A 57,671-nucleotide genomic window follows, 5' to 3' on the forward strand; every position below is an offset into this window, starting at 1 on the left:
TAATAAAATAAGAAAGCTATACGGCCGGTGCCTGAATATAGGCGCTATGGCTGCTTAATTAACTACCGGACTATTGTAAAAAAGATGAATATTATTTTTAATTGCATCAGAAGGTGGTACAGCCTATAATCATTCTGAAGTAGTCTTCAGGAGCAAAAAAATTGAGGTATATTATGATTCTTATCATAATAATCCCATCTTAACACAACGTCAATTAAATCCCAACCGACCTTTCCCCATCACAACTACCGGGCATGCTGATTTTACTCAATCAAAAAATGGAGACTGGTTTGCTGTTTTTACCTTATGAAGCCGACTATTATAATACAGGAAGAGAAACTTTTATGGCACCGGAAAAATGGATAAATGGATGGCCTGTTATAACACAAGGTAATGAAGTGATTCAATACCATAATCCCAAAACAAATACTTTACAAGAAAGTGCCACACATATAATTATTTAAGTTTAACATGCATCGATTCTTTTAGGAACCAACAATTAAACTTAAGTTGGCAATTTTTAACAACCCCATTAAAAAAATGGTGGAACTTAAATAAAAGTGGGCTAACCATTCAGCTACAGCCTGTTACCTGCAGTGATTTAACAAATCCCTCATTTTTAGGCTGGCGACAATCACACTTAAAAGAGTATGCCAGTACACCTTTATCTTTTACTACCAAAAATGAAAAAGCCGGTTTACTAATTTTTCAAAATGAACATACTTTTTATTATTTGTGCCAATCTATTGAAAATAATGAACCAATCATTCAATTGTTTCAGGCGGAACATTCTGACACCGCTTCAAAAATAAAATTGGTTGCTTCTAAAAAATGACAATTTCCACTTCAACTTAAAATTGAATCAAATAATTAATTTTATTCATTTTATTATGCAACAAAACAAAACGAATAGTAATTGCTAAAAAGAAATTTAGATGCAAAAGTTTTGAGCACAAAGGTTGCCGGTGGTTTCGTTAGTTGTATGTATGCCTTATACGCCACATCATTGAGAAAACAATCAGATAATCAGGCCTTATTTCATTGGTTCACAATTTGTAATCAGGATACGATATATCCAAAACTAAATTTTAAAATTGAGCAATAAAACTATACTACGTTTCCTTCCCACAACAATTCCCTATTTTTGTCATACTAACAATTGTTCGTATGACAGATATTGAATTTAACAGAAATGAAGATTGGATGAAATTAGCAAATAGCGCAGTTAAAAAGCAAAAAGAAAAAATATGGCTGGGGGGTGGAAAAAAAGCCATAGAAAAACAACATCAAAAAAATAAACTTACGCCCAGAGAACGTATTGATTATTTAATTGATAAGGGCAGGCAATTTTTAGAATTGGGAACATTTGCCGGATGGGATATGTATCATGAGGAGGGTGGCTGTCCTGCCGGTGGCACAGTGGGTGGTATTGGAACAATTAGTGGCCGTCAATGCGTTATCATTGCAAACGATCAAACTGTAAAAGCCGGCGCCTGGTTTCCAATAACCGGGAAAAAGAATTTACGGTTACAGGAAATTGCAATGGAAAATAAATTACCCATTATTTATTTGGTGGATAGTGCCGGCGTTTACCTGCCTTTACAAGATGAAATTTTTCCAGATAAAGATCATTTTGGCCGTATTTTCAGAAACAATGCCAAAATGAGCGCCATGGGTATCACACAAATTGCAGCAGTACTGGGTGCCTGTGTTGCAGGTGGTGCTTATTTGCCTATTATGAGCGATGAAACATTGATGGTTGAAGGGAATGGCTCTATTTTTCTAGCAGGCTCTTACTTGGTAAAAGCAGCTATTGGAGAAGTAATTGACAATGAAACTTTAGGCGGTGCCATTACGCATACCGAAATTAGCGGAATAGCAGATTATCGGTTTAATACTGAACAAGAATGTTTAGACCATATTAAAAGAATGATACAGCAAATGGGTCATTTTCCCATGGCGGGCTTCAATAAAATTACAGCGATACCCCCATTTAAAAATGCAGAAAAAATATACGGTATCATGCCGGTTGAAAATGCCAAGCCTTATGATATGCATGAAATCATTGAAAGAATTGTGGATGCAAATGCTTCGGGCACCGGCAGTTCTTTTGAACCTTTTAAAAACGATTATGGAAAAACAATTATTTGCGGATATGCAAGAATTGAAGGCTGGAGTGTAGGTATTGTTGCCAACCAACGCTTAATTACAAAAAACAAAAAAGGAGAATTACAAATGGGTGGTGTAATTTATAATGATAGCGCCGATAAAGCTGCTCGTTTCATTATGAATTGTAACCAAAAAAAAATACCAATTGTTTTTTTACAAGATGTTACGGGTTTTATGGTTGGCAGCAGAAGTGAACATAGTGGTATCATTAAAGATGGTGCAAAATTAGTGAATGCGGTTGCCAATTCTGTAGTACCAAAAATTACCATTATTATTGGTAATAGCTATGGGGCTGGTAATTATGCCATGTGCGGAAAAGCCTATGATCCACGATTTATTTATGCATGGCCTAGTGCTAAAATTGCCGTAATGGGTGGTGAACAGGCTGCTAAAACCATGCTCCAAATTCAGGTGGCAACCCTAAAAGCACAAGGCAAAACAATTACTGAGGATGATGAAAATAAACTATTGAATGATTTAAAAGAAAAATACAATCAGCAAACTACTCCTTTTTATGCGGCTGCACGGTTATGGGTTGACGAAATTATTGATCCTCTTGCTACAAGGTATTATATTGCAGCAGGAATAGAAGCAGCCAATCACAATGCTGATATTCCCGATTTCAAAACAGGTGTTTTTCAGGTATAATCATAAAAAATATTGAATGAAAGCTTATCCAATTTATCAGGTTGATGCGTTTACAGATGTGTTATTTGGTGGCAATCCTGCTGCAGTTTGCCCTTTACAATCATGGCTTCCAACAACTACTATGCAACAATTGGCCATGGAAAATAATTTATCCGAAACAGCATTCTTTGTGCAAAAAGGTAATTTATTTGAAATCAGATGGTTTACGCCTGAAATAGAAATTGATTTAGCCGGTCATCCTACATTAGCCACTGCATTTGTAATTTTCAATATTTTAAAAACTGCAACCGATACAATTCAATTTGAAAGTAAAAGCGGTACTTTAATTGTAAAAAAACAAGGCGATCGTTTCATAATGAATTTCCCTTCCAGAATGCCAGTAAAAAAAGAACAGGTGCCACCTGGTTTACTAAAGGGATTCAATATAGTACCTTTATCAGTTTGGAAGTCGAGAGATTATTTACTCATTTATCCTGATGAGGCTACTGTTCAAGCATTAGTGCCGGATTTTAACCAACTCAATACTGTTGAAACACTGGGTATAATTGTTTCTGCTCCTGGCAATGCATCTGATTTTGTATCAAGATTTTTTGTACCCAATTCTGTTATTGGGGAGGACCCTGTTACGGGTTCAGCACATGCAACATTGATACCCTACTGGCATCGGGTGCTAGGCAAAAATCAAATGCTTGCCAAACAAATATCTAAGCGTGGTGGTAATTTATGGTGTGAGATGTTAAACGACCGCGTTACCATTGCAGGTAATGCTATTTTATATATGAAAGGTGAATATTATTTATCGGAATAAAATATTTTTTCGTAATGGCTTTATATTGATTCTTTGATTATCTGTATGTTTACAGCATGCAAGCCGCTCAAACAACACTTAAAATTTATACAGATGGCGCTTCCAAAGGCAATCCCGGACCCGGAGGCTACGGTATAGTAATGCTTTGGGGAGAAGTTAAAAAAGAATTATCAGCCGGATATCGGCTTACCACGAATAACAGAATGGAATTAATGGCAGTAATTGTTGCATTACAGTCGCTCACCAAAAAAAACATACCTGTTACTATTTACACAGATAGTCAGTATGTTGTAAACAGTGTTGAGAAAAAATGGCTTGATAACTGGATTAAAACCAATTTTAAAGGTGGTAAAAAGAATAAAGACCTTTGGTTAAAATACCATCAAATAGCTAAAAATTTTGAAATAAAATTCAAATGGGTAAAAGGGCATGCCGATAATCAATGGAACAACCGTTGTGATGCATTGGCAACTGCTGCTGCAGATGCTGAGAATTTATTGATTGATGAGGGTTATGAAAATGAAGTGAATTTATTACAATGAGTAACAATTGATTGCAGTTCATGATAACTATTAAGGTTTATTTTTGTTATGTAAGCAAATAAAAATATGCAACATAAAATCATTGTAGCGATAACAGGAGCAAGCGGATCTATTTATGCAAAATTATTATTGGATAAATTAGTTGCACTCAAAAATCAAATTGCTGAAGTGGGTATTGTAATGAGTAATAATGCCAAAATTGTATGGGCTACTGAATTAGGCAATTCTGATTATCTCCAATATCCTTTCAGATATTATGATAAAAATGATTTCAATGCTCCGTTTGCATCGGGTTCAGCTAAATTTAATACCATGATTGTTGCCCCTTGCAGTATGGGCACCATGGGCAGAATTGCAGCAGGTGTCAGCGATGATTTACTCACCCGTTCAGCTGATGTGATATTGAAGGAAAGAAGAAAATTAATTTTAATGATTCGAGATACACCCTATAACTTAATTCACATTAGAAACATGGAAACAATTACCCTTACAGGCGGAATTATTTTACCAGCAACCCCATCCTTTTATCATCAACCCACTACCATAGAAGCTGTTGCCGCTTCTGTGGTTGACAGAATTTTGGATATTGCCGGTTTGAATATTGAAACATTTAGATGGGGAAGTAAATAAAAACATTATGAAAAAAATTTTCTTACTCATTGCAGTCACCATTTGTTGTTTCAATATGGGTTGCTCAAAAAGTCAGCCAGCAGTAACCTACAGTCGTAATGATACTACACTTTTTTTTAAGGGTGCCGATGTTAGCTGGGTTACAGAAATGGAAGCAGCCGGCATTTCATTTTACGATTCAACCGGTACTAAAGCTGATTTATTTTCTATATTAAAACAAAAAAAAATTAATGCCATTCGACTAAGGGTTTGGGTAAACCCCACAAACGGATGGTGTAATACCAACGATTTAATTGTAAAAGCAAAAAGAGCCCAACAGGCAGGCATGAAAATTATGCTCGACTTTCACTACAGTGACAGTTGGGCTGATCCGGGTAAACAACCCAAACCTGCCGCCTGGTTAAACTTATCGTTTCCCTCACTGGTAACAACATTAGGTACTTATACTACCCAAGTATTACAAGCTTTGCAACAACAAAACATTACCCCCACCTGGGTACAAATAGGAAATGAGGTAGACAATGGAATGTTGTGGGAAGACGGCCGGGCATCTACCCATATGAATCAGTTTGCAGCACTTATTCAATCGGGATATACTGCGGTAAAAAGCTTTAATACAAACATTAAAGTCATTGTACATGTATCAAATGGATACAATAACAGTTTATTCCGCTGGCTGTTTGATGGTTTGCACGCAAATGGTGCACAATGGGATATTATAGGTATGTCATTATATCCGGATAGTACCAATTGGCCAACTTATAACACTCAATGCATTGCCAATATGAATGATATGATTGCCAGATATCACTCATCGGTTATGATATGTGAAGCAGGAATGCCGGTAAACCAACCTACTATTTGTCGTCAGTTTTTAACTGACCTTATTCAGAAAGTTCGTTCTATTCCCAATCAACAAGGTATAGGTGTATTTTACTGGGAACCCGAATGCTACAATAACTGGCAGGGTTATAATTTGGGTGCTTTTGATAATGCAGGGAAACCAACCGTAGCAATGGATGCATTTCTGCAATAAAAAGAGGCTGTATCAAAAGTGCTATGCAGCCTCTTTTTACTCGGTAAGAGAGGGCAGAGCATTGGAGAAAATTTTCGTTTATGCAAATCTCTGCCCCTTCTTTTTGCTTTTAATACATCCTCATACTCATTCACGCATCAACAATGAAATATTTCAGTTATGCTTTCGCATTCTCTTCTTCCGGAGCTCTTTTTAACTGAAATATAATTTTCCCGTTTTCTTTATCGAGCGAAGCAATTAATACATCGCCACTTTTTACATGCATATTTAATATTTCCTCTGCCAATGGATCTTCCAGATATTTTTGAATGGCACGATGTAAAGGTCTTGCGCCGTATTGCACATCATAACCTTTTTCGGCAATAAAGTCTTTCGCTTCATCCGTTAATTCAAGCGTGAAGCCCAGATTCACAAGGCGCTTCATCACACCCTTCATCAAAATATCAATAATGCTGAAGATGTTTTCTTTGGTAAGAGCATTAAAGATTACCACATCATCAATCCTGTTTAAGAACTCAGGTGAAAAGGTTCTTTTCAAGGCCTTTTCAATCACTGCTTTATTATTTTCTTCTTCATTCTGAATTCTGGCTGCTGTAGCAAAACCAACACCACTACCAAAATCTTTTAACTGTCGAACGCCAATGTTGGAGGTCATGATAATCAAAGTGTTTTTAAAATCAATTTTCCTTCCTAACCCATCTGTCAGTTGGCCGTCATCCAACACTTGCAATAAAATATTATAAATATCTGGATGTGCTTTTTCAATTTCATCTAACAAAATAACGCTATATGGTTTACGACGTACTTTTTCTGTTAATTGGCCGCCTTCTTCATAACCAACATAACCCGGAGGTGCACCAATTAAACGGCTTACCGTAAATTTCTCCATATATTCACTCATATCAATACGTATCAACGCATCTTCCGAATCGAACATATAACGTGCTAATGAACGGGCCAATTCTGTTTTACCAACGCCGGTAGGGCCTAAAAATATAAACGTACCAATAGGTTTCTTAGGATCTTTTAACCCCACTCTATTTCTTTGAATGGCTTTTACAACTTTACTAATAGCTTCTTCTTGTCCTACTACCATTCCTTTCATATCGTCAGCCATTCGGCGAAGTTTATCAGTTTCAGCTTGAACCATTCTTTTTACGGGTATACCGGTCATCATACTTACTACTTCGGCAATATCTTCTTCGCCAATAGGGTACCGCTTATTTTTACTTTCTTCTTCCCAAATAAGTTTAGCCTTTTCTAATTCTTCACCCAAACGTTTTTCTTTATCGCGTAAAGCAGCCGCTTCTTCAAAGCGCTGACTTTTTACTACCCGATTTTTTTCGTTTTTAACTTCTTCTATTTGTTTCTCTAATTCAACAATTTCTTCTGGAACATTGATGTTTTTCAAGTGTACCCTTGCGCCTACTTCATCTAATACATCAATCGCTTTATCGGGTAATAACCGATCGGTCATATACCTATCGCTCAATTTTACACAAGAATCAATAGCCTCTTCATCGTATACTACATTATGAAAATCTTCATACTTGCTTTTAATGTTGTTCAAAATCATAATGGTTTCAGGAACACTTGGTGGCTCAACCAAAACTTTTTGGAATCGGCGATCTAATGCCCCATCTTTTTCAATATACTGCCTGTATTCGTCTAAAGTAGAAGCACCAATGCATTGCAATTCACCACGAGCAAGGGCGGGTTTAAAAATATTAGAGGCATCTAATGAACCACTGGCGCCACCTGCACCAACAATGGTATGAATTTCATCGATAAACAAAATAACGTCTCTGTTTTTCTCTAATTCATTCATAATAGCTTTCATGCGCTCTTCAAACTGACCTCTGTATTTGGTACCTGCTACCAGTGCAGCCAAATCGAGCGATACAACTCTTTTATCAAACAAAACCCTACTCACTTTGCGTTGTACAATACGCAATGCTAAACCTTCTACAATGGCTGTTTTACCTACACCCGGTTCGCCAATTAAGATGGGATTATTTTTCTTTCTGCGAGAAAGAATTTGCGAAACCCTTTCAATTTCAGCCTCACGGCCTACAATTGGATCTAAAGAATTGGTTTCCGCCAATTTAGTAATATCGCGGCCAAAATTATCTAATACCGGGGTTTTACTTTTTACATTGCCTTGTTTGGCTGAACGTTGCTGATAGGCTTTTTGTTTTTCATCATCAAAATCATCTTCACCCTCATCAGAGAATTCATTTTTGGGCGGAGGTGCTGAATTGGTACCTACCATTCCCAGTTCATTTCTGAAAATATCATAGTCCACATCAAACTGATTTAAAATTTGCGTAGCGATATTTTCTTTATTCTTCAGAATGCTTAACAGTAAGTGCTCTGTTTCTACCAACGGACTTTTTAATGCTTTGGCTTCCAATACGGTTACCCTTATTACCTTTTCGGCTTGTTTGGTTAAAGGCAAACTATTGATGTTGGCAATATTTTTTCCTGTTTTATCTTTTACGGCCAGTTCAATTTCCTTCCGTAATTCATACAGGTCAACATTCAATTGCTTCAACACTTTTATAGCAAGATTTTCACCATCTCTAATTAAGCCTAGCAACAAGTGTTCTGTGCCAATAAAATCATTCCCCAACCGCAAAGCTTCTTCGCGACTGAATGAAATGATTTCTTTTACCTGGGCTGAAAAATTATTATCCATAATCTTTTTGGATTTATACAATTATAACGAATATTTTTGATCAAAGTTGCTTTCAACTTATTCACAAAATGTTTAGAAATTCTTTTTATGAAAGTCAAAATTGATACCAAGGAAAAATTTACCGTTTTAACCCCTGAAGTACCTAATATTTATGACAATATGGCTGATGAATTGGCTGCTGCATGTCAACAATTTCTTCAGGCGCCTATCAAAAATCTAATTTTAAAATTAAGCAATGTTCAAGATATTGACGGCAATATAGCGCAAAAGATTATTGATTTGCAACAAAGTTTTTACGATAAAAGTGCTTCTTTTCTGGTTTGTGAAATGAATAAAAATATTGAGGCTGTTTTTGAACAGAACGATTTGATTGAAATGTTGAATTTTACGCCTACAGAATGCGAGGCATGGGATATTGTTCAAATGGAAGAGATTGAACGGGAGCTTTTAGATTCAAACGATTTTTCTTTTGATACGGATGATATGTCATAAACTGTTTTTTAGTTTTACATTCATTTTTTTATTATATTGAAGGAAAAAGAGCAGCATTCAATATAATTTTTAACAATTTCTTGCAGCTATTCCGGTATTAAATTGCCTCCCATACACTGCAAAAAAAATTCACAATATGTTTGGTGTAACTATTTTAGGGAATAACTCAGCGCTGCCGGCTTATGACCGTCACCCTACTGCACAGGTAGTTACCCTGAACGATCAGCTTATATTAATTGATTGTGGAGAAGGCACACAAACACAATTGTCGAAATACAAAATCAAACGAAGCAAAATCAATCATATCTTAATCTCGCATTTACATGGCGATCATTATTTTGGATTGCCGGGATTAATTACCAGCATGGGTTTGTTAGGAAGGGAGCAAGATTTGCACGTGTATGCACCTGCTGCATTAGAAACAATTATTCAATTACAATTGAAGGCAGGAAATACCGATTTACCGTACACATTGCATTTTCATGCCTTAGAAATGTATGATGATTTATTAATTGATGAAAAAAAATTTAGTGTTCAAATTTTTACTACTGAACACCGGGTACCATGCTGGGGTTTTATTATAAAAGAAAAACGAATGCCTCGTAAAATTAATAAAGAAGCGGTACTGCAATATGCAATACCGGCTTCATTTTACGAAGCCTTACAAAAAGGTGAAGATTATACAAACAAAGCAGGCAATACCATTCAAAATAATGTATTAACGATTCCAAATAAAGCATCCAAATCATATGTGTATTGTGCAGATACCCGCTATGCCGAGAAAAACATAAGTGTATGCAGCCATGCATCATTACTATATCATGAAACCACTTATTTACAAAACTGTGAAGATAAAGCTGCGTTACGATTTCACTCTACTTCTATACAGGCTGGTACATTTGCCACAAAAGCCGGTGCAAACAAATTAATTATTGGCCATTTTAGCAGTAAGTATGAAACATTAGATCTGTTTTTAAAAGAAACACAGGCTGCTTTCGCCAATACTGATTTGGCATTAGAAGGTGTAACTTTTTTGGTTTAATACAGTTGCATCAGCCAACGATAAAATGCAGGGAACTCCTCTCTCCAGTATTTTTCCTGATGTGTACCCGGCGGATACACAGAGCGACGAATAGTATGGCTGGGGTAAGCATCTAAATTTTTGATCACCTCATCCATATCAGACAACATGGTGGCACTCTCTTTCCCACCTGCATAAAAATAATAAACCGGTTTAAAATCAGCATGCACAGCGGGTTTTAATTGTTGTGGCGAATAAAGCCAAAATGCCGGTGAAAAGATGCCGGCAGCGCCAAATATATTGGGGTATTTCATGAATGCATAGTAACTAATGATAGCTCCCATACTGCTTCCGGCAATATAAGTATAATGTGGCCCTTTTTTGGTTCTGTATTTGCTATCAATAAAAGGCTTTAATGCATTAACAATAAAATTTATATAATAAAATCCTTCTCCTTTTACGGAATCTTTGCCCACTTTTCCTGCAGGAATGGTATAAGGGCTGTATTCGCTCAAACGCTTGTCCCCACCATTATCAATGCCAACTACTATACAATATTTACCTAATTTTTGCGCTAGTGTATCCAAACATTCATCAATGCCCCATTCGCCTGCAAATGCAGTTTGGTCATTGAATAAGTTTTGTCCGTCCTGCATATATAAAACGGGATATGTTTGGGTTGACTGGTAGTAATTTCTGGGGAGGTACAGCCAAATTCGCCGGGTGCTATGTAATTGTGGAATATAAAAAGCAGTATCAATAATTGAAACTTGCGGACTGGCGGTATAGGGTTTGGGTTTTTCAGGGTAATCATCTTTCCAACCAGCAATGGTAAAAGAAGAATCAATATCCGAATCTACCTGTAAAACCCTGTCATTCATATCACGCCCATCTGCCAAACATTCCACTTTATCAAAACTGCCTCTGGTAAACTTAAAAGCATAATTACCCGGTGTCATATTTTTAATTACAATCCCCACCCTGCTTCCACCAAATGGCTTTAACCGATATTGCTCATCTTTCGGATTCCAGTTGTTAAAATTACCACTTACATAAATGGGCTCATCTTGCCGAGTAGCCACTTTTGTAACCATTAACTTAACGTTAAATTGTGCCTGTACTACCGGTATAAGCAGGAGTAGTAAAGCAAAGCTGAAAATTATGTTTCGCATGTAATAAAGTTAAGTAACCCACATAAAAAAAGCCACCTTTTAGAGTGGCTTATGATTTATTTCATTCATTTTTAATCTAATAATTCTGCATCGGCAGGATAGTTGGCGCGGTTAAAATTAAACATGCCATCCGGCAACTTCGCTGCCGTATTCATGCTACTGATTAACACCACAGTTTTATTGTTGCTTTTATCTAAAATTACCGCTTTTGTTACTAAGTGTTTGAATTTATTGATAAACAAATCAACTTTTTGGAAACTACGCCTGTCATCTTTTGGAAACATTTCTATTTGATAACTACTACCGTTAGAAGAAATGAGTTTATAATTAAAATCTTTATCATAAGAACCGGATAGTAATTTTTGCGGGCTCAATGTTGCTGCACTTTCTTCTACTGAAGATTTTGTAATGGTTTTATTGCCATCATAATTGTAAACATTGGTGCCATCACAAATAATAACAGTTTTACCCTGTTTCAGTAAATATTTATCACCTTTCATAGAAAGCGTTCCTGCTTTAATACCATTGGGCTTTCCTTTACTGGTAATGGATTCCAGCATAAACTTTGCAGTAATTCCTTTGGCTGATTTTACTTTTTCTCCTACCTCATTTAAAACCTTTTTAGCTGCAGGATCATTTTGTGCTTTTACCTGTATTGACGTTCCAATCAATAATCCTGCAACAAAAAACAAATACTTCATTGTTTAAATTTAATTTGAAAAATGAATCAAAACAGCACTGATTAGATCAAACTTTTTTGATTTTTTAAATATTGGGCGCAAAGATAGGGCTTTAAAAATTTTAGACCTGTATTCAGGTGGTTTGTTTAGCGGTTGTTAAAAAAAATGGAGGTTAATGAATGCGTTTCAGCTAACAAATCATCTATGGAATGTTTCAAATCAGCATTTGCTAAGGAATAGAATGCAGGTATTCTTCCAGTTCCGATTCTGTTTTAAAACGTACTTCTCTTGCTTTACTGCCCAAATTAGGCCCAACAATGCCGGCGGCTTCTAACTGATCCATTAACCTGCCGGCCCGATTATAACCCAATTTCATTCTTCGCTGAATGAGCGAAGTGCTACCTACCTGATTTTGCACAATTAAACGCGCTGCATCTTCAAACAGTGGATCACGATCTGTAACATCCATTTCTCTGCCTTCCATATCTTTTTCATCTACATATTCCGGCAATAAAAATGCTTCAGGATATCCTCTTTGTTCCCCAATAAAATTACATACCTTATCTACTTCAGGTGTATCAACAAAAGCACACTGTAATCGAACAATTTCCCCATTGTAATTAATCAGCATATCGCCTTTCCCAATTAACTGCTCTGCCCCTCCTGCATCTAGAATGGTTCTGCTATCTATTTTAGAAGACACTTTAAAAGCAATTCGGGCAGGAAAATTGGCCTTGATGGTTCCTGTAATAATATTTACCGATGGTCTTTGTGTAGCAATAATTAAGTGTATACCAATTGCCCTGGCCAATTGCGCTAACCGGGCAATGGGCATTTCAACTTCTTTACCGGCAGTCATAATTAAATCTGCAAATTCATCTACTACCAATACAATGAATGGAAGGTATTGGTGTCCTTTTTGCGGATTTAATTTTCTTTCTGTGAATTTTTGGTTGTACTCTTTAATATTTCTAACACCTGCTTCTTTCAGCAAATCGTAACGGTTATCCATTTCAATACACAAAGCATTTAATGTGTTTACCACCTTTTTTGTATCGGTAATAATAGCTTCTTCTTCTCCTGGTAACTTGGCCAGAAAATGTTTTTCAATAACCCGGTACAAGCTCAATTCTACTTTCTTAGGATCAACCAGAATAAATTTTAATTGCGATGGATGCTTTTTGTAGAGCAATGAAACCAAAATGGCATTCAAACCCACCGATTTACCCTGACCGGTAGCACCTGCCATGAGTAAGTGAGGCATGGAAGCCAAATCAACAATAAAATTTTCATTGTCAATTTTTTTACCAATGGCAATAGGTAATGAAAAATTATTTTTTTGAAATTTATCGCTCGATATCAGCGTTCGCATACTTACCACCGTTTTCCTGATATTGGGTACTTCAATACCAATGGTACCTTTGCCGGGTATAGGTGCAATAATTCGAATGCCTAAAGCAGCAAGACTTAGTGCAATATCATCTTCCAGATTTTTAATACGGCTAATACGAACTCCAGGGGCAGGAACAATTTCATATAACGTTACTGTTGGACCAACGGTAGCGGCTATGCGTTGTATTGCAATATCATAGTTTTTAAGTGTTGCAATAATTTGATTTTTATTTGCTTCTAATTCATTGGGGTCATGTACAATTTTTTCACTGCCATGTAAATCAAGCAAATCAAGGGTTGGAAATTTATAATTACGCAGTTCAAGTGTAGCATCATAAGGCTCATCTAATACCGGCAATGCTTTTTTTGCAGCAACAAAGGCAACCTCTTCGGAGGCAGGTTTTATTTCTAATTGCATATCAACCGAATCATCTATCATCAATTTCGGCTGCATGCTAACTGATGCATGTTCATGAATAGTATTATTTTGAATGACTGCTTCAGGTTCTGTTGCTGTGTCTAACTCCGTATGCTTATGCATGACATCAACAGACTCATCTGCAATTAATTCTGATTTTTCCAAAGCTATGCCCTGCTGTTTTTCCTGCAATTCAAAACGGATTAAAGGATTAGAGGCATCCATCATTGCTGATTCATCAGGCATAATAACGGTTACATTTTTTCCTCCGTTTTTCAGTTTGTTGGCTGTAACCCAAGCTTCATCTGTTGCAGGATATACCTCCAACGGCACTTCTTCAATTTGTTTATTCTCAGCATCCCATTGTTGGTAAACGGGTATTTCATCAGCAGAAAGTGTTGTGGCTTCATTTGAAGTGATTGGCTGTGAAACATTCCGGTTATTTTTACTGATGCGCTGAGGCCATTTAGGGAGTTTAAAAACAGGATTGAACCGCCATATTACATAAGCAAAAACAGCTATCAGTAAAAATGCTGCGGTACCCAGTTTACCCATCCATTTAATGAACCAGCTATCCAGCATATTGCCCACTGCACCACCCCATGAAAACTGACTGTTGGGTGTAATAAAAGCTGCGGCTACACTAATAATCAATAATCCCACTAAAACATAACGCAAATTTCGCTGAATGGAAAATACCTTTTTGCTAAACAATCCATTTACCCCAATTACAAAGAAAAAAGTACACAACAAATATGCTGCAATACCAAAACCCTTGTACATAAAAAAATGTGCCATATAAGCGCCGGAAACACCAAGTAGATTGTTAATTTTCACATCTTCTAACGAAAATATTTTTATGCCGAATTGCTGCACTTTATCCTGATCATCCTGCCAGGTAAATAAATAAGAAGTAAAAGCAATAAAAAGAAAAAAAGCAAATAAAAGGGCTACCGCACCAGCAATTTTTGTAGTGCGCTCATCCTTCACCACTTCAGATACGGAAATATCTACCTCTTTATCCGGTTGTAATTTTTCAGGATCTGGTGGCGGCGGCACATTTTTTTTTAAGCGGTTTGCCATACTAACAAATATAAGCGAACTACTTGCGAAATTGCCATATTAGAAAAGTATGTGGATTATTTATTGGCAGCGCATCTTTTATTCAGATTACTAAAAAGCCTATCTTTTCAGTGATATAGTGGGAATGATTACAATCTGTATTAGCTTTTCCGATTAAGGGCGACTACCATGCAAAACCATCCTGCTATAAAAAACACCCCTCCTATAGGTGTAATAGGTCCCACCCAAATTAATCCACTGGTATGATGCATGGCTTTCATGATGGTGATGGCATACAATGAGCCACAAAAGAACAAAATACCCACAGCAAAAAATCGGCCTGCTATACGCATCCATTTTCCCGGAAACGATTCGTATAATATCCCTGCAAATAACAACGCCAATGCGTGAAACATTTGATAATGAATGCCTGTTTCATATACATTGAGGGTGTCTGCATCTACCCATTGTTTAAGCGTATGTGCGCCAAAAGCACCTAATATTACGGTAATTAAACCCAGCCAGGCTCCGGTTTTTAAAAATCCTCTAAGCATATTCACGATTGGTTGATGTTGAATTGTTTATTTTCAAAAGATTGTATAGCTGTAATCATTGTTTCTATTTGAAGTTGTTCGCCTTTTAAGTGAATATCGGCTTTACCATAAAAACGGCTTCTTTCTGCTAATTTTTCCGATAAAAAATGCGTGAGTGCTGCTGTATTTTCAAAATTGGCCACCAATGGGCGATGCGATTTTTCTTTGAGCAGTCTTTCAGCCAAAGTATGTACCGGTTCATCAATCCAAATAGTAATCCCGTGTTGGTTCATCCATAACATATTATCATGAAAACAGGGAGTACCTCCACCCGTGGCCACTACAACGCTATTTTTATTGCTAAAAGTTCTCAGTTCGGCTGCTTCTTTTTCCCGGAAAAATGTTTCTCCCTTTTCATTGAAGATGGCAGCAATAGACTGTTGGTATACTTTTTCAATTTGTGCATCTAAATCTACGCCTCCAAAATTCAGTTGCCGGGCAATAGCTTTACACCAGTAACTTTTACCGCTGCCCATCATTCCCACCAAAAAAATGGGGGGAAATTTTGATGATGTCTTTGTTTGACTGAATGATTCATTGTTCATATATAATCTCATCAATCCTGCTTATGTAAATGCATTAAAGCCTGTAATATCCATTCCAGTAATTAAAAGGTGAATATCATGCGTTCCTTCGTATGTAATCACACTTTCCAGATTCATCATGTGGCGCATCACTGAATATTCGCCTGTAATGCCCATGCCACCCAATATTTGCCGGGCATCTCTTGCAATATTTGCGGCAATTTCACAACTATTCCGTTTAGCCATACTTACCTGAGCCGGTGTTGCTTTTGCTTCATTCATTAATACACCCAAACGCCAAACCAATAGTTGTGCTTTGGTAATTTCTGTAATCATTTCAGCCAGTTTTTTCTGCTGCAACTGAAATGCACCAATCGGTTTCCCAAATTGAACCCTTTCTTTGCTGTATCGCAAAGCTGTATCATAGCAATCCATCGCTGCTCCCAATGCACCCCAAGCAATACCATAACGGGCTTTTGTTAAACAATTTAAAGGACCTTTTAACCCTTTAACATTGGGTAAAATATTGGCTTTAGGCACTTTTACATCATGAAAAACCAATTCGCCGGTGGCACTGGCTCGCAAACTCCATTTTCCATGTGTTGTGGGTGTTGTAAAACCTTCCATACCTCTTTCTACAATTACGCCCTGCACTTCACCCGCTTCATTTTTTGCCCAAACTACCGCAACATCAGCAAATGGCGCATTACTAATCCACATTTTAGCACCATTCAAAATGATATGATCGCCTGCCTCTGTAAAATGGGTAAGCATACCCGCAGGGTTACTGCCGTGATTGGGTTCAGTTAATCCGAAACAACCCAACCATTCACCAGAAGCTAATTTGGGCAGATATTTGTTACGCTGTTCCTCATTACCATACGCATAAATAGGGAACATCACCAACGAGCCCTGAACACTGGCAGTAGAACGAACCCCGCTATCACCCCGTTCCAATTCCTGCATCATTAATCCATAACTAATATAATCTAAACCGCCACCGCCATATTGTGCCGGAATGGTGGGCCCGAAGCAGCCTAATTGACCCAATTGTGATACAATTTGTTCGGGAAAAGTTGCATTTTGTGCATATTCTTCTATAATGGGCGAAATTTCTTTTTTTACATAATTACGCACAGCATCCCGTACCATTTTGTGTTCTTCGGTTAATAAATCATCTAACTGAAAATAATCTGGTGACTGGAATAAATCGGTTCTGGCAGCCATATTCTTTTTTTTATTAGAATGAATCGTTGAATTTCAGGAAAACAGGTTTTAAACTACACACCTAATACAATTAAAACAAATGTAACAAGATGCACACATCTCTCCGCATTTTGTTACATTTTTCTTTTAGGATTGCCCTTGCTTCGAACGCAATATTGATTGATGAATTGAATCTTCATCCGGCATCTGTTTTTTTATGAATAATATTTAATGGGTTTCAACTTTATATTTGTATATCAACTACTTGAACATTACACTGCTAAACAAGCTATTTTGAAAAAAATTCTCAGCCACTTAACTTTTTATGTTTTTATTGCAATTATTGCTGCTATTGCATTGGGTGTTTTTTCCCCGGATACAGCCGTTTCCATGAAGTTTTTAGGCACTTATTTCGTTGATTTAATAAAAATTTTTATTGTTCCCATTATTTTCTTCACCATTGTATTGGGTATTTCGAGCATGGGCGATTTGAAAAAGGTGGGCCGAATTGGTATAAAATCCATTATTTATTTCGAGCTCATTACAACGCTTTCCTTGTTGATTGGAATGGGTGTAGCGTTAATACTTAAGCCTGGAAATATTAATAAACAGTTATTACCTGTGGCAGCAGCGGTAAAAGCAACTACTGCATCCGAATCATTTAACTGGCTCAGTTTTTTGCAATCCAATACCACCATTCAAGCTTTATTATTGGCCATCATTGCAGGAATTATTATTAACAAACATAAACACAGAATCAACATTATTCATCAACTAGGCAAATTATCACATTATGTTTTTATTGCACTAAAATATGTGATGTATCTGGCGCCGGTAGGCGCTTTTGGAGGAATGGCTTTTACCGTAGGTAAATTTGGATTGGCTACGCTGCTGCCACTTGCCAAATTAGTGGCTTGTGTTTATGGAGCATCTGCCTTGTTTGTTTTTATGGTATTGGGCAGCATTTTAAAATATTACAATTTAAGTATCTGGAAATATTTGGTGGCTATAAAAGAAGAGCTTTTATTGGTGTTGGGAACCTCTTCATCAGAAGCTGCCTTGCCTACTTTAATGTCGAAACTAGAAAAGATGGGCTGCAGTAAAACGGTAGTAGGTTTGGTAATACCTACCGGTTATTCATTCAATTTGGATGGTACTTCCATCTATTTATCAATGGCAGTCATTTTTATAGCACAATTGTATCAGGTACATTTAAGTTTTGAGCATTTACTGATGTTAATACTGATACTAATGCTTACCTCAAAAGGAGCTGCGGGTGTCACCGGCAGCGGCTTTATTGTATTAACCACTACCCTTACTGCCATACACACCATACCTGTAGAAGGTTTGGCATTTTTATTAGGAGTAGATAAATTTATGAGTGAAGCAAGAGCCATCACCAATTTAATTGGTAATGGCGTTGCTACCATTGTTATTGCAAAAAGCGAAAAGGAGTATGTGAATCCTGCTACCTGATTATCCAAAAATCTGATTCATTAAACCGGCCAAATGCACACCGCCTTTTAATAATTGCTCATTAGCAGTTTGAATATGGTCGTACACATATCGGTAACTTAATTTTTGATCGGGTGCTTTTACTTCAGCATATAGTTTTTGTGCTATAACATAAGAGTCATAAATCCATTGACTAACGGGTTGCTGCATCCAGGCCTGGCGTTGCGCTTTGTTGATATAATTGATGGCATTGGTATATTCCGTATAGCTTAACTGCTCACTGCTGATTAATTTATCATCCCAAACCGAATGTAAATTGGTAGGCTGGCCAAACCAAAACACTTTAATTTTATTTCCGCCGGCATCTTCTTCCCGGCTAACGTGCATGGGCTGATGTACATCCCCAACGATATGAATCAATAAACGTACATACATTTTTTTGACATCCTTCGATAAGTCTTTGCGTTTTAATTCATTGGCTAAAAAATTAATTTTGGTATATGCATCTGCAATGGTATCCTGCGCCAGATAAGCATTCAATTCCTCCTGCGTTAAATTATCGGCTACATTTATGTAATGCCATGGAGAGATATAATCGTATTCATGATCAGATCTTACAAAATCGGCCCATGTACTGGCTAAAGCCATGGTTTCATTGCCTAAAATATCTTTAATGGCTGCAGCAGCTTTTGGAGTTAAATAACTTTCAGCTATCTGGCCAACTACCCGATGGCCTAACATGCCCCATGCCATTGATGTTAAAGGCACATAAAACAGTATTGCAATAAAAAATAGTTTTCTTCTCATAATCTCATTTTTAAACGAAAATAAAAGATGCTGTTTAAAAAAATGGATTAATAAATTAAGAACGGTTAAATGGGTGAAAATATCTGTTAAAAAGGATTTTTGGAAAATTGCTGCAAAAAAATGTAATTTGCTGCTTGAAATTGTCCCCAACAAATCAAAAAAGAAGATAAAGCATGAAGTTTAGTGGATGGCAGAATTATGCTAATTATTAACCAATACTTACGTGCATGTACAGATTTGTTATGGTAGATGACCACTACCGAACCCATTGGCGCTTTAGAGATTTTTTTATAGAGCGTACCGACTTTGTGATGGAGAAGGCTTGCTACTCCGTTTATGAATTTTTAGTGTATATCAAAGACCTGGAAATTGCAAAGAAGCCCCTGCCTGACTTATTGGTAATTGATATTAATATGCCCGGAGCAGATGGAGCATCGCTTGCCCATTACATGAAGATTTTTTATCCCAATATTAAGATTTTAATACTCACCGTTCATGATACGGAAGAAAACCTATTTAATGCCACACTTTGTCTGGCAGAAGGGTTTATCATGAAGCCCTTCTTTGAAGACCTGATTATTGATGCTTTTCAAAGAATTATGAATGGTGAGGAGTTTTATCTGGATCCCAGAACCTCATTGCCTTATCCTACCATCATTGAAGATTCGTTAGCTTATCGGGAAGTAAAAATCAGAAACGTTAATCCATATAATTATACGGAATTAGAACGCAAGTATCTTATTTTTCATGTAATGGGTCTTACTGTTCCGCGTATGGCTTATTTGCTGGATATTACAGAAGATGAAGTGCGTAATTTGCATGAATTAATGGTAAAAAAAACCGGCATTCAAAATGTTCCAAAAATTAAAGAAGACAGTAATCTGCGTTATTTTTCCATTAAACATAACTTAGCCCGAATGGCCGATTACAGAGCTTTTCTAGCAAGCTAACTTTACAAATAAAAATAACAAATAGAAATACATTGTTGTCTGGCAAAACTTAACGTAAAAATCGCTGTGATCCTTTGCTGTAAAGAATTACAGGCTAAAAAATGATTGTTTCAAAATTGGAGGGAGTACCCCATCTTTTGAAAGCGGCTGAAATATGGTTCTGCAAAGGGTTTGAACCATTATTTTACAATTTTAGTCGGACAACAATAATAAATAAAAATAGTTGTATAAAAAAGGCCGCCCCATTTTGGAGGCAGCTTTTTTATTGTCTGAAACTTGTGTGCTGTTCGTTTTTACTTACTCATGGGAATATCATTATCCATTTCAGTAATATCTACATTCCGCTCAGTATGATCGCCCATTAAGTATTGTGAAAAATAATCGGCCATGCGCCACCAGAAATACTCAGTCATATCACCATAACCATGTCGTTGGCCGGGCAGCATGATCAAATCGAATCGTTTATTGGCTTTTATGAGTGCATTCGCCAAACGAATGGTGTTGGCAGGATGCACATTGTTATCAATATCGCCAGTAGAAAGCATTAGATGACCTTTTAAATGGCTGGCAATGGTTGGATTTTTATCGATACTATACACAAAACTGGTATCGCCTCCTTTAATTACCTCTTTTACACCATGATGCTTCTCACTCCACCAACGGTTATAAATACTGTTATCATGATTACCCGATGATGCAACGGCTACTTTAAAAAAGTCAGGATATACCAACATGGCAGCTGCACTCATAAATCCACCCCCACTATGCCCATGAATACCCACACGATTGATATCCATGAAACTATATTTATTACATAACTGCTCTGCAGCAGTTTTTTTATCGGCCAAACCATAATCACGTAAATTACCATATCCATACGTATGGTACCATTTGCTGTACGAAGGGTTGCCACCTCTGTTTCCAACTGTTACTACTACAAAACCCAATTGTGCCAACCGATCGGTTCTGTTCATATTGGTAGAAAATGCTGTATTTACTGCCTCCGTTTGCGGGCCTGGATATACATATTCTATTACGGGATATTTTTTGGTGGAATCAAAATCAAAAGGTTTATACAATACACCATATAAATCGGTTATACCATCATCGGCCTTTACACTAAATGGTTCGGGAAAATGATAACCGGTAGCCATTAAAGCAGATAAATCTGCCGTTTCCAAATTCATAACTGCTTTACCTTCACTGTTGTATAAAACTGAGGCAGGCACAGTATTTACCCTGCTGAAATTGTCTACGAAATAACGGTTATCATCATTTATCTCCACCACATGATCAAAATTCCCCGGATTAAGTAAGGTTAATCCTGTACCGTCAAAATGAATACTATAGGCATGCAGGTAATAAGGATTTTCATTTTTCTCTCTGGCATTGGCAGTAAAATACAATATTCTTTTATTTGCGTCAATGCCTAATATATCCTCGCAATGATAAGGGCCTGATGTGATTTGGTTTTTGAATTTTCCGTTGCCATCATACAAATAAAAATGACCCCATCCATCTCTTTCACTCCATTCAATAAGTTCTTTGCCATCATTTACCAGTCCTAACCTCCTTACCTCTACATAAGTATTAAAACGCTCTTCAATTAATGTTTGAATAGTATCGGGCATTACCCAGGCTTTGCAAATATCAATTCTTTTTAAATCGCGGCTGGTACGAGTAAAATAAAAGGCCTGATTATTACCTAACCAAATGCTGGGGCGGGTATCATCATCCCGATTATTCTTTTTATCCGGTGCTGCCCATATGCTAATGTCCTGATCTTTAAAAGCATTTACTTGTAATTCTTTGCCTTCCTGTTTTTGCATGTCAAAAAGATACAAATGATCTACCGGTGATTGTTTTTCACCGGGCATCCAATATTTATACGTTTCTAAAGTAGGCCGGGGTTGTGCAATGCTGTTAATGACCCATAAATCCTGTACATTCCGATTATCTACCCTGGTTAAAGAAAAATAACGGCTATTGGGCGACCAATAAGCCCAAACAGCTTTGCGTTTCTTTTTATTTTTTTCCTTATCTACATTCGATTCACCGGTTCCTGATAAATTAGAGGCGTTGTAATAACTAAAATTTTCAATTCCATCTTTTGTTAAAGCATGTTCTACAATGGTAGAATCGTCTTCATTTTTCAAAGCTTTTTCATAATTCAGCTTATCCATCCAATACAAATTATTCTCTCTTCCAAATAAAACAATGGAACTATCGGGCGAAATATTTGCCCAGGCGGGTTTGCGAAGCGGGCGCTTAAAATCTTTCAGTTCCACCAACTCATTGGTATTGATGTTGTATTCAAAATAAAATACTTTTTTCTTTGGTGGGGTTGCTTCATTTTTATTTTTGGAAGTATCGGTTTGCACTTCGTCTAATGAGCTTTTAATTTGAAATTGAATCCAGTTTTCGTCTTTAACAAATTTCAAACTATCAATCGGCAAATGCTGTGCATCAAAAGGGTCTTTTACAATTAGTGTAATGGCAGCAGCCAGCTTATCATTATCAAACAATAACTTTTTTTCATTTTTCGACGGATCTATCAAGAACCACTTTTTACCTGCTGTGGTTTCATACATATACCAAAAACGATTCGATTTTTTGAGCCAGTGCGGATCAACAGATGTACTAAAAACCATTTTCTTTAATCTATTGGGCGAATATTTTGCGGCCATTTCATAATTGGCTTTTGTAACCAATTGTTGGGCATACAATATGGATGTACACACCAATAACACCATCAATAAAAATAATTTTCTCATAGCATTTTTTTGGAAGATTAAAAATAGCCAATTAACCAATACGCAAAAAACCGCTTATCCATAAACAGCCGAAAAATATTTGAAGCAAATAGAGTTAATTTGTACAAACAGAAAATGAAGACAGCCTACAGTACAGATTTTGCATTTGCTAAAAATGCCGATGAAAATGATCCTTTAAAAATATATCGTAATGCGTTTTATTTCCCAACCATTCATAATAAAGCGGCCATTTACTTTTGTGGCAACTCATTAGGATTACAACCCAAAAAGGCTGCAACCATCATAGAAACGGAATTGGCTTCCTGGCGTAGCCACGCCATTGAAGGCTTTTTTACCGGCACCCATCCCTGGTTGTATTATCAGGAATACTTAAAACCGGCACTGGCAAAAATTATGGGATGCTTGCCACATGAAGTAACGGTGATGAATACCTTAACGGTGAATTTGCACTTACTGCTGCTCAGTTTTTATAAACCTGATACAAAAAAATTTAAAATTATTATGGAAGCCGGTGCTTTTCCTTCCGACCAATATGCAGTTGAAACACTGGTTAAACATTTTGGTTTAGATCCTGCTACTACTATTATTGAAATTGAACCGAAACCGGGTAATAAAACTTTACAAACCAAAGATATTATTGACACTATTGAAAAAAATGCTGGCCAATTAGCCTTGGTTTTAATAGGTGGCATTCAATATTATACCGGTCAATTGTTTGATATAAAAGCTATTACAGCTATTACACACAAAGCAGGTGCCGTTGCAGCTTTTGATTTGGCACATGTTGCCGGTAATGTACCGGTTCAGTTACACGAATGGAATGTAGATTTTGCCGTATGGTGCAGTTATAAATATTTGAATGGCGGGCCGGGAGCAATTGGAGGTATATATATTCATGAACAATATGCCACCGATATTAACTTTCCGCGTTTAGGTGGATGGTGGGGAAATGATGAACAAGAACGATTTAAAATGGAAAAAGGTTTTAAACCAAAAAACAATGCCAGCGGTTGGAACATAAGCACTACACAAGTGATGAATACTGCCGCACTAATGGCATCGCTCGAAATTTTTGAAGCAGCAGGCATGGATGCAATTCGCAGGAAAAGCATAGCATTAACCGGTTATCTGGATTTTCTATTAAAGCAATTACCCGGTATTGGGTTTGAAATGATTACACCCGCAGCACCTGAAGAACGGGGTGCACAATTATCGCTTTATTTTAAAGAAAATGGCAAAACCATACACAGCAAAATGTTGGAAAAAGGAATAATAGTAGATTTCAGAGAACCGGGGGTAATTCGTATAGCTCCGGCACCATTGTATTGCAGTTTTCAAGATATATTTGCATTTTATGAAATATTAAAAAATGAATTTTAATATGAAACCGATTCATCAGTTACTTTGCCTCGGCGATTCCTACACCATTGGTGAAGGTGCACCATTGTATGATAGTTTTCCTTATCAACTGATGCAGCTGCTTCGCCAAATGCAGATTCATTGCAATGCGCCCGAAATAATTGCCCAAACCGGTTGGACCAGTTTTGAGCTGGCAGAATATTTAATTCATCACCCGTTCAGCACAAATTATGATTTTGTAACATTATTAATTGGTGTTAATAACCAATACAGAAATTACGATATTATTGAATTTGAAAATGATTATCAATTCCTGTTACAAAAAGCCATACATTATACAGGGAACCAACCTGGCAAAGTAATGGGCATTGCAATTCCCGATTGGGGTTATTCGCCTTTTGCAGCGCGTAAACATGCAACAAACATTGAAAAAATTCACAAAGAAATTGATACATTGAATGTTATTTGTGAAGCACATTGCAACAAAGCAGGTGTACATTTTATCAATATCGCCAACTTAACAAAGTATATTGTTGAAGAAGGATATTTTACGGATGATGGGTTACACTACACCGCTACAATGTATCGGCAATGGGCACAAATGATTGCAGCACTGATAAAAAAATTACAGTAATTTTTGAGAAAGTATCTGTTGCATAATCAGTTGGTATTTTGCAGCTGCTGCAGCTGCAGTTATTTGAAAATTTTCAGTATCATCTGCATAAATAATGCTTCTACTGGCATTTACTAAAAGTCCAACATTTTTATTCCACCCAAAATCAGCCACTTCATTTAAATTGCCGCCCTGTGCACCAACCCCCGGCACCAGAAAAAAGTGTTCCGGAACAATTGAACGAATTTGTTTCATTTCCACAGTTTTGGTTGCACCTACCACAAACATTAATTGCTCAGTTGTTCCCCAGTTTGCTACTTTTTCTATAACTTTTTCGTACAGTTTTTTTTGTGAATAAGCACCGGAATTACCGCCTGTTTCCTGAACGATTAACTGTTCAAAATCTTCACTGCCTTTGTTTGAAGTTAAGCCCAATACAATGGTGACTTTCTGGTTATACTCTAAAAACGGACGAATACTATCTTCACCCATGTATGGCGCTACTGTTACAGCATCGAAAGGATATACTTCAAAAAACGTGCGGGCATATTGTGCAGCGGTATTGCCAATATCGCCGCGCTTTGCATCAGCAATAGAAAAATGCGTAGCTGGGATATAATGCAAGGTTGCCTCCATTATATCCCAGCCCTTTGCACCCATTGCTTCATAAAATGCAGTATTGATTTTATAACTCACACAATAATCTTTCGTTGCATCTATAATAGCCTTATTAAATTGAAGCACAGCATTGGGCTGCTGCTGTAAATGTTTGGGCAGTCGCTTTAACTCTGTATCTAAACCAACACATAAAAAGCTGGTTTTATTAATGATGTGTTGTGTTAAATTTTTTAACTGCATGATGAAATTATTATTATATAGAATGTATTTTTTTGTTAATGCAATGAAATATATTTTAATATACAAATACCTTATAACCCCAGGCATTAAATGGCAATGACATGCCTTTTGTTACACTTACCTTTTCATTCGTAAATAATTCAGTAGTATTACCTATAATTTGTGGATGATTCAATGTAACGGTAATGGGCTTGCTACTCCAGTTCAAAACAACTAAAACTTTTTTATTGTTCATGGTTCGTAAATAAGCAAATACTTTATCATCGGCATTGGTATGAATTTGCATAAATGTTGCATTTGCAGCCAAAGCTTCATTTTCACTTCTTAAATGCAATAACTTAGCATAAAAGGGTGCCCGTTCGTATTTATTAAATACCATAGTATCTTTATCAAAAAAGCGAATAGCCCTTAATACAGGTTCTTCCTGGCCGCTGTAAATGAGGGGAACACTTCTCACAATTGTTTGCGTAAATACTGCAAAAGGGGCATGACTGGCGCCGGGCATGGTTGAGAAATCGGCTCCATTCCAGCTATTCTCATCATGATTACTGGTAAAATACATGCGCAAGGCATTTTTGGGAAACAAACTATCTGTTCTATGCAAGGCACTATCTATTGCATAAGCCGGCTTTTTACCTTTTGCAATTTCTTTCATGATATTAAAATCATTCCAGGTATAAGTGGCATCAAAACCATCTTCATTTAAAGCAGGCTTATCGCCTTCGGCCAACATAAAAATATTTTTATCTTTTCTTAATGTAGCAATGCATTTTTTCCAGAAATCATCTGGAACATCACTGGCCACATCACAACGATAACCATCTATTCCGGTAGAATCAATCCAATATTTCATTTGCGCAATCATTGTATCGCGTAATTCATTATTGGCATAGTTTAATTTACGCGTATCGGCCCAATCTGCTGCCATTGCAGGTTTGCCTGTACTGTCTTTCACATAAAAATCAGGATGTTTGGTTAACCAATAATGATCGGCTCCTGTATGATTGGGTACCCAGTCTAATAGTACTTTAAAACCTTTTTCATGGCATAATGCAACCAACTGCTTCCAATCTGCCATTGTACCAAATTCAGGATTTACATCCATATAAGTACTTACTGCATAATAACTTCCTAAGCTGCCTTTACGATCTGTTTTGCTGATGGGATTAATGGGCATAAACCATAAAGTTTGTACACCCATTGCTTTCAGTCGGTCTAAATTGGGCTCAAAAGCTTTAAAAGTTCCGGCAGCAGTGTACTGACGGATATTTACTTCATAAATATTGCCCTGCATAATCCAGGCAGGATGGCCATCAATCATTGCAGTATCACTTTTAGCTACTGCTGATTGCTGATGGGATGACTGGTTACAGGCGGTTAAAAAAACAATGGCGGTTAAAAAGCTCAGGAATGATTTCATCATTTTAAAATTTAATTTTTTAATCCCGCATACTGATGCACACCAAACAAAAATAAAGTTCTTGGCTGAAGTATGCTTTGGAATTGATGTGTAAAATAAACACATTTAAGCAAGTTTAAAAAATATACCAGAAATATACCAGCAAAATGGCATAATGGATTGCAGACAAAACAAAGAGAAAATTAAAAAAACAAAGGAATCTGAATCAGAAGTTTTTTATTTGTACTATTTACCACATTAACGATTGCGTTATGGCAACAAATCAACCTTATTATCATAACTATTTGCAATTAGATAAAATTTTATCCAGCCAGCAGCCCACTAGTTTTGAAAAAGGAAATGAGCCGGCACATGATGAAATGTTATTCATTATTATTCATCAGGCATATGAGCTTTGGTTTAAACAAATTTTATTTGAGATAGATAGTATTACTGCCATTTTCAGAAAAGAAACCATAAATGATAATACGGAAGATGCGGGTATTATTTTGCAGCGCATTAAAAGAATCAACACCATCTTGAATTTATTAAACCAACAGGTACGCATTTTGGATACGATGACACCACTGGATTTCCTGTCGTTTCGGAATTTACTTGTTCCGGCATCCGGCTTTCAGAGTTTACAATTTAGAATGATTGAAGTCAAATTGGGTTTAAAAATGCAACAACGACACCGATCTGATTATTACAAAAGAACCAACAATGGCGGCTTTACGATGACAGATTATTCAATCATTAATGAGGCAGAAGCTACACCATCATTAGCTGAATTATTGAACAAATGGTTAGAGCGTATGCCTTATTTAAAACCGGATTTATGGAAAACTTACCGGCCCATTTCATTAACTCCATCTTCTATTACAGAACACCCTTTCTGGAATGATTACAGACATTTATATGTTACAAGCTTAAACATACATGAAAAAAATAAATCAACAGATTTTGATTTTGTTTTATTCAATCAAAACAATGGTAATCTTACAGAAGAAGAATGTAAAGCACTCAGGCACCAGTTTACCGCATCTGCACTGCAATCGGCCTTATTCATGATTCTATACAGAAATTATCCTTTGTTCCAAACTTCATTCCAAATTATTGATGCATTGATTGAAACAGACCATTTATTAAGCACCTGGCGCCATCAACATTTAACAATGGTGCGCAGAATGATTGGCATGCGCGTTGGTACCGGCAATACCAGCGGAGCCGGCTATTTAGAAGGCGCTGCACAACAACATTTTATTTTTAAAGATTTAGCCGGCCTGTCTACCTTTCTGATTGAAAGAAAAAAACTACCGGCCTTACCTGAAGCTGTTTTACAGCATATTACTTATACATTGTAGTATACATTATTTTTTAAGTTTTGTTTGTACTTCATTAAGTGGAGCAATATAAATGCTGCGCCCATGTGTTCCTAATATAATTTCGTTGGCAATAGGTTGGATGGCAATATCGTGTATCGGAATACTAAAAGGCAAACCATTATCCCATCCCATAAACGTAATACCATTGTCGGCACTTACATACAATCCGCCATCAGTACCCACGTAAATTACATTTTTGAGTTTGTTGTCTTCTTTTATAACATTGATTGATTCATATGGCAAATCAGCACCAATTGACTTCCAGGTTTTGCCATAATCATCGCTTACAAATAAATAGGGCTTAAAATCATCATTCCGATAACCATTTAAACTTACATACACCCTGCTTTCTTTAAAAGCACTGGCAGTTACCCTGCTAACATATAAGCCTTTAGGTAAACCATCCTGAATAGATTGCCAGGTATAGCCATCATCAAAACTAACATGTAATGAACCATCATCGGCACCGGCATACAACAAACCAAACCTCAAAGGACTTTCACTAATGGTAGTTAATGTGCCAAATGGCACATTGCCCTGTGGTGGATTGGTTGTTAAGTCATTACTTAATGTTTCCAAATCTTCGCCCCGGTGCAATGAACGTTGAAATTTATTACTGCCATAGTATAAAATATCCTGATTATGTCTGCTTAATAAAATAGGTGTTTGCCAGTTAAAACGCAATGGCGCTTCTCCTAAATCGCCACGCGGATGGATATAAATAGTTGAATCCTCTTTTGCATTAGCAGCAGTAACCAACTTTATTGAACTTTCCGATTCTCCCGGAACTGCATCTGCGTCCGGCTCATCAACAGATGCACGCCTGTTTTTATTGCTACGCATATAATTTCCAAACTGAAATCCGGAATAAACCGTTGTATTATCGCTCCAATCAACCTGCACCTGCATACCATCGCCACCGTTAATTGGTTTAAACGCATAGGAACCACTCGCCATCCATCCGGGATTCTCTTTATGGTTTGAAGGGCCGAACCAACTGCCGTTATCCTGTAATCCACCATAAACATTGTAAGGGGTAGCCATATCATAAGTAACGGAGTAAAACTGACCAACGGATGGGGTATTCGCCTTAAACCAATGCGCACCATCATCATAAGTAATATTGCAACCTCCATCATTACCAATAATCATGTGTTGATCATCAGCAGGATTTATCCAGGCTATGTGATGATCGGCATGGGTTAATACATTATTAATTGGTTTAAATGTTTTACCACCATCCTCACTTAATTCAACATCAAAACCGGTAATCACCAATTTATCATCATTGGCAGCACTGGCAAATATTTTACCAAAGTAATAGCCATAGGTATTGTATAATTTCAATTGTTTATCATTCATTTTTTTCCAGGTTTTACCTGCATCCTCACTCCTGTATACTTCGCAACCAATAATGGGTGTTGTGAATAAAGCAGTATTTGCATCCATTAAATAATCCCAAATACAGGTGGGCTTTAATTCATTTGCTTTAACTTTTTCTTTAATAATTTCTGCGGTGTATTTTTCAGGAATCCCATTTCTACGCAGTCGTAAAAAAGTATTTAATTTTTTATTATCTAAAGCAAGGAATGCTTCTTTCGATAAATCTTTAAAATCAGTGAGGGTGTATTTTGATGTATCGGTCATTTTTTTTGCAGTATCGGGCAAATGAAAATTATTATCTACCACAGCATACACCCAATTGGAATGTTGATGAGCAGTTGCTAACCCAATTCTGCCAACGCCTTTGCCAACCGGGAAACCTGCACCTTCATTCGTTATCAACTTCCAGGAATTACCGCCATCCGTACTTTTATAAATACCGCTACTCGCTCCACTTTCTTCAAAGTTAGCAGCAGTGCGGGTTCTGTACCATGCCGCCGCATACAATACCGATGGATTTTTTGATTGAATATCCAGATCTACTACTCCTGTATTTTCATTCACAAACAAAGTTTGTTTCCAGGTTTTACCACCATCTGTTGTTTTGTATACACCCCGCTCTATATTGGGAGAATACAAGTGGCCCAGTACAGCAACCCATGCAATATTTTTATTGGTGGGATGTAGTACAATTTTTCCAATATGATGACTTTCAGGTAATCCCATGTACTGCCATGTTTTACCACGATTGTTTGATTTATATACACCCAATCCTGCATATGATGAGCGACTGCTATTTACCTCGCCTGTACCTACCCAAATGGTACCGGATGTCCAGTCAACCGCTATGGCCCCTATTGTAATCACTTGCATACTATCAAAAACTGGGGTAAAGCTCTGTCCGTTATTTTGGGTATACCATAATCCTCCGGTTGCATAGGCCACATAAAACTGAGTAGGGTTTTTAGGGTTTACGGCTAGGTCAACAACGCGACCACTCATAATGCTGGGACCTACATTTCTAAATGGAATTTGATTAATAACTGATTGAGCTATCAAGGCCGATTTTTTCTCCAATCCCTTCAATCTTTGATCAGCTGAAGTTGGAGGCACTTGTGCAAACAGGCTTATGGCAATACACAAGCATACAGTGGTAAAAGTTAGTTTTAGCATAATTTTCTCATTTAGCATTTCATAAACGAATGCGGAACTATACCGTAAACCTTAATTGCGGAATAAAAAGTACATTCGTAAATCTAATATACAATTTATGCGTTGGTTAATCATACCGCTTATAACTATTTTTCATTCCGGTGTTTTTGCACAATGCAAAACTTTTATGATTTCTGATCGTGGAGATACCCTGAATTGTATAGATATGAACAATAAAAAACAGGGTAAATGGCTCATTCATTTAGATGAATTAAGGGGTGAACCCGGTTATGAAGAAGAAGGAGAATACAAAGACAATTTGAAAGAAGGCAGATGGAGAAGGTACAGTTTGATGGGTGATTTAATTGCCGTTGAAAATTATCGCTGGGGAAATAAAGACGGCCAGCAGGAATATTTTTACAACGGTTCACTTGAACATGTGGAAAGTTGGAAAGCAATAGACCCACAAAAAAAATATGATACCATTTATGTTCCCGATTTGTATGATGAATATAAAGTTGACAAAAAAATCATTAAAATTAATGCATATGCGGTGAAAGACGGGGTTTGGAAATATTATTTACCGGGATCTTCTTCTTTAATAAGAACAGAAACCTACAGTTATGATGCCATCGTAAAGCCAAAGCCCGTTGGTGTGCATCAAAAAGACACTTCAGCAAACACAATCAATAAAAATACATTATTGCAGGATAGTTTACCAAAAGAAAAAGTAAACACCGGTAATAAACCAAAAGAAATTTTACAATTCGAAAAAAAGAACCAGCATCGAAAAAAAGTGAAAGTACGGGATGGAACAACAGGTAATTAAATACTACCTTTTATTATTTTGCAAGGGTTGGCATGCAATTTTTTTCAGTTGACTTTGATTGTTTTGAGGGGATTTTTTTTTATAAATATTGATGGTGTGTGAACAGATAAATTTTAAGTTTTATTTCACCTGTACGCATACAAATAGCTATTTGGAATAAATGAAGATTGGGGTTAGTAGCTGCAAGCTACAAAAAAGTACGCGTAGGCTCAGTCATACGAAGATTGAAAATATTTAGGTTGCTGCTGTGCTGGTATTTTATAATGTCCTGCCCGGAGCCGCCACCGATTGAAAAACTGCTGATGAAGATAACAACAAAAGCTGATAGAATCCCGTCGGCTGGATATGGGCTGATAGCGATATGAAGCTGAGAATATATTCGTCTGCCAGCATAGCAGCAAACTTCCTGTTATGTGTTCGCCCTTCGTCTTGGTAACTCGAATTGAAAGTTTGTGTCCACCGTGGGATTGCTTACAACGGTTCGCAAATTGCCGAAGGTGGCGTTTAGTTTCACGTCATTGTCCCCGATTGAAAAACTTACCCGTCTATTGGCTCTAATACTCACTATATTTTTTGTAATATTTTTTGAACCCAAACAAACGAGCTACGCCACCTAATACGAAACTCATTATTTTTTGGGCAGGAATTGGTGGTCCTGAAATATAAATTTCGTATGTGTTGCTCATAGCCATTACCTGCAGGAACTTTGGAGAACCGTCCGCTTTAGTTTTGCCATCGTTAGCCAGTCCAAAAAACTGCTCAAAAAATATTTCTGTTTTCAGTGCCGGTTCAAATTTTATTTTCATTTTTACAGTCGTGTCGGGCGAATTGTTCCACCATTGGTGTGGTTGCCCTTTAGGAACAACTATTTTGTCTGACGCGCTTAAATGCTTGGTTTCTCCATTCAATTCAAGTCGAAGAGAGCCTGATAGTATTTCAAAATGCTCATTTTGCGAAGGGTGAATATGCCTCACGGGAACATAGCCTTTTGGCGCAACATCAAACTCAAATAAAATGTATTTACCATTGGTGTCGGCACTTGTTTCAACCCAGGTAATTTTTTCACCAGTAATTTTGTTTGTGATTGTTTTTCCTTTTTTCATATTGATGTGTTGTTATTTCTGTTTGGTAACGTTAAGCGATTGTTTGTTCGTTATATTTTTCTTAAAAGTTCGTGTGGGGCTGTCCCACGAAAAGGTTGTCAACCTGAACGCTGTCCGAGAATAAATGTCTGTCCATCCACAATTTTATAAACACAATGCCGTGGGCCGCCCTACTTCTGTTCCGCGAAAGTTCCTTTAAAAAGTAATATGCTTTGCAATAGTTTCCAGAAAGAAAAAATAAAATACTGCAAATGCCTTCACACGACTTTTTAAAAGCGAAAACGATGTTACAAAAATCATTTTCCGCCTTTTATCCTTTTGCCATTATACCAAGTTGAGCCATTCCATACAATGATAGCAACACCCTCATCGTTCGATTTACCAATTTTCCAATTCTTTCCTTCCTGGGCCTTCATCAATTCAATCGGATAATCGCTATCACCGGTTAATCTCCAACTCCCTTTAATAATCTTACCATCCCAACTGCTGTTCCAGGTGTAGCTACCGTTTCCATCAATTCTTATACTTCCCGGAAGTACTCCGGTACCTGCTGAAGTTCGGAGTACCTCAGTTTTGTTTGTATAATCTGGCACAGTGTAGGAAGTACCGGGAACCCAATAATTATATAAACCAAAGAAATAACTCACTTCCTGCTTTCCATCTCGTGCTACCTGCCCCTGCTTTTTACCTGTTGGTTTTATTTCCTGCCCTTTATAAACCTCTATTTCTTTCGCCTTATAGGGTTTTATTTCCTGGGCATTAGCGCTAATAGAAGAAAAGATTGTGAATGCCAATGATAGTACAACTGATGTTTTATTTAGTGTCGACATAAGTGAATTTTATTTTGACTTGTCCTAAAAAAAGTTTACACATTTTGGTTAATAATACTACTACAAGTTTACATAAAATATGTGTTAATACCTATGAGCTTACTGATAAAACCAAGAAGTTTAATAGCTGCATCAGGTGGATTTTTGGCAATGATCTCGTTACGGTAATTGTTCATGAGCACACTCATATACAGTATGGACTTCAGGTTCATTTTAAAATCTTTTGTTCTGTTGTCCGTAAGCTTGTCAAGCACTTTGCAAACGTCTTCAAAATAATTTTCCATTCTAAGAGCAGGCTGGTGCGTATTGTAAACCGTCACAATTTTCTCAGTCGGGTTCCTGAAGGCATGAGTCACTCCTTTGGGAACCGTGAGTTTGTCACCCTTACTTGCAGGCAGCCATTTGTCTTTTAGAAAAAATTCCATCTCACCTTCCAGCACTTCATAGGTTTCAATGGCGTGAGGATGCGTATGCACCAGCGGGCCTTTCATGTTGCACTTTGGTAATAATTCCCAATGCAAGTCTAATGACTTTCCTCCTGTGTCAGAACCAGCTTGCAAAACGGTAAACTTCATACCAACCGGTGTCATGTCAAGCACTTGATTTTTTGTAGCCATGTCTGATAAAGTTACTTTGTAGTACTGTACGATTGCTTGCCGCTAACGAACAGGTATTGTCGAAGTGCAGGAAATAGAAGAATTCCGTCCGCCCCGGTTAACTGCAGCTGAATAAAGATAAAAAAGTTGTTGATAAGAACTAAGACTAAATTACTAACGTCAAGCTGATATGAAGCTAAATTGAAAAATAACAGTTGAAACAGGGCTTCCGTCAGCCTGCACTGGCGTTTTTATTGACAGTCAATTGATTTACAATTTTCCATAATGAAGTGCAATTACACCACTCGCAAAAGTTTTAGACTCTATGAATTTCAATTTAGTAGTCCCAGTTATATCTTTAAATAGCGGCATGCCTTTTCCTAATATTATTGGATTAACAAAAAGCCAAAACTCGTCAATTAATCCTTCATTTAATAACGATTGTGAAGCACTAGGACTTCCAAATATTAAAATATTTTTCCCCTCCTGTTGCTTTAATTTATTGATGTTGTCCGAGAGTTGGTCGCCAATAACTTTGGTATTGTGAAGTCCAGTTTCATAAATAGTTTTAGATAATACAACTTTTGAAACTTTATTATACCAATTTGAATGCTCTATGTCATGTTTTGTTGCGTTTAGTTGTTCGCCTGCTTTTGGCCAATAGCTTTGCATCATTTCATAAGTCACCCGGCCATAGAGTGCTGTGTCTGCTTGTGCTGTCATTGTTGCAACAAAATCAAACATTTTGTCATCTAAATTTATCCAATCCATTTCTCCGTTAAGTCCTGCTACAAAACCGTCAAGTGAAGTGTGCATAAAGAAAATTAAGTTTCTCATTAAATACATTTATTAATTAATAATTTTTTGTCTGTCAAAGCTTTTATAGTGTTGAACTACGCTTGCAGGCAACGTCAACACATTGGCGATGACATGGAATTCAATGTACCTTTCGCCGGAACAGAAGCCGAATAAAGAACTAAAGTACAGAATAAGAACCAAAGTTCAACAGAGAGTTTTCAGCCGGAACAGAAGCCGGATAGCGAACAAAAAGCTGACGAAATGCACGTCAGCCCTGCTATCGTCAAGTCTCCATGTAACCTAAAAAGCTCGTTAAAGAAGCTGTTGAGGCAGTTAAGGTAGCAGTCAATCAAAAATTGCTGCAGTAACTTTTAATTTCATTACCCAAAGCCGACCGGGTATTCTTTCGTCATCGTAAGAGAATCTGGAAAGATTTGACTCGTTGCAAAAACAGAATCAAAGGTATGCTTGCATTTAGCGGTATGGATATTCCTGAACAATATGACAATGCAAGCTGGAGCCATAATTTTATTAACTGGCTAAAAGCTTTGGACTGCAAACAACAAAGCCGCAGAAGGGCACTTGATTATATGATTTCGCAAATGGAGTATTTACGAAAAGAACTTTTATCAATCAGCAATGGCACTGTATTTCCAGGAACAAATAAAACGAAAGGATAGTAAAATTGTAATCATAAAAATTGTAAGAATACTTTTCAACAGGATCCGCTTTGTGCTAATCAACCAACAATCTTATGAATTTGGAATTGTAAAATATTCATGAACCCTGACTACTAAACATGAGGTGTAAGCAATTTACTGCGGCAAGTCTGTAGCAGGGTTTATTTATTTAAAAAAAATAACAAAAACAATAATATTCACAACATGCCAAAAAAATAACCGACAGGCTACCTTAGGTACATAGGATACATTTGTTGGCTGCCTTAATTCTATTTCAATTTATAGCTTGATAATTCCCAAATGCCGTTTCCCGGCAGTGGTCCTAAGCTGTATTCATTTTGATAGAACTTTGTCATTCCAATATTTGGCGTTAACCAAATAGTGTCTTTGGTGAACGAATTAACAACGTAACCAACCGTTTTTGATAATTGGAAAGTATTATCAAATGTGCCTGCTGGAACTGTTAAGTTGCTTTCATTTAAGACTTTTGTTGTGTCACCAAAAAATTTGTCTGTAAACCATTTGTTGTTTACTTGCAAAGGAAAAATATATCTGCGTTTTTCGTCGGGCATTGGGGTTGTACAAGTTAAACATGGTACTCCATAGAAAACTGCCTTTTGTTCGTCAACAACTACGAAAGAACTATCCAGTAAATATTCTTGATTTGTTGCATCTTGTAAAGTGCTTGTCCAAATTGTTGCGCTTTGTCCATCTGGAAGTGTCCCAGTTCCAACAATGTCAACGAAAATGTATTGTTCGCTATTAGAGCCGTCATTGTACTTATAAACCCAATAATTACCTACCTCATTAGGGAAAACTTGATTTGAAGGTGTGTTTGAAGGCGGATTATTTTCTTTATCGCATGATGCGATGAAAAGCAGAAAGAAAAAAGTGAAGTAAGATTTCATAATCTATCTTTTTAAAAGATGACAATTTTATCCACCGAAACAGTGCAAAGATCATGGCAGACAAAGGTTTCGGGCTTTGCGTTGGTGGGCTTTTGAAACCGAAAACTGTCTGCCAGCATCAACGTTTATTAATTGCTCAATGTTTCTATTCCCACTGTCCGCCCACTAACGCAAAACCCGTCGCCTGCTGGCCTTATTGGTAAGCCATTGTCTTTACTTTTGTCGAACCCATTTTAACCTGCGATTTCCATTTAGAATTTTCAGTATTAATGTGTCGCCGCTAAAAGTAAATGCCCGTTTGACGTCTGCCCCCCAAACCGAAGGAATAGAACTTGTTATACGTTTATGCGTAACAATGTTTGCGGTGTCGTCAATACTGTAATTTGCTACATAAACATAACTTGATGAAAATTCAACAACTGCTGCTTTGAGGTCTGGTAAAGACATTGAATCTACTTTCTGCTTAACAAAGTTTTCATTTATTGATTCAACCTCAGTAAACCATTTAAAATCTTTGTATCCTTTTGGTGTTATTTGAACTGCCATGTGTCCTAATCCGTCATATACAATATAACTGTCTCCACCTTTTGCCCAACTATCTTCATGCCATGTACCTGTTGAGTCTTGATTTTCCATTATCAATAATTTGTACATTCCTGCTAAGGATACTTTTTTGGAATTTTTTGATTGATTTGAACAACTTGTCAAAAACAATATAGTTACAAATAATATTGTTAGACACTTAATATTTTTAGGCTCTGGAATTGTCATAATGAATTATGGTTTGTCAAAATTACTATTTGAATTCCGTCCCCCCCGGCTAACTGCTGCTGAATAAAGATAAAAAAGTTGATGATAAGAACTAATGCTAAATTACTAACGTCAGGCTGGATATGCAGCCCAACAGAGTTATTACAACAGTTAAAACACGGCTTTCGTCAGCCTGCATTTTGGCAATACCCCTGCTGTATGTTCGCCCTTCGTCTTGGTAACTTGAATTGAATGTCTGTGTCCACCGTGGCAGGGTGTGTCCCGGAAGCGTTGGAACAAGGCAGGCTCTTTTGCAAGGTTGGCTTCTGTGTGGTGGCTTTGTGTGTCTTGCAAATGTGCCTGACTTGGTGTGTAGGGTCAAACAATTTGTTCTTCCAGTAAGTCTTTCCAGATTGCGAATCCCTTTTTATTGTCAGAATAATCATGCATTATCCGATGGAAACCAGTCGGTTGCCTTTCAAGGAAAACCTGTCTGCCTTTATTTCTGATGATGCTTAATTGGTCGTCAATTTCTTTCAATTTCATTTTAAGTGTCGGTTTGTCTTTAGGAAAATGCCACAAGTAAGTTGCTTCTTCCGTGTCCAATGTCTCCAAAACAATGTGAAACTGTTCTTTTCCTGACAATAGAAATACAAACGAAAATGGACTTAATACAAAACGAATTTTCAAAGTGCTTCTATCGTGTCGTTGTGCTAAGAACTGCAACTGCCTATAATGCTTGTAATTTTCTTTCTTCAATATATTTTCAAGCAATTCTTCGCCTGAACTGTAAAGCGAATTGCTGTTCTGCCCCTGTATTTGATTGATGTCTAAAAGGTTCTCTGATTGCTGCAATGGTTTTCCAATAATATTTTTTGAAACGAAACTGAATTTCACACCTTCAATCACCTCTCGATTTATTTTGTCAATATCATTTGATGTTGCCAATTGAGAAACCAGTTTGCCGTCATCAAACTCTGCACAAATTTGAATCTTCACATTCTTTGATTTAAGTGCTTTTGCAAAGTAGGGTTTCAAAACTTCAAACTCCGGTCTTATTTCAAGATTCTCAATTTCAAATTCAAGTTCGGTTTTCAATTCGGGAATTATATGTTTGAACAAAACACTGCAATAACGAAATTCAAGTTCTCCAATCAGGATTTTTATTTCTTTATCAATGGTAATGATATTTGAGTGTTTAACTTCTTCTTTTGGTTCATCAAATAATGTTGCCTGTCTATCAATCTTCCTGTAAAAAGTGTTTCGTTTTAGAAATAGTTTGTTCAAATAGTCAATTTTAATATCACGGTAATCATAAATAGCCGGCGTGACTTCTGAACGTTGAACTCTGCCAATGTATTGAATCAACTTTCCCTCAAATGAAAACGGATATACAAGAAACAAACAGTTGGCGTTTTGTAAGTCAGTTCCTTCACCAAAGAATTGTCCTGTAGTAATGAGAACTTGGTAATTACCGCCTTTCAGCATTTTCCATTTAGAATTTCTGTTGGCTTCTGAATCATCACCACTCAATGTTATCGTCTCATAAGATTGTTTCAAATACTGGTTTAGAGAATCAATGTGTTCCTTTCTTTCAGTGATTATCACAGCTCTTTTGCCTTTTTTCAATTCAGCATTTACATCATTCAGAATTAACTTGTTTCTTGCTGAATCGTGAATTAGAATTTTGGAAAGAGTTTCAAACGGGTCTGTTTTGGAGTTGAAAGGAATATCAAGTTCAGAATTTCTAATGATAATTTTGGCTTGCTGTGAATTGCTGATTTCACTGGATTTTATTTCAGTAATAACTTCTCCTAAATAAATGAAAATAAGTTTGCCGTCATTGTATTTTCTGAATGGCGTTGCGGTTAACCCGTAGAGATAAAATGTTTTAAGTTTCGCTACTGTATTTCTGAATGTTTCTGCCGGAATGTGATGACATTCATCAATGACTATAGTTCCAAAATTGTTTTTCAGAACCTCACTATTCCTCTTTTCAATTTCCTTTGTTAAACTTTGAATTGTAGCAACTGTGATTTTATTTCCAATCTTACTTTTTCCTTGCCCTATTTTTCCTATTTCGGTTTTGGGAATCCCAAGAAAAGTTTCAATCCTTTCTATCCATTGCTCAACCAATTGTTTCCTGTGAACGATGATTAAAGCAGGTTGCTGTTTATCCGAAATTATTTTTAATGCAACAATTGTTTTTCCAGAACCGGGTGGAGCTACAATTACCCCTAAATCTTTCTTAGTAATTGATTCTACAACTGTTTGCTGATGGTCTCTTAGCTGGGCATTGAATAAATACGGTATTGATTTATGCTTTTTTCTGTCATCAATGAAATCATGTTCAATTTTATTCTCTCTGCAGTAGCGAATTAATTTTCCTATGAAACCTCTTGGAACTATAACTTCGGTTTCCGCTTCTTCCACAAATTTGAAATAACGTTCTGTGCCGAAAGTACTCTTGCCTATTTTCTTTTTGATGATAAACTCTGTACTTGCAAAATTTAATTCTTCTTTCAGAAAATTTATTAATGGAGTTATCATTCCTTCACGACTGATTCTTGCTTCGTTACATAATGTAATGATTAATTTTCCATTGCTTGCTTTTGGTGGAGTGGAAATAGTGAGCGTTGAAACTGATTGATAATGTTTGTTTAATTCTGAAATGGAAACCCTCTTGATGTTTTTCAGGAATTCAAACTGTTCTTTTATTGGTTGTAAAGTTTCTGCATCAATAAAACAACTATTTCCTTGTTCCAATGTTTTTTTGAATAGCGGCAATGCAATTAAATTTCCTAAGCCTTTCCTAGAATGAAAATCCTGATTGGGAAATAAACGGTCAAAACTTGAACCCTTGTCAAATATTGAGAATGCTCCCGATTGTTCAAGAATGGAAATGAAAATCTTCCTGCTCCTGATTGCAGGGTAGGGATGTTCAAAAAAAATCCATACATGTCCGCCTTTGCCTGAACGAGAACGTTCCAAATATGCAGGTATTCCTTTTTCGTTACATACTTTGAGAAATTTTCTTGAATCATGAACCCAATTGTCCTCATCAAAGTCTGCTGCAAGAAACCATGAAGTATTATCAGGCAGTAACGGATAGATTCCGATATATTGCTCTCCTTTTAAATGTTTGGCAATTTCATCATCAGTAAGTCTTAGGTATGTTTTATCTGTATAGTTTTGAAAAGTCCCGCCCTTCATTTTGTGAGCCCGGTATCTGTAGGGGTCGAAATGATATGCAGGCATATAGCCGCTTTTATCAGCTTTTTCCCATCGAATGGCAAATACATCCTCCCGGCCCCTGAAGACCGATTTAAATAATTGTATCTGATTTGCGGAGTTCTCATTCATTGCTGTTTCCCTTAAAAAACCGGCCAATTCCCGGCCAATTAGCGGCCAATACGGCCAATTAGCGGCCAATTATTCTTTTAACTCATACTTGCTTCCCCTTCCTTTTGAACCGGTTTGTTTTATTAGCTCTTTACCAATCAAGTCCTTCAATTCTTCAGTAGCCAGTGTCTTAGCAACTGCATTTATTTCCTGATATTTTGAATTGGTAATACTGCCGTGTTCAACAACATACAATATCGCTTTTACCTGTCGCTCATTCAATCCTAATATTTGTAGCTGGTATTTACTGTATTTATTTTTAAAGAGGGTTACCAATATGCCGCCATCCTGTTCAATAATTTCAGGGTCAGGTAATCCTGCTTCTTTGCAGGTACTGATAATCTTTAATGTTCCGCTTCTCCAAGCATCAATGTAGCCGCCCTTAAAACATACATCGGCGATTAATAAATTTCTTGGCCTTGATGGATGCTGCCGTTTGAGGGAATCCAAACTGATACCGGCAGGCAATTCGCCTTCATTCCAGATATTAAAGTGGTTGTCGAACATACGCATCTGCACAACAGATGAACCTAAGTAATTTCTATGCACTAATGCATTGAGCAACATTTCACGGAGTGCTGCGATAGGATATTCACCTTTCTCAATTCTTTGTATGCCTTCAAACGAAATAGCACGGGTTAGAAACTTCCGGTTTAATTGCTCCAGCACTTCTTTTAGTAAATAAACAATATTGCCTTCAACTGTCTCCTGGAATCTCAGGTCGCTGCTGTCTTTACCGAAGCGGCCAATTTTTACAACGCAATTATTGAAAAATTTTGCCGGGTTCTTTCCAAACAAAACAATGGCTGCCCTTTTAATGTTACCATTATCATCTGTCAGGCGGAGCTTGGCAATCAAATCTGCTTTGCTTAATCCCTCCACATCTGAAATCCTTCCAGCATGAAGTGAAGCTGCTATGTATGATTTTAAACTGGCATCATCAATGTCATCAAGTGTGGCTGTTGGCTCCGCAACTTCATCCCATGTCTTACCACTTTTACGAAGTAAATAATCGGTAAGTGCTGCACCAATCAATTCTTGTTTGGTGCTTCCGCTGCGGTAGTAATACCTGCCACGCAAAGAAATGGGTACTGCATAAGGCTGCGTAATTATTTCAAGGTAGTACAAACCTTTTTCTTCATGCAGATTTATATCAAGTAAAATCCCCATCAGGTCTTTTGCCTTGTTAGGTATTTCATCCATCAGTTTTTTGTAATCACTAATGCCGACTACTTTGCCATTATCATCTTTACCAATGACTATTGCACCACCTTGTGCATTGGCAAAACCACAAACCCATTTCAGGTAGTCATCATGCCAACTTTGTTTATATTCTATATTTTGTTGTTCGGGCATTCTGTTGATTAAATTTTCTTTTTTAATTTATCAGATACAACTTTTTTAACTTCATTTACATTTTTTTTCGCTTCGGTAAAATATTCTTTCTTCAATTCAATTCCCAAATATTTTCTTCCGTTTAACGAGGCTGCAACTGCTGTCGTTCCTGAGCCAAGAAATGGGGAGCCTTCACTGGCATATCTATGAGTTGAAATTTGCAACAAAATTTTCTGGCTCATCAGGTGTCAAAATTATTTTTTTTATCTATTGTCTTAATCAAAACAGTTTTGTTTCTTCTTTGCATACCAAGTCATACTACCAATTTTCGTATTTGCAAATTTCCCAAAATACCCAAATAGTCCACCAACTCCAAATGTCCTAACAGCCCAACCAATTTTTTCTTTGTCTAAATACTCTACACTTTTAATTTGGTTTCTGTCAATTTTAACGTCTGATAAAAGTCTATGAATAATCAATTGGTCAGTCGAAAGTTTATAGTCAATTGGTCTAAATGCGAATGCAATAAAATATATCAATAGTAATGCAGCAGTCGTGTAAATTGGAATTGCTCTACCTGTGTCTTTGAATATTGAGTATTGCCCAAAAATTATAAATGCAAATAATAGAGTTACTCCAATTGTGACTCCTTTTGCTAAATTGTCTAACGATGTTTTGTATGTCATTATTTGAAATTTTAGAGTGTTGAAAAATGCTTGCAGACAACGGTTTAGGGCTTTGCGTTCGGGCGGGTTTCCGGGCACAAAGTTTCAATTTATTACTAAAGTTTAATCGAAGCACAAAGCTCCAAGTTTGCACGTCAGCCCGCCTGACGCAAAACCCGTTAGCCGTTCGGTTTTATAATTTGTCTGTCAATTCTTGAATGATTTGTTGTTTCAATTTCTTTTTAATTTCAGGTGCTTCAAGTTGTAAATATTCAAGACCGACAAATGAATTTCCTTGTTTTCTATTTTGTCGTGGTTCAATGCTTTCAATAAGAATTGCCTCTAAAATGTCGCCCAAATTTTGAATTGTAAAGTCTTTGAATTTTACACCTAAATTTAGTTTTGCGTCCTCTGTCACTGGATAAAAACCGAACCAACTAAACCTGTCCCAGCGTCCAGCAAGTCTGTCTGTCGTGTGGTCTTTTAGTCTTTTGCCAAGAGACTGTTCAATTGCTTGGCCAACATAAACTGTTTCCCTGCTGTCATGCAATAAATAAATACCAATTTGGTCTTTAAAGTTTACTTCGGTCGCACCGATTTGTTGAATGCCCAATAAGTCTGGTTGTGATTTCCAATAAACAAGATTTCTGTTCCAGTAAATTCCAAAAGCATTTATGATTTTATGGCTGTCTTTAGTTACAATTTTGTCGTTTACAATTTCAGGTTCGCTGTCGTCAATGTCATTGTCGTCAGGTTGATTTAAAAACTTGCGTAAGATGTAATAACCTTTGGCTGTTTTTGCAAAGATTGATTTCTCTTTCTTTGTGTTAATGTCAGTTGTAAGGTTTGCACTTACCGTGTCTTGCGGTGTTGCTCCCAATGATTTTCTGTAACCTCTTTCAGCAATAAGTTCAGCAATTTCTGTGTAGTGAAGTTGTTTCTTTTCTTCATTCAACACTTTTTTAATTGCTTCTTTCCATTTTAATTCAGCCATATTTTCTGTCTATTGAATTTTGTTGTTAAGTGTCGTCCTAAACTGACCGCTAACGTTCACGCATTTGCAGCTATTTTTTTATAAACTCTGCAACGATTTCAAATTTTTTCTGTCCAATCTGAACTCCTGATGATCTGGTAGAGTTATTAAGATCATGGTTGTCAAGTAATATATATCCAAAATGAGTACAACCTATCTTTCTTTGTTCACCTGGAAATAATGTATATAATAATGTATTTGAAGTAGTGTCGTCATTTGTCAAAGTAGTAATTTTTACTGTAAAAGTTTTGCTCTTCGATGATGATGTATTTGTTAATACTACTTCTTTAGGTACGACTTTCATTTGGTTTATTAAACTGTCAGCCGTTTTTTTATTTTTGAATTCTGTCTCTTGAATTTCCATGTTATTTCCCCCAATTGAAATATCTATTGGCATACTTCTTTTTGTCCATATATAATCCACATTATCACAAGTATTGTTTATGTCCTTAAAGGTAAGTTTGCCGTCTTTACAACTTATAAAAAAAATAAAAAAAGCTAAATATAAATATTTCATATTGAATAGATTTAGTTGCAAATAACGTTCAGGTATTGCTGCAGGTGGGGATTTTATAATGTCCTGCCCGGAACTGAAGTTAAATAGAAATACAAATGTTTAATGTTTTAAAAAAAAGCCGACCTGCGTTTCGTCTGATGGAACAACTGCCCAGTAGCCATATGCTGCTGATAATTATTCTGTCAAGCCGCTATGACTCCAAACCCATGTTGGCAGTAGCCTTAGTCATGTCAACGGAAATGATTGAAAAACTAAAGAAACTGCGTCCTTTGTCGCCCACCGTTAACCAAAAGTATGTGGATGTCAGTTTAAAAATTCTTGATGCAGCCAAAGTTCTGCACCAAACGTACACTCTGGAAGAACTGCATGATTTCGTGTTTTTCAAAGAAGTCCCACAACGCAAGATTAGTCCAGAGCGGCTAACTACTCACTTGTGGGAAATTGTCAAAGAACATTGGTCGGCGACAAAAGCCGAAGGTGAACTTGCTGAAATTTTGGTCAGTCCAGCCTTTCAACAAAAACTCCAATCTGGCAGTTGTAGTCAGTAGGGTCAGATGGCGAAAGCATGTTGATGCCGTAGCCGTGCCCCATTTCATACAGATGCTCTTCCAGTTTGAAATTGATGTTAACCACTTTGCATTTATGTCCCTCAAGGGTTACGATGTCGCCAACAGAAATGAATTGAGAGTTGTCCCACTCTTGCCGCTTAATGTTCAGCAAGTCGTCAAGGTCCTGACGATTGTAGATGTAGCAAATTTCACGTTTGTTGTCGCCGTGATACTTAAAGAGCATTCGTGCAAAGAAGCGTTCTCGCTTTGGTTGTGTCATAAAAGAAATGTTTGTATGGAATTTGCCGAAAGGTTACTGCCAACGGTTCTGAGCTTTGCGAAGTGGCGGATTTTTAGCACTAATGTTTATTAGAATTCCGAATGTTGAGCCTTGCACAAAACTGTCATAGAAGCACGTCAGCCGCCATTTTGCAAAACCCATGTTACAAGCTGGCCTTCTGTCCACCGAGTAGTTGAAACGCTTTGCTGTCAATGGTTTTGGTGTCTGTTTAGAAACTGATTTTTGTCTGTCGTTGTTCTGTGCGTTTGCGTATTTTTTATTTTCAGAAGGGTCGGGAAATTTTTTTAATTCAATTTTTTCAGGGTGGGGCAGGCACACTCTTTGCCAAGTTTTGGCTTGCGGGTCGGCTGGTGCGACTTGGCAATGTGTGTGACTGCTGCGTGGGTTCATTACTGTCTGTTTTTCTTAAAGTTTTCTGCTTGCTCAAATATCTCTACATACACTTCATCTCTCTCCACTGGTGGATAGCCGAACTCATCTAAAATCAAAATCAACTCCACTTTCAAGGCTGATTTTATGTCGTCACGTTTATTCCAGTCAGGGAATTTGGCTTGGCTGTCAACAATGAGTTTTACGGCTTTGGATAAGTCAATGAGTTTGTCGTCAGGGTAGGTGAAGTCGTATTTTTTGCAAAGCTCTTTTAATATGTCGTAAAAGGCTTTTTCTTCAAAGTCAATTCCTAATTCGTCACCTGTTTTAAATTCTTTGTGAACGTCCCAAATAAGGTTTGTCAAGGCTTCTGCCATTTCCTCATATACTTCGCTTCTCAAAATGTCGTTTGCGTCACGGTTGTTGTAGCGTTCAACGATGGCTTGCATTTTCTTGGTGAAGTCAATGCCTTTTACTTTGTTTACTTTTCTGATTTCTCCAATAACTTTAGCAAGTAGCTGTTGAAGCAATTTGATTTTCGTGTTCGGCAGTTGGATTTTATCAATCTTAGCCAAATAGTCTTCATCAAAAATGTCTTGTTCGCTTTCTCCTTCTTCTCCAAGTTTGAAAATTTCTTCTACTCCATCACTTTGCAAAGCATCTTTTATCATTTCCCTTACTCTTACGTTCATCTGTGCTGTGTCAGGGGCATTGCCTTTGGTCAACTTGAAAACAATGGAACGAACTGCCAAATAGAAATGGGTGTAATCTCTTTCGGTTTGGGTCAGTTTTTCGCTTCCTGCACAAATATCATAAGCGGCTTTCAGTCGCTTCACCAAGCCCATAAATCGGGTTTCCATTTCTTTGGTTTGCTGCACAAACTCCGCAGCCATATTTAAGGTGTTGAGTTGCTCTATGGTGCTGCCTTTGAAATACTTTGTATTGTCAAACTTGTGCATCAGTTTAGCCAATAAATCCAAGTGGTCTTTTACCACTACCAACGATTGGTCAATGTCTTCAAAATTATCTTCATCGCCTTTGTTGTATTTGGCAAGGGCAAGATTCATTTGTTTTTTGATACCAATGTAGTCCACCACCAAACCTTTGTTCTTGCCTTCAAACTTGCGGTTTACCCGTGAAATAGTCTGAATTAAATTATGTTGCTGGATCGGCTTGTCAATGTAAATGCTATCTAAGAACGGAACATCAAAACCTGTGAGCCACATATCCACCACAATGGCGATTTTGAAATTGGATTTCGGATTCTTGAATTGTCGGTCAAGTTCTTTTCGGTCATCAGAAGTGCCCAATAAATCCCAAAGTTCTTTTGGGTCGTCTTTGCCTCTTGTCATTACTAACTTAATGCGTTCAATCGGCTTAAGTTCCCGCTTGTCTTTGTCGGTTAATTCTGCACCTTCTTCCGCTTCTCTTATTTCGTTCCATTCTGGTCTAAGGGCAATGATGTTTTTGTAAAGTTCATACGCAATTTCACGGCTGCTGCTCACAAACATTGCTTTTCCTTTTACGGTGGCACCCTCTGAAATTCTGTTTTCGTAATGGGTTACAAAGTCACTGGCAACTTCTTTCAAGCGGTCAGGGTCGCCAAGTATGGCATACATATTTGCCGTTTCCTGTTTGCTTTTGTCAATCTGATATTCGTTGGCTCCCAACTCGGCTGCTTCTTCATAGTATTGCTCAATCTTTTCCAGTTCACCGTTTTTCAAAGCTACTTTTGCGGCTCTGCCTTCATACACAATCCTTACGGTGATTTCATCCTTCACCGATTCTGTCATGGTGTAGGCATCTACTACTTTACCAAACACATCAAGCGTTGCATCAATAGGTCTTCCTGTAAAACCTACATAGGTTGCGTTGGGTAACGAATCGTGCAGGTATTTGGCAAAGCCAAAAGATTTCTTAACTCCGCTTTCGGTTACTTTTATTTTTTGGTCAAGGTTTACCTGACTTCTGTGTGCTTCGTCCGAAATGCAAATCACATTTTCCCTTTCGGTAAGCAGTTGGGTATCTTCTGTAAACTTGTGAATGGTGGTCAGGAAAACGCCACCGCTTTGTCTGCCTTGTAGTTTGGCTCTCAGGTCGGCTCGGCTTTCCACACTTTCCACGGTGTTGTCGCCAATAAATCCTTTGGCATTGATGAACTGTGTCGACAATTGGTCGTCTAAATCTGTTCGGTCGGTAATCAAAACTATAGTGGGACTTTCAAAGTATTCACTTTTCATCAATAACCTTGTCAGGTAAAGCATCGTGAAACTCTTTCCGCAACCTGTGGCACCAAAATAAGTTCCGCCTTTTCCGTCTCCTTCGGGTTTTTGGGCTTTTTTGATGTTTTCATACAAAGCTCTTGCAGCGTAATACTGCGGATAACGGCAAACGATTTTTTCTTCCTTTTTGCTGTTGTCGGGTATGTAAATGAAGTTGCGAATAATGTCACGCAAACGGTTTTTATTGAACATTCCCTGAACCAGCGTAAACATTGAATCTATGCCGTCAACGTCCTTGGCTAGCCCCGCCACTCTACGCCAGGCATAGAAAAATTCGTAAGGGGCAAAGAACGAACCTGCTTTGTTGTTTACGCCATCACTGATTACACAAAAAGCATTGTATTTGAAAAATTCGGGAATATCTCTGCGGTAACGAACCGTTAATTGTTTGAAAGCATCATAAATGGTGGCTTCTTCCCGAATGGCACTTTTGAACTCAAATACCACCAAAGGCAAACCATTGATGTAAATAATGCCGTCAGGGATTCGTTTTTCATTGCCAATGATTTCCAACTGATTCACAAACTTGTAAATATTCGTATCTGCTGGATATTGTTCTTCGGGTTCGGCTGCTATGGAAATTACTTCGTCTTCGTTGGGTTGGCGGTGTTTGTTGAGCCCTGCATAATTGAGAAGCTGAATGTAAATGTCTTTTTGGTTGCGGTCTTCTCGTTTCAGAATAAAACCGTCCGCAAGCATTCTCAAAAAGGTTTTGTTGCTTTCGTATAGGTCTGATGATGGAAGCGATTTGAGTTGAAGAATAATTGAATTGGTTTCATTGAGTGTAATACCCTGCGGTGCATATTGCATTAAAAGAAAATTTCTCAAATCGTCCTCAATCAATACTTCATCGGGCTTTCGGGCAATGGTAATGCCCAAATGGTGGGGAAATCCTTCTTGCCCCAACAACTCGGTAAACGCCTTTTCTAATTTTTCTTCGGTAAATCTCATTTTTTAGGCTTCTTCAATTTTTTTATGTCTTCTTCCAGTTCTTTCAGGCTTTGCTCTTTCTCTAACGCCTTTTGTACAAGTTGGTATTTTTCAAATTCTTCACCCGATTTTTCCAATGCCATTTCGTGGCTTATTTTTCCGGCATGGGTCAATAATTCCCTGCCGTTTAGTTGCAGAATAGTATCCAAACGCTCAATCCAATCTTTCATATACATAGGGATGCGTTGCTGTGCCATGGTTTCAGCAAAGGCAAGGTATTGTTCCACTAAAAGCCCAAGGAGTTTTATTTCATCTTCGTTCAGGTAGTTTTTAGCAATGCTTACGTCAGTTTTTTTTATAGAAACGGTTCCTTTTTTATCATACGACTGCATACCCATCAACGGCAGGGTAGCGCCTGCCCTACGATATACCAACTCGGCTGCTGTTTGCTGGCTGATGGCCCACAGGAGTTTGTTTTGCACCACTTTAAAAAACTCAATGGTCTTTTCATCTTTTGGGTCGTAATCAATGCTGGTGGTGTAGATGTCTTTGATTTTCTGATAAAAAAAGCGTTCCGAAAGGCGTATTTCCCGAATGCGTTCCTGCAGTTCGTTGAAATAATTCATCGTATTGCCGCTCTTAAAGCGGTCGTCATTCAGGGTAAAACCTTTAATAATGTATTCTTTCAACCGTTGGGTAGCCCAAATGCGAAACTGTGTACCCTGGGGCGATTTTACCCGATAGCCAACGGAAATAATGACATCCAGATTGTAGTAAAACGGGGCTTTTTGCTGAAATTCGGAAATTCCGAATTTCTTCATTGTAGTGGTTTCTACCAGCTCGTTTTCCTCATAAATGTTTTTAATGTGCTCGTTGATGGTAGATTTTGCCTTACCAAACAAGGTTGCCATTTGGTCTTGGGTTAGCCAAACGGTTTCTTCTTCCAGCCGCACATCTATTTTGATGTTGCCTTCCTGGTTTTGGTATATGATGATTTCGCTGTTCATAATTGTTTATGGTTAATTATTAATGATAAATGTTTGATTTCTTTAACCATTAACCATTTATCATTAACCATTGTATTTGCCTTTTCTAATTTTTCTTCTGTGAATTTCATTGTCTAAACGTCATGGGAAAAATTATATAAATAATCCATCATTTCTCTTGCAAAACTCCTGATGTCTTCTTCATTGCTACTTGTGAAAATGTGATTATCACCATTTAATGTAGTTCGGAATTCATGAAATTTTGCTCTTACTACATCTTTATCTGAAAATATTTGATCTATCTTATCGCTAAGGTTTGAACAGGTAATTCCATTTTGCTCAAACTCTATCAATTTTCCTATATAAAAATGTGGGAAATATTGGCTTTCCAAAAAAGTCCTTAGATATGTCCTTATATCTTCTTCACTTTCCCTATTTATAAATCGATATATTTTTGAAACAACTCTTTCATAGGTCGTTTCGGTGAAGGTTTTACTTTCAATTCTTCTTAAAAAACTTGTCGAATCGTTTTGAGCAATCTCTATAAAAGAAATAGGGAAATCATCATTCATTGCCCTTTCAAGAAAATTTCTGATAAAGTGTGAATAATGAGTTAGTACAACAATTTGACTTACACTGCGCAGGGTTTCTTTGATTCTATTAATGGATTTTAAAATGCGATTATCATCAAAGCTTGTAACTGGGTCATCCAATACGATTATTGCTCTTTGTTTTTCATCTGGTGAAAGAAAATCCAATCTTGCCCAAAATAATGAAAGTGCCAAGGCACGCTTATCTGACTCACTAAATACCTTGGTAATATTAGAGTCATTAATTTCTACATTCTTGAATTTTACTTTTAGAAAATATACTGGTTGATGACCTCTATTGTCAGTACCCCTTTCAAGGGTAAAGTTTTCACTACCGAACTGCTTAAAGTGAAAATCAATTCGAGTATAGAATCTGTCAAGATATTGATTCTGATTGGCAGATAAAGCCTGTTCATTAGCAATTATTCTTGTCTCAATAACAGTGATTTCTCGTTGCTCCGCTTGATAAGAAACACAAGCATCATTTTGCTCAACTCTTGCAATTGCTCTTTTTTTAATCTCAATTTCTGTTTGAAGTTCAGAAATTTTTGTTCTTATCTGGGATAAGTCACGATATGGCTCTTTAAATAATTGAATTGCCTCTCTTATACTTTCAATGGTTTCCGCAATCGCTGATAAATTACTTTGGTAGCTAACATGACTTTCTAATAAGCCAGTAAAATCAATTGATTGAACAGGTTCATGTGGTTTTCTTTCTTTGATGTTAAAAGCTTGAATTACCTGTTGAGAATAGTGACTTGTAAGGTCATTAAGACCTGTTTCGTTTGCTGAATCTATTAACTCATTTAAACGAGTAACTAATGCAGTGAAATCCTCTGTATTTATTAACTGAGTATATTGTAACAATAAAGCCTGCTTTGCTATGACCAAATTTAATGAATTGTAGTTAAGTGCTCCCCACTGTCTTCTTAAGTTTTCAACTTTATTTTCAATATCGGAAATATACTCTCGGTATGCTTCATTAAAATATGAGTGGTAAGCATTAAGTAAATCAGTGGCGTTTTCTAAAGATTGACCACAGAATGAGCAATTATTAGAATCATTTTTTCGAGTGTCTAAACCCTCTTTAATCCATTGCGTGGCGTTTTCAGTTATTTCAAAATTATTTTCAATATGCTCTTGAAGTTTCGCAATTGCAGCAGAACTAATCTCGTTAAACTCACTCTCTAATAGAACATTTGTTTGGTTAGTTAAATCTTGGATATTATTTGTGGGAACAATAAACTGGGAAAAATCTTCAATTGATAATATTTCTGTAGGTCTCTGAAGTCTCTGCTGTTCTTGCCTTAATCTTTGTTCTAATTGAGATAATTGTTGCCTTTTATCTTCGATATTTATCGAGTTTGGGTCTGTAGTCAAAAATGGTGCATACTCTTGTTCTTGCTTTCCTCTTAAATACAATGGAAGCAAATTTGGAAGGTTGCTTTTTTTCTGTCTTAATACTCTTTTATCTTCTGCGATTTGGGTTGCAAGTTGAACTCCTTGTTGTCCAAGAATAAATCTTGTGAAATTTTCTTTATTCTGTCGTTCAATGGAAAGTCCTGTAAATAAATTTTTGTGAATAAAGTCTGAACCAAAAATATGTAGGTAATCATTTGAATGTACCTGTGTCCATGAAGTATTTGAAAAAATACATGGCACTTCATTAGTTGATTGATGTGGCCTGACTGATATTCGAACACCTTGATTTGAAGGAACATTAGGTATTGATTTTCGTGTTGTTATAAATGACGGGTCATTATCTTTGAGTGAAGTGAGTATGTCTGTTAAAGTTGATTTACCTCTTGTGTTAAGCCCGTATATAAAAGTGAGTTTCTCAAATTGAATTGAGCCACCATTATCAAATTCTCTGAAACTGCCAACATTGTTTATACTTATTATTCTCTTTATCATACGGCTAATTTTCAATGGTTTGCTTTTCCATCCTCTCCACCACACCCCGCATCAACACAGGGCAAAGCGGTTTGATGGTATTTTTCAATTGCTCATTGATTCGTTTGCGAGTTTCCAGTGTGTGGTAAATGGTTACGATGGCTTCCTGCACTTTGATGTCGGGAATAGGCAATTTTACATTGCACATATCAGCCCAATCAAAGGTTTCTCTTGCACTGCCCCAAGAATGAAATCTTGCGTATCGGTCAAATTCAGGACGTGTAAACCACAAATACAGATATTCAGGAAGTAGTTCAGTTGTTTTTGTTACCCTGAACACCGTATAAATTGCAGAAACGATGCAAGGTTCACTAGTATTCATTGCTAGGGCAATTTTGTCTCCACGTCTTGAAGTGTCTGCTACATATACAAATTCGCCTGTCCGAACTACTTTGTAATTGTGAAAGCTAAGTCCATTGGTATTTGCTTTGGTTTCAATCAAAACTTTATTTGTTGATACACCTTGCAGAAAAGTTACTTGCAAATCCGTATTCCTTTCATCCGACTGCTGAATATATTCTCCTAGCGTTTTCGGTGCTTCGGTTTTTATCAGGTTTTCAATGTAGGTGTCGCATATCAACTGCAAATCTGCCAAGCTGTTTTCGTAGGTTTTTTGGTTGTTGAGCAAACCTTGATACAATGCCACATACTTGCGTTGTTCGTCAATGTCGGGAATGGGGATTTCAATATCGCAAAGGCGTTCCCAATCTAAACCACCTCTGACACTCGAATCGCAATAAGTCCAAGCCCTTCTGTCAAATTCAGGACGTTGAAATTGCATCATCAAATATTCGGGTAACAATTTGTTTTTGTCAATTACTTCAAATGTGATGTATGCAGGTGAAACAATTGCAGGTTCTTCATTAACAAACAATGCAACTGGTAAAATTTCATCTCTATTAACGTGCATTAAGTTTGTGGCAAACTGACCTTTTTGTATAAGTTTGTATTTAGACAAATCAAGTCCTGATGCATTGGCAACTGAAGGCATAAAATTCTTGTAAATGTTTATGCCCATAAGATTTGTTGTAATCAAATCCTTGTTTCGATTATTCACAAGCCGTATATAATTGCCAATTCTTTTAAAGCTCATATCCCAATACCTTAAAAGCGTTTATCAATTGCTCCTGTGATGCTTTTTCTTCTTTCAGCAGTACTGCAAAATCCTTTTGGATGCGTTTCATTTCGGTGTTGAAGTCAATGCCGCTGTCACGGTCAACAAACTCAATGTATTTGCTCGGCACCAAAGAAAAGTCGTTGGCTTTAATCTGCTCAAAGTTGGCTGAGTAGCAAAATTCAGGAACGTTTTTATAGGTATTTTGCCAGTCGGTTTGTTGCCAGTTGTGGTAATTCTCGGCAACTCTTGCTATTTCATCATCCGTCAGTTCAATAAACTGCTTTTCAAACTCCACACCCCAACGCCTCAAATCCATAAATAAGATTTCCTGCTCACGGTCTCGGTAGTTTTTCATTTTGCCGTTTACTTCTACGCTTCGGGCTTTCTTGTTTTTATTGATAATCCAAAGCGTAACGCTGATGTCGGTGGTGTAAAACGTATCTCGTGGAATAATCACAATGGCTTCCACCAAATTATTTTCAATCAGCTTTCTGCGGATTTTATATTCTTCACCATTTCCACTCAATGCACCATTCGCCAATATGAAACCAGCCACTCCGTTTTCGCTGAGCTTGCTCACCATATTCAAAATCCAGCCATAGTTGGCGTTGCTTTTGGGTGGCACATCAAAACCTCTCCAACGTGGGTCGTCTAACAATTCATTTTCTGCCCGCCAGTCTTTTTGGTTAAAGGGTGGATTCGCCATTATAAAATCGGCTTTCAGGTCTTTGTGTTGGTCATTCAGAAATGTGTCAGCGTGTTTCTCACCAAGGTTTGCCGAAATTCCCCGAATGGCAAGATTCATCTTTGCCAGTTTAAACGTGGTAGGCGAAGACTCCTGTCCGTAAATGGAAACTTCTTTTTTATTTCCGTGGTGGCTCTCAATAAACTTGATACTTTGCACAAACATTCCACCACTACCACAAGCAGGGTCATAGATAATTCCCTTGTAGGGTTCTATCATTTCGGCAATCAGTTTTACGATGGTCTTTGGCGTGTAGAATTCTCCTTTCCCCTTGCCTTCGGCAATGGCAAACTTGCCAAGGAAATATTCATACACCCGTCCGATAATATCCTGCTCTTTGTCTTTGAGTGTATTTACCTTGTTGATTTCGTCAATAAGTGAAGAAAGTTTGGAGGTGTCCAAGCCCAAACGAGAATAGTAATTGTCGGGCAATGCACCTTTCAAAGCCTTGTTGTCTTTTTCAATGAGGTGCAAGGCGGTGTCAATCAAAAGCGGTAAACCTGCACCGGCTTGATTTTTCTTTTTGATGATGGTGCTCCACCGTGAATCTTCTTCTAAGAAAAACACATTGTCCTTCGCATAAAAGGCTTCCATTTCCAGATACTTCTCTTTGCCTTCGGCAATCAGTTTTTCTCTGTGTTCCTCAAATTTGTCGCTGGCAAACTTTAAGAAAATTAGCCCTAAAACAACGTGTTTATATTCGGCAGCATCCACACCACCACGCAGCTTGTTAGCTGCTTCCCAAAGGGTCAGTTCAATTGGTTTTTCTTTTGTTTCTTTCTTCTGTTTCGCCATTTTATGGTGTCAATATTTAAAATTTTTAATGTCTGCTAAGTTAAGTTTTATCGTTGCATTGTCGTCATAAGTGCGTTGGCAAAAAAATGGCTCTTTTGGTTTTGCGAAGCGTTGGCTTTTGTGTCGGGCAAAACCAAATGTGCCATTTGTGCGGTGGCAATAAAATTGAATTAAAAAAATGTGCGGTGGGGAAAATAAAAAATACAGAAGGGTAGGCAATGAGTGTCGGCTCAGTTGCTGTCCGTTTGAAATATGGTCTGTATGTTGGTCACCTGTCAAAATTAGCGTTTCAATTTATGTTTATTGTCGTCTGCTTGGTCGTTGCTGTGTCGTCTTTTATTCCGTCCGCCCCGGCTGACCGCTGCTGCGTAAAGATAAAAAAGATGATGATATGCACATAGCTAAATAGATAAGGTCAAGCTGGATATGCAGCCCAACAGAATTACAACAGTTGAAACACGGTTTCCGTCAGCCTGCATTTTGGCAATACCCATGTTGTATGTTCGCCCTTCGTCTTGATGACTTGAATTGAAAGACTGTGTCCACCGAAGTAGGGTGTGTCCCAGAAGCGTGGGAACAAGGCAGACTCTTTTGCAAGGTTGGCTTTTGTGTGTCGGCTTTGTGTGCCTTGCAAATGTGCCTGACTTGGTGTACTGGCTACTTGAAGAACCCATAGTTTTTGTCAATCAAAATTCTCCTGTCAAGAAACGAATTGAATTCTTCGCATGAAGTTTCGCTTATCAGCAAACACGAATAACAAGCTGCGTAATTAAGTCCTCCAACTCCTTGTCCATCGCTTTCATAGCAAATCGGGTCGCTGCTGCAATCTCTGGCTCTCAATAAGGCTGAAGAAAGAATCTTGGGAAAGTTTTCGCTGTCGGCTTGCTTAATCAGTCCGCCAAAACTTCCTTCACTTCCTGCAATGGTGTAAATCAAAAGTCCGTTCATTGCATCGCTGTCGCAATAAATTCTTTCCGATACAGAAGAAGAAGGATAGCCGCAAAGAAATTCCAACTCCTTAATGATTAAGTGAGAGAAGCTGTGAATGAGAAGAAACTTTGCCAAGTGAATTGTATTCGTGAACTTATCCTTGCTTATCATTTCGTTTTGATTCATTCGCTGATAAAGAGTGAGAATTTCAGATTTAGCTTTTTCATTCTTCATCAAGTCATCCACAAAAGATTTCATTCTTTCATCGTTCCACTTGATAAAAATTCCTTCTCCGAAATTTTCTACTCCTGTTAAATACTCCGTCTCGTTTGGTTTGTTGACTGTGAACTTTGCTTTCAACGGAATGTCTTTGTTGTCAAAGCGAATAAACTTGTCTCTGCTATTAGAAAAAGTATCTCTGTCCATAGGGCTTAACCTTGTGTAGCCAGTTTGAACAGATGTCAATTTTAGCCGTTTGATTTTTATGATTTTCTCAAAGCCAAAATTCTTTAGAGTATCGTTCAAAGGAATGTCTTCAAGAATCAAATCCTTTTCATCTGATGTGAAGTTTCCAGTTTTCAACAAATACTGATATTCATTCAGCAGATAGTGATATTCGTTTTTGCGAAACTCAGTTTCAGTTAAATAAACTCCTTCGCCTAAAACCTGCTGAATGTCTTTCAATGCAATCTTGGTAACTGCTGCAATTTGTTCGGGTGAGTTTCCTGTTGTGCTCAGTAATCTAATTGTGGCTTTCTGGTCGTGAGTAAGTTTTATTTCAGGTTGTGGGATGAACAAACTGTTCATTACGATTGGATAATAAATACTGTTGCTCGTTCTGATTAACGGTTTGAAAAAAACTGTATAAGTTTTTTGCTGACTGTCTGTAATGGTTCCCTTTCTTCTGCGAAGATTGAAGAAACCTGCAAGTGTTTTCTTTCGGTTGCAACTCTCACATTGAATTGTGATACCTGCTAAGTCAGAAAGTTTTGTTGAACGAATGTATTGAAGTGAAACATTATCACAGCAAGTATCTTGTCCTAAAAGGTATCTGCCGCTTTCAAGTCCTTCTGATTCTTCATCGGTGTTATTGGCTCCTATTCTTTGAGCTGTAATCCATTTCGTCCAGTCAATATCTCTAATCTCTCCGTCAGGCGAAACGAAAACAAAACGGACTTGCTCCAACTTGTGATATTTTCTTTTCGGAGTCCCTGTAAGCAAATTGTCTTTGTAACAACAATAGCAATTCGGTCTGCCTGAAAGTTTTGTATCGTAAACAAATCTATCTCTGATTCTGTCAGGGTCATTTATTCCCTCATCGTTTTTTAAAACATCTTGCCAACCATTCCACCATTCACCAATTGTTTTAAACCTTTCGCATGTCTCACAAAAAAACCATGTCGGAAAATATTCTGCTCTTCCAATCTGATTTTCCTTCGCTGGCATTAAACGG

Annotated in this window: 49 protein-coding genes and 1 pseudogene (1 of these 50 running past the window's edge); 18 read left to right on the forward strand and 32 right to left on the reverse strand. The window is 37.2% G+C overall.

Going from position 1 to position 57,671, the window contains the following annotated elements; genetic code table 11:
• Positions 1 to 100: 100 nt before the first annotated feature.
• From JK139_RS15825 to JK139_RS03925, 8 genes and pseudogenes are all read left to right on the forward strand, one after another.
• On the forward strand, positions 101 to 310 hold the full coding sequence (locus JK139_RS15825; RefSeq protein WP_394369751.1) for a family 43 glycosylhydrolase: 210 nt from the start codon (positions 101 to 103) through the stop codon (positions 308 to 310).
• A complete protein-coding gene (locus JK139_RS03890) occupies positions 255 to 464 on the forward strand; it encodes a hypothetical protein (protein WP_218330632.1) in 210 nt (69 codons plus the stop codon). The genes JK139_RS15825 and JK139_RS03890 overlap by 56 nt, the downstream gene beginning before the upstream one ends.
• Before the next feature lie 11 nt (positions 465 to 475).
• Positions 476 to 1,105, forward strand: a pseudogene (locus JK139_RS15830) (beta-xylosidase family glycoside hydrolase).
• 62 nt (positions 1,106 to 1,167) lie between these two features.
• Positions 1,168 to 2,817: an acyl-CoA carboxylase subunit beta gene (locus JK139_RS03905; RefSeq protein WP_074420399.1), complete on the forward strand. Its 1,650-nt coding sequence runs from the start codon at positions 1,168 to 1,170 to the stop codon at positions 2,815 to 2,817.
• A gap of 16 nt (positions 2,818 to 2,833) precedes the next feature.
• Positions 2,834 to 3,625: a PhzF family phenazine biosynthesis protein gene (locus tag JK139_RS03910; RefSeq protein ID WP_074419024.1), complete on the forward strand. Its 792-nt coding sequence runs from the start codon at positions 2,834 to 2,836 to the stop codon at positions 3,623 to 3,625.
• A gap of 56 nt (positions 3,626 to 3,681) precedes the next feature.
• Positions 3,682 to 4,167: a ribonuclease HI gene (gene rnhA / locus JK139_RS03915; protein ID WP_074419025.1), complete on the forward strand. Its 486-nt coding sequence runs from the start codon at positions 3,682 to 3,684 to the stop codon at positions 4,165 to 4,167.
• Between the two features lie 66 nt (positions 4,168 to 4,233).
• Positions 4,234 to 4,797, forward strand: a complete 564-nt coding sequence (locus tag JK139_RS03920) for a UbiX family flavin prenyltransferase (RefSeq protein ID WP_074419026.1) — start codon at positions 4,234 to 4,236, stop codon at positions 4,795 to 4,797.
• 7 nt (positions 4,798 to 4,804) lie between these two features.
• The gene (locus JK139_RS03925; protein ID WP_074419049.1) at positions 4,805 to 5,833 is read left to right on the forward strand and encodes a glycoside hydrolase family 53 protein; all 1,029 of its coding nucleotides are present in this window, start codon (positions 4,805 to 4,807) and stop codon (positions 5,831 to 5,833) included.
• 157 nt (positions 5,834 to 5,990) lie between these two features.
• Here the strand turns inward: JK139_RS03925 and JK139_RS03930 are convergent, their stop codons facing one another.
• Complete coding sequence (locus JK139_RS03930; protein WP_074417551.1) at positions 5,991 to 8,531, reverse strand: ATP-dependent Clp protease ATP-binding subunit; 2,541 nt, start codon at positions 8,529 to 8,531, stop codon at positions 5,991 to 5,993.
• An 87-nt stretch (positions 8,532 to 8,618) separates the two neighbouring features.
• Here JK139_RS03930 and JK139_RS03935 point away from each other — a divergent pair, with 87 nt between their 5' ends.
• Positions 8,619 to 9,023: an STAS domain-containing protein gene (locus tag JK139_RS03935; protein ID WP_074419027.1), complete on the forward strand. Its 405-nt coding sequence runs from the start codon at positions 8,619 to 8,621 to the stop codon at positions 9,021 to 9,023.
• Positions 9,024 to 9,159: 136 nt separating this feature from the next.
• On the forward strand, positions 9,160 to 10,065 hold the full coding sequence (locus JK139_RS03940; RefSeq protein WP_074419028.1) for a ribonuclease Z: 906 nt from the start codon (positions 9,160 to 9,162) through the stop codon (positions 10,063 to 10,065).
• On the opposite strand, the gene JK139_RS03945 is transcribed toward JK139_RS03940, so the two are convergent.
• From JK139_RS03945 to JK139_RS03970, 6 genes are all read right to left on the reverse strand, one after another.
• Entirely contained in the window at positions 10,062 to 11,216 is a 1,155-nt protein-coding gene (locus JK139_RS03945) for an alpha/beta hydrolase (RefSeq protein WP_074419029.1), read from the reverse strand. The two genes, JK139_RS03940 and JK139_RS03945, sit on opposite strands and share 4 nt — an antisense overlap.
• 71 nt (positions 11,217 to 11,287) lie before the next feature.
• Positions 11,288 to 11,917 (reverse strand): LolA family protein, encoded by a 630-nt coding sequence (locus tag JK139_RS03950; protein ID WP_074419030.1) that lies wholly within the window; start codon positions 11,915 to 11,917, stop codon positions 11,288 to 11,290.
• A 208-nt stretch (positions 11,918 to 12,125) separates the two neighbouring features.
• Positions 12,126 to 14,789: an FtsK/SpoIIIE family DNA translocase gene (locus JK139_RS03955; RefSeq protein ID WP_074419031.1), complete on the reverse strand. Its 2,664-nt coding sequence runs from the start codon at positions 14,787 to 14,789 to the stop codon at positions 12,126 to 12,128.
• A 140-nt stretch (positions 14,790 to 14,929) separates the two neighbouring features.
• Positions 14,930 to 15,322: a DUF423 domain-containing protein gene (locus JK139_RS03960; RefSeq protein WP_074419032.1), complete on the reverse strand. Its 393-nt coding sequence runs from the start codon at positions 15,320 to 15,322 to the stop codon at positions 14,930 to 14,932.
• 2 nt (positions 15,323 to 15,324) lie between these two features.
• Positions 15,325 to 15,918 carry a shikimate kinase gene (locus JK139_RS03965; protein WP_081298623.1) on the reverse strand — a complete coding sequence of 198 codons (594 nt, stop codon included), beginning with the start codon at positions 15,916 to 15,918 and terminating at the stop codon, positions 15,325 to 15,327.
• A gap of 9 nt (positions 15,919 to 15,927) precedes the next feature.
• Complete coding sequence (locus JK139_RS03970) at positions 15,928 to 17,112, reverse strand: acyl-CoA dehydrogenase family protein (RefSeq protein WP_074419034.1); 1,185 nt, start codon at positions 17,110 to 17,112, stop codon at positions 15,928 to 15,930.
• A 273-nt stretch (positions 17,113 to 17,385) separates the two neighbouring features.
• Here JK139_RS03970 and JK139_RS03975 point away from each other — a divergent pair, with 273 nt between their 5' ends.
• Positions 17,386 to 18,567 (forward strand): cation:dicarboxylate symporter family transporter, encoded by a 1,182-nt coding sequence (locus tag JK139_RS03975; RefSeq protein ID WP_228733112.1) that lies wholly within the window; start codon positions 17,386 to 17,388, stop codon positions 18,565 to 18,567.
• Here the strand turns inward: JK139_RS03975 and JK139_RS03980 are convergent, their stop codons facing one another.
• On the reverse strand, positions 18,568 to 19,353 hold the full coding sequence (locus JK139_RS03980; protein ID WP_218330633.1) for a S1/P1 nuclease: 786 nt from the start codon (positions 19,351 to 19,353) through the stop codon (positions 18,568 to 18,570). It lies immediately after the preceding gene.
• Positions 19,354 to 19,580: 227 nt separating this feature from the next.
• On the opposite strand from JK139_RS03980, the gene JK139_RS03985 reads away from it, so the two are divergent.
• On the forward strand, positions 19,581 to 20,303 hold the full coding sequence (locus JK139_RS03985) for a response regulator (protein WP_074417562.1): 723 nt from the start codon (positions 19,581 to 19,583) through the stop codon (positions 20,301 to 20,303).
• A gap of 293 nt (positions 20,304 to 20,596) precedes the next feature.
• On the opposite strand, the gene JK139_RS03990 is transcribed toward JK139_RS03985, so the two are convergent.
• Entirely contained in the window at positions 20,597 to 23,077 is a 2,481-nt protein-coding gene (locus tag JK139_RS03990; RefSeq protein ID WP_218330634.1) for a S9 family peptidase, read from the reverse strand.
• 114 nt (positions 23,078 to 23,191) lie between these two features.
• Between JK139_RS03990 and kynU the strand changes: the two genes are divergently transcribed.
• Together kynU and JK139_RS04000 are read left to right on the forward strand one after the other, a co-directional pair.
• Positions 23,192 to 24,457, forward strand: a complete 1,266-nt coding sequence (gene kynU, locus JK139_RS03995; RefSeq protein WP_218330635.1) for a kynureninase — start codon at positions 23,192 to 23,194, stop codon at positions 24,455 to 24,457.
• A 1-nt stretch (position 24,458) separates the two neighbouring features.
• The gene (locus tag JK139_RS04000; protein ID WP_218330636.1) at positions 24,459 to 25,070 is read left to right on the forward strand and encodes an SGNH/GDSL hydrolase family protein; all 612 of its coding nucleotides are present in this window, start codon (positions 24,459 to 24,461) and stop codon (positions 25,068 to 25,070) included.
• Here the strand turns inward: JK139_RS04000 and pyrF are convergent.
• On the reverse strand, positions 25,062 to 25,907 hold the full coding sequence (gene pyrF, locus JK139_RS04005; RefSeq protein ID WP_218330637.1) for an orotidine-5'-phosphate decarboxylase: 846 nt from the start codon (positions 25,905 to 25,907) through the stop codon (positions 25,062 to 25,064). The genes JK139_RS04000 and pyrF overlap by 9 nt on opposite strands.
• Before the next feature lie 55 nt (positions 25,908 to 25,962).
• On the reverse strand, positions 25,963 to 27,330 hold the full coding sequence (locus tag JK139_RS04010) for an alpha-amylase family glycosyl hydrolase (protein ID WP_218330638.1): 1,368 nt from the start codon (positions 27,328 to 27,330) through the stop codon (positions 25,963 to 25,965).
• Positions 27,331 to 27,578: 248 nt separating this feature from the next.
• Here JK139_RS04010 and JK139_RS04015 point away from each other — a divergent pair, with 248 nt between their 5' ends.
• Positions 27,579 to 28,670, forward strand: a complete 1,092-nt coding sequence (locus JK139_RS04015) for a tryptophan 2,3-dioxygenase family protein (RefSeq protein WP_218330639.1) — start codon at positions 27,579 to 27,581, stop codon at positions 28,668 to 28,670.
• Positions 28,671 to 28,676: 6 nt separating this feature from the next.
• Here JK139_RS04015 and JK139_RS04020 read toward each other — a convergent pair whose 3' ends face one another.
• Entirely contained in the window at positions 28,677 to 31,247 is a 2,571-nt protein-coding gene (locus JK139_RS04020; RefSeq protein WP_074420701.1) for a WD40/YVTN/BNR-like repeat-containing protein, read from the reverse strand.
• A 97-nt stretch (positions 31,248 to 31,344) separates the two neighbouring features.
• Between JK139_RS04020 and JK139_RS04025 the strand changes: the two genes are divergently transcribed.
• A complete protein-coding gene (locus tag JK139_RS04025; RefSeq protein WP_143439422.1) occupies positions 31,345 to 32,055 on the forward strand; it encodes a hypothetical protein in 711 nt (236 codons plus the stop codon).
• Positions 32,056 to 32,609: 554 nt separating this feature from the next.
• Here the strand turns inward: JK139_RS04025 and JK139_RS04030 are convergent.
• The 4 genes from JK139_RS04030 to JK139_RS04045 form a co-directional block, all read right to left on the reverse strand.
• Positions 32,610 to 33,158, reverse strand: coding sequence for a cupin domain-containing protein (locus tag JK139_RS04030; RefSeq protein WP_074419040.1), 549 nt, complete (start codon positions 33,156 to 33,158; stop codon positions 32,610 to 32,612).
• Positions 33,159 to 33,454: 296 nt separating this feature from the next.
• A complete protein-coding gene (locus JK139_RS04035; protein WP_074419041.1) occupies positions 33,455 to 33,988 on the reverse strand; it encodes a hypothetical protein in 534 nt (177 codons plus the stop codon).
• Between the two features lie 68 nt (positions 33,989 to 34,056).
• Positions 34,057 to 34,605: a cupin domain-containing protein gene (locus JK139_RS04040; RefSeq protein WP_074419042.1), complete on the reverse strand. Its 549-nt coding sequence runs from the start codon at positions 34,603 to 34,605 to the stop codon at positions 34,057 to 34,059.
• Between the two features lie 249 nt (positions 34,606 to 34,854).
• Entirely contained in the window at positions 34,855 to 35,421 is a 567-nt protein-coding gene (locus tag JK139_RS04045; protein ID WP_074419043.1) for a dihydrofolate reductase family protein, read from the reverse strand.
• A gap of 425 nt (positions 35,422 to 35,846) precedes the next feature.
• On the opposite strand from JK139_RS04045, the gene JK139_RS04050 reads away from it, so the two are divergent.
• Positions 35,847 to 36,062 carry a hypothetical protein gene (locus JK139_RS04050; RefSeq protein ID WP_074419044.1) on the forward strand — a complete coding sequence of 72 codons (216 nt, stop codon included), beginning with the start codon at positions 35,847 to 35,849 and terminating at the stop codon, positions 36,060 to 36,062.
• A gap of 269 nt (positions 36,063 to 36,331) precedes the next feature.
• On the opposite strand, the gene JK139_RS04055 is transcribed toward JK139_RS04050, so the two are convergent.
• The 8 genes from JK139_RS04055 to JK139_RS04090 form a co-directional block, all read right to left on the reverse strand.
• Complete coding sequence (locus tag JK139_RS04055) at positions 36,332 to 36,970, reverse strand: hypothetical protein (RefSeq protein WP_074419045.1); 639 nt, start codon at positions 36,968 to 36,970, stop codon at positions 36,332 to 36,334.
• Positions 36,971 to 37,183: 213 nt separating this feature from the next.
• Positions 37,184 to 37,741: a lipocalin-like domain-containing protein gene (locus JK139_RS04060; RefSeq protein WP_074419046.1), complete on the reverse strand. Its 558-nt coding sequence runs from the start codon at positions 37,739 to 37,741 to the stop codon at positions 37,184 to 37,186.
• 357 nt (positions 37,742 to 38,098) lie between these two features.
• Complete coding sequence (locus JK139_RS04065; protein ID WP_218330640.1) at positions 38,099 to 41,152, reverse strand: DEAD/DEAH box helicase; 3,054 nt, start codon at positions 41,150 to 41,152, stop codon at positions 38,099 to 38,101.
• Complete coding sequence (locus JK139_RS04070; protein ID WP_074419445.1) at positions 41,153 to 42,478, reverse strand: ATP-binding protein; 1,326 nt, start codon at positions 42,476 to 42,478, stop codon at positions 41,153 to 41,155.
• Positions 42,479 to 42,486: 8 nt separating this feature from the next.
• Entirely contained in the window at positions 42,487 to 42,699 is a 213-nt protein-coding gene (locus JK139_RS04075; RefSeq protein WP_074419444.1) for a DNA methyltransferase, read from the reverse strand.
• Between the two features lie 33 nt (positions 42,700 to 42,732).
• The gene (locus JK139_RS04080) at positions 42,733 to 43,143 is read right to left on the reverse strand and encodes a PH domain-containing protein (protein WP_074419443.1); all 411 of its coding nucleotides are present in this window, start codon (positions 43,141 to 43,143) and stop codon (positions 42,733 to 42,735) included.
• A 172-nt stretch (positions 43,144 to 43,315) separates the two neighbouring features.
• The gene (locus JK139_RS04085; RefSeq protein ID WP_074419442.1) at positions 43,316 to 44,116 is read right to left on the reverse strand and encodes an HTH domain-containing protein; all 801 of its coding nucleotides are present in this window, start codon (positions 44,114 to 44,116) and stop codon (positions 43,316 to 43,318) included.
• A gap of 70 nt (positions 44,117 to 44,186) precedes the next feature.
• Positions 44,187 to 44,672 carry a hypothetical protein gene (locus tag JK139_RS04090; protein ID WP_074419441.1) on the reverse strand — a complete coding sequence of 162 codons (486 nt, stop codon included), beginning with the start codon at positions 44,670 to 44,672 and terminating at the stop codon, positions 44,187 to 44,189.
• 95 nt (positions 44,673 to 44,767) lie between these two features.
• On the opposite strand from JK139_RS04090, the gene JK139_RS04095 reads away from it, so the two are divergent.
• Positions 44,768 to 45,220, forward strand: a complete 453-nt coding sequence (locus JK139_RS04095; RefSeq protein WP_074420699.1) for a hypothetical protein — start codon at positions 44,768 to 44,770, stop codon at positions 45,218 to 45,220.
• On the opposite strand, the gene JK139_RS04100 is transcribed toward JK139_RS04095, so the two are convergent.
• From JK139_RS04100 to drmB, 8 genes are all read right to left on the reverse strand, one after another.
• On the reverse strand, positions 45,171 to 45,500 hold the full coding sequence (locus JK139_RS04100; protein WP_143439138.1) for a hypothetical protein: 330 nt from the start codon (positions 45,498 to 45,500) through the stop codon (positions 45,171 to 45,173). The two genes, JK139_RS04095 and JK139_RS04100, sit on opposite strands and share 50 nt — an antisense overlap.
• Before the next feature lie 33 nt (positions 45,501 to 45,533).
• Positions 45,534 to 45,911, reverse strand: a complete 378-nt coding sequence (locus tag JK139_RS04105; protein WP_074419439.1) for a hypothetical protein — start codon at positions 45,909 to 45,911, stop codon at positions 45,534 to 45,536.
• Positions 45,911 to 49,123 (reverse strand): type I restriction endonuclease subunit R, encoded by a 3,213-nt coding sequence (locus tag JK139_RS04110; RefSeq protein ID WP_218330641.1) that lies wholly within the window; start codon positions 49,121 to 49,123, stop codon positions 45,911 to 45,913. The genes JK139_RS04105 and JK139_RS04110 overlap by 1 nt, the downstream gene beginning before the upstream one ends.
• Positions 49,120 to 50,109, reverse strand: coding sequence for a virulence RhuM family protein (gene rhuM, locus JK139_RS04115; protein WP_218330642.1), 990 nt, complete (start codon positions 50,107 to 50,109; stop codon positions 49,120 to 49,122). The genes JK139_RS04110 and rhuM overlap by 4 nt, the downstream gene beginning before the upstream one ends.
• Before the next feature lie 113 nt (positions 50,110 to 50,222).
• A complete protein-coding gene (locus JK139_RS04120; RefSeq protein WP_218330643.1) occupies positions 50,223 to 52,592 on the reverse strand; it encodes an AAA family ATPase in 2,370 nt (789 codons plus the stop codon).
• 4 nt (positions 52,593 to 52,596) lie between these two features.
• Positions 52,597 to 53,688, reverse strand: coding sequence for a restriction endonuclease subunit S (locus JK139_RS04125; protein WP_218330644.1), 1,092 nt, complete (start codon positions 53,686 to 53,688; stop codon positions 52,597 to 52,599).
• Positions 53,689 to 53,713: 25 nt separating this feature from the next.
• Positions 53,714 to 55,288, reverse strand: coding sequence for a type I restriction-modification system subunit M (locus JK139_RS04130; protein WP_074419434.1), 1,575 nt, complete (start codon positions 55,286 to 55,288; stop codon positions 53,714 to 53,716).
• Positions 55,289 to 55,945: 657 nt separating this feature from the next.
• Positions 55,946 to 57,671, reverse strand: partial view of a DUF1998 domain-containing protein gene (gene drmB, locus JK139_RS04135; RefSeq protein WP_081298712.1) — the 3' portion only. 323 nt of this gene lie beyond the right edge of the window; 1,726 of the gene's 2,049 nt are visible here — the last part of the coding sequence; the start codon falls outside the window, past its right edge; it ends in the stop codon at positions 55,946 to 55,948.

Source organism: Hydrotalea lipotrueae, assembly GCF_019249625.1.
Classification (GTDB): domain Bacteria; phylum Bacteroidota; class Bacteroidia; order Chitinophagales; family Chitinophagaceae; genus Hydrotalea; species Hydrotalea flava.

What these genes read in the sequence shown, in the direction of transcription:
- JK139_RS03905 (WP_074420399.1), top strand. Translation starts at nt 1,168, where the DNA reads ATGACAGATATTGAATTTAACAGAAATGAAGATTGGATGAAATTAGCA.
- JK139_RS04010 (WP_218330638.1), bottom strand. Translation starts at nt 27,330, where the DNA reads ATGATGAAATCATTCCTGAGCTTTTTAACCGCCATTGTTTTTTTAACC.
- JK139_RS04095 (WP_074420699.1), top strand. Translation starts at nt 44,768, where the DNA reads ATGTTTAATGTTTTAAAAAAAAGCCGACCTGCGTTTCGTCTGATGGAA.
- JK139_RS04120 (WP_218330643.1), bottom strand. Translation starts at nt 52,592, where the DNA reads ATGATAAAGAGAATAATAAGTATAAACAATGTTGGCAGTTTCAGAGAA.
- JK139_RS03990 (WP_218330634.1), bottom strand. Translation starts at nt 23,077, where the DNA reads ATGAGAAAATTATTTTTATTGATGGTGTTATTGGTGTGTACATCCATA.
- JK139_RS03920 (WP_074419026.1), top strand. Translation starts at nt 4,234, where the DNA reads ATGCAACATAAAATCATTGTAGCGATAACAGGAGCAAGCGGATCTATT.
- JK139_RS04110 (WP_218330641.1), bottom strand. Translation starts at nt 49,123, where the DNA reads ATGAGATTTACCGAAGAAAAATTAGAAAAGGCGTTTACCGAGTTGTTG.
- JK139_RS04085 (WP_074419442.1), bottom strand. Translation starts at nt 44,116, where the DNA reads ATGGCTGAATTAAAATGGAAAGAAGCAATTAAAAAAGTGTTGAATGAA.
- JK139_RS04060 (WP_074419046.1), bottom strand. Translation starts at nt 37,741, where the DNA reads ATGACAATTCCAGAGCCTAAAAATATTAAGTGTCTAACAATATTATTT.
- JK139_RS03965 (WP_081298623.1), bottom strand. Translation starts at nt 15,918, where the DNA reads ATGAGATTATATATGAACAATGAATCATTCAGTCAAACAAAGACATCA.
- JK139_RS03930 (WP_074417551.1), bottom strand. Translation starts at nt 8,531, where the DNA reads ATGGATAATAATTTTTCAGCCCAGGTAAAAGAAATCATTTCATTCAGT.
- JK139_RS04030 (WP_074419040.1), bottom strand. Translation starts at nt 33,158, where the DNA reads ATGAAAAAAGGAAAAACAATCACAAACAAAATTACTGGTGAAAAAATT.
- JK139_RS03945 (WP_074419029.1), bottom strand. Translation starts at nt 11,216, where the DNA reads ATGCGAAACATAATTTTCAGCTTTGCTTTACTACTCCTGCTTATACCG.
- JK139_RS04025 (WP_143439422.1), top strand. Translation starts at nt 31,345, where the DNA reads ATGCGTTGGTTAATCATACCGCTTATAACTATTTTTCATTCCGGTGTT.
- JK139_RS03910 (WP_074419024.1), top strand. Translation starts at nt 2,834, where the DNA reads ATGAAAGCTTATCCAATTTATCAGGTTGATGCGTTTACAGATGTGTTA.
- JK139_RS03890 (WP_218330632.1), top strand. Translation starts at nt 255, where the DNA reads ATGCTGATTTTACTCAATCAAAAAATGGAGACTGGTTTGCTGTTTTTA.
- JK139_RS03955 (WP_074419031.1), bottom strand. Translation starts at nt 14,789, where the DNA reads ATGGCAAACCGCTTAAAAAAAAATGTGCCGCCGCCACCAGATCCTGAA.
- JK139_RS03960 (WP_074419032.1), bottom strand. Translation starts at nt 15,322, where the DNA reads ATGCTTAGAGGATTTTTAAAAACCGGAGCCTGGCTGGGTTTAATTACC.
- JK139_RS04045 (WP_074419043.1), bottom strand. Translation starts at nt 35,421, where the DNA reads ATGAGAAACTTAATTTTCTTTATGCACACTTCACTTGACGGTTTTGTA.
- rhuM (WP_218330642.1), bottom strand. Translation starts at nt 50,109, where the DNA reads ATGAACAGCGAAATCATCATATACCAAAACCAGGAAGGCAACATCAAA.
- JK139_RS03980 (WP_218330633.1), bottom strand. Translation starts at nt 19,353, where the DNA reads ATGAGAAGAAAACTATTTTTTATTGCAATACTGTTTTATGTGCCTTTA.
- rnhA (WP_074419025.1), top strand. Translation starts at nt 3,682, where the DNA reads ATGCAAGCCGCTCAAACAACACTTAAAATTTATACAGATGGCGCTTCC.
- JK139_RS04100 (WP_143439138.1), bottom strand. Translation starts at nt 45,500, where the DNA reads ATGACACAACCAAAGCGAGAACGCTTCTTTGCACGAATGCTCTTTAAG.
- JK139_RS04105 (WP_074419439.1), bottom strand. Translation starts at nt 45,911, where the DNA reads ATGAACCCACGCAGCAGTCACACACATTGCCAAGTCGCACCAGCCGAC.
- JK139_RS03985 (WP_074417562.1), top strand. Translation starts at nt 19,581, where the DNA reads ATGTACAGATTTGTTATGGTAGATGACCACTACCGAACCCATTGGCGC.
- JK139_RS04050 (WP_074419044.1), top strand. Translation starts at nt 35,847, where the DNA reads ATGCTTGCATTTAGCGGTATGGATATTCCTGAACAATATGACAATGCA.
- kynU (WP_218330635.1), top strand. Translation starts at nt 23,192, where the DNA reads ATGAAGACAGCCTACAGTACAGATTTTGCATTTGCTAAAAATGCCGAT.
- JK139_RS04090 (WP_074419441.1), bottom strand. Translation starts at nt 44,672, where the DNA reads ATGAAATATTTATATTTAGCTTTTTTTATTTTTTTTATAAGTTGTAAA.
- JK139_RS04080 (WP_074419443.1), bottom strand. Translation starts at nt 43,143, where the DNA reads ATGACATACAAAACATCGTTAGACAATTTAGCAAAAGGAGTCACAATT.
- JK139_RS04040 (WP_074419042.1), bottom strand. Translation starts at nt 34,605, where the DNA reads ATGGCTACAAAAAATCAAGTGCTTGACATGACACCGGTTGGTATGAAG.
- JK139_RS03940 (WP_074419028.1), top strand. Translation starts at nt 9,160, where the DNA reads ATGTTTGGTGTAACTATTTTAGGGAATAACTCAGCGCTGCCGGCTTAT.
- JK139_RS04070 (WP_074419445.1), bottom strand. Translation starts at nt 42,478, where the DNA reads ATGCCCGAACAACAAAATATAGAATATAAACAAAGTTGGCATGATGAC.
- JK139_RS03970 (WP_074419034.1), bottom strand. Translation starts at nt 17,112, where the DNA reads ATGGCTGCCAGAACCGATTTATTCCAGTCACCAGATTATTTTCAGTTA.
- JK139_RS04015 (WP_218330639.1), top strand. Translation starts at nt 27,579, where the DNA reads ATGGCAACAAATCAACCTTATTATCATAACTATTTGCAATTAGATAAA.
- JK139_RS03935 (WP_074419027.1), top strand. Translation starts at nt 8,619, where the DNA reads ATGAAAGTCAAAATTGATACCAAGGAAAAATTTACCGTTTTAACCCCT.
- JK139_RS04055 (WP_074419045.1), bottom strand. Translation starts at nt 36,970, where the DNA reads ATGAAATCTTACTTCACTTTTTTCTTTCTGCTTTTCATCGCATCATGC.
- JK139_RS03925 (WP_074419049.1), top strand. Translation starts at nt 4,805, where the DNA reads ATGAAAAAAATTTTCTTACTCATTGCAGTCACCATTTGTTGTTTCAAT.
- JK139_RS04130 (WP_074419434.1), bottom strand. Translation starts at nt 55,288, where the DNA reads ATGGCGAAACAGAAGAAAGAAACAAAAGAAAAACCAATTGAACTGACC.
- JK139_RS04000 (WP_218330636.1), top strand. Translation starts at nt 24,459, where the DNA reads ATGAAACCGATTCATCAGTTACTTTGCCTCGGCGATTCCTACACCATT.
- JK139_RS03950 (WP_074419030.1), bottom strand. Translation starts at nt 11,917, where the DNA reads ATGAAGTATTTGTTTTTTGTTGCAGGATTATTGATTGGAACGTCAATA.
- pyrF (WP_218330637.1), bottom strand. Translation starts at nt 25,907, where the DNA reads ATGCAGTTAAAAAATTTAACACAACACATCATTAATAAAACCAGCTTT.
- JK139_RS04075 (WP_074419444.1), bottom strand. Translation starts at nt 42,699, where the DNA reads ATGAGCCAGAAAATTTTGTTGCAAATTTCAACTCATAGATATGCCAGT.
- JK139_RS04035 (WP_074419041.1), bottom strand. Translation starts at nt 33,988, where the DNA reads ATGTCGACACTAAATAAAACATCAGTTGTACTATCATTGGCATTCACA.
- JK139_RS04020 (WP_074420701.1), bottom strand. Translation starts at nt 31,247, where the DNA reads ATGCTAAAACTAACTTTTACCACTGTATGCTTGTGTATTGCCATAAGC.